Annotated in this window: 29 protein-coding genes and 1 pseudogene (1 of these 30 running past the window's edge); 20 read left to right on the top strand and 10 right to left on the bottom strand. The window is 60.2% G+C overall.

Annotated features, from left to right (window positions below; genetic code table 11):
* Window positions 1-114: the beginning of an endonuclease VII domain-containing protein gene (locus HNO81_RS20470; RefSeq protein ID WP_371818271.1), read on the bottom strand. The gene continues 429 nt to the left of window position 1, outside the view; only the first 114 of its 543 coding nucleotides appear in the window; the start codon lies at window positions 112-114; its stop codon lies beyond the left edge, outside the window.
* Window positions 115-913: 799 nt separating this feature from the next.
* Window positions 914-1,657, bottom strand: a complete 744-nt coding sequence (locus tag HNO81_RS14460; protein ID WP_175318801.1) for a FadR/GntR family transcriptional regulator — start codon at window positions 1,655-1,657, stop codon at window positions 914-916.
* A 96-nt stretch (window positions 1,658-1,753) separates the two neighbouring features.
* On the opposite strand from HNO81_RS14460, the gene HNO81_RS14455 reads away from it, so the two are divergent.
* The 6 genes from HNO81_RS14455 to HNO81_RS14430 all read left to right on the top strand — a co-directional run bounded on the left by HNO81_RS14455 (window position 1,754) and on the right by HNO81_RS14430 (window position 8,427).
* Window positions 1,754-2,632: a carbon-nitrogen hydrolase family protein gene (locus HNO81_RS14455; protein ID WP_175318800.1), complete on the top strand. Its 879-nt coding sequence runs from the start codon at window positions 1,754-1,756 to the stop codon at window positions 2,630-2,632.
* A 9-nt stretch (window positions 2,633-2,641) separates the two neighbouring features.
* On the top strand, window positions 2,642-3,991 hold the full coding sequence (locus tag HNO81_RS14450) for an APC family permease (RefSeq protein WP_175318799.1): 1,350 nt from the start codon (window positions 2,642-2,644) through the stop codon (window positions 3,989-3,991).
* 45 nt (window positions 3,992-4,036) lie between these two features.
* Window positions 4,037-4,816: a nitrilase-related carbon-nitrogen hydrolase gene (locus HNO81_RS14445; RefSeq protein WP_175318798.1), complete on the top strand. Its 780-nt coding sequence runs from the start codon at window positions 4,037-4,039 to the stop codon at window positions 4,814-4,816.
* Between the two features lie 141 nt (window positions 4,817-4,957).
* Window positions 4,958-6,688, top strand: a complete 1,731-nt coding sequence (locus tag HNO81_RS14440) for an AIPR family protein (protein ID WP_175318797.1) — start codon at window positions 4,958-4,960, stop codon at window positions 6,686-6,688.
* Window positions 6,689-6,988: 300 nt separating this feature from the next.
* Window positions 6,989-7,231, top strand: a complete 243-nt coding sequence (locus HNO81_RS20465) for a hypothetical protein (RefSeq protein ID WP_371818268.1) — start codon at window positions 6,989-6,991, stop codon at window positions 7,229-7,231.
* A 233-nt stretch (window positions 7,232-7,464) separates the two neighbouring features.
* Window positions 7,465-8,427 (top strand): HNH endonuclease signature motif containing protein, encoded by a 963-nt coding sequence (locus HNO81_RS14430; RefSeq protein WP_175318796.1) that lies wholly within the window; start codon window positions 7,465-7,467, stop codon window positions 8,425-8,427.
* Between the two features lie 404 nt (window positions 8,428-8,831).
* Here HNO81_RS14430 and HNO81_RS14425 read toward each other — a convergent pair whose 3' ends face one another.
* Together HNO81_RS14425 and HNO81_RS14420 are read right to left on the bottom strand one after the other, a co-directional pair.
* Window positions 8,832-9,434 carry a hypothetical protein gene (locus tag HNO81_RS14425; RefSeq protein ID WP_175318795.1) on the bottom strand — a complete coding sequence of 201 codons (603 nt, stop codon included), beginning with the start codon at window positions 9,432-9,434 and terminating at the stop codon, window positions 8,832-8,834.
* 155 nt (window positions 9,435-9,589) lie between these two features.
* On the bottom strand, window positions 9,590-11,428 hold the full coding sequence (locus tag HNO81_RS14420) for a DUF262 domain-containing protein (RefSeq protein ID WP_175318794.1): 1,839 nt from the start codon (window positions 11,426-11,428) through the stop codon (window positions 9,590-9,592).
* 341 nt (window positions 11,429-11,769) lie between these two features.
* On the opposite strand from HNO81_RS14420, the gene HNO81_RS14415 reads away from it, so the two are divergent.
* From HNO81_RS14415 to HNO81_RS14395, 5 genes are all read left to right on the top strand, one after another.
* Window positions 11,770-14,631, top strand: a complete 2,862-nt coding sequence (locus HNO81_RS14415) for a helicase-related protein (protein WP_175318793.1) — start codon at window positions 11,770-11,772, stop codon at window positions 14,629-14,631.
* Window positions 14,631-19,253: an Eco57I restriction-modification methylase domain-containing protein gene (locus HNO81_RS14410; protein ID WP_175318792.1), complete on the top strand. Its 4,623-nt coding sequence runs from the start codon at window positions 14,631-14,633 to the stop codon at window positions 19,251-19,253. Before HNO81_RS14415 ends, HNO81_RS14410 begins: the two co-directional genes overlap by 1 nt.
* A complete protein-coding gene (locus HNO81_RS14405) occupies window positions 19,253-25,627 on the top strand; it encodes a DEAD/DEAH box helicase (protein WP_175318791.1) in 6,375 nt (2,124 codons plus the stop codon). The genes HNO81_RS14410 and HNO81_RS14405 overlap by 1 nt, the downstream gene beginning before the upstream one ends.
* A gap of 1 nt (window position 25,628) precedes the next feature.
* Window positions 25,629-27,887 (top strand): 3'-5' exonuclease, encoded by a 2,259-nt coding sequence (locus tag HNO81_RS14400; RefSeq protein ID WP_175318790.1) that lies wholly within the window; start codon window positions 25,629-25,631, stop codon window positions 27,885-27,887.
* Window positions 27,888-27,983: 96 nt separating this feature from the next.
* Complete coding sequence (locus tag HNO81_RS14395) at window positions 27,984-28,913, top strand: protein NO VEIN domain-containing protein (protein WP_175318789.1); 930 nt, start codon at window positions 27,984-27,986, stop codon at window positions 28,911-28,913.
* Between the two features lie 53 nt (window positions 28,914-28,966).
* Here the strand turns inward: HNO81_RS14395 and drmB are convergent, their stop codons facing one another.
* From drmB to HNO81_RS14370, 5 genes are all read right to left on the bottom strand, one after another.
* Window positions 28,967-31,057, bottom strand: a complete 2,091-nt coding sequence (drmB, locus tag HNO81_RS14390; RefSeq protein ID WP_175318788.1) for a DUF1998 domain-containing protein — start codon at window positions 31,055-31,057, stop codon at window positions 28,967-28,969.
* Window positions 31,050-34,262, bottom strand: coding sequence for a helicase-related protein (locus tag HNO81_RS20460; RefSeq protein WP_217509458.1), 3,213 nt, complete (start codon window positions 34,260-34,262; stop codon window positions 31,050-31,052). Before HNO81_RS20460 ends, drmB begins: the two co-directional genes overlap by 8 nt.
* 9 nt (window positions 34,263-34,271) lie before the next feature.
* Window positions 34,272-36,080 (bottom strand): ATP-dependent helicase, encoded by a 1,809-nt coding sequence (locus tag HNO81_RS14380; protein WP_175318787.1) that lies wholly within the window; start codon window positions 36,078-36,080, stop codon window positions 34,272-34,274.
* Window positions 36,070-40,731: a DEAD/DEAH box helicase gene (locus tag HNO81_RS14375; protein WP_175318786.1), complete on the bottom strand. Its 4,662-nt coding sequence runs from the start codon at window positions 40,729-40,731 to the stop codon at window positions 36,070-36,072. Before HNO81_RS14375 ends, HNO81_RS14380 begins: the two co-directional genes overlap by 11 nt.
* Window positions 40,732-41,003: 272 nt before the next feature.
* Window positions 41,004-42,188, bottom strand: coding sequence for a DNA cytosine methyltransferase (locus tag HNO81_RS14370; RefSeq protein ID WP_217509457.1), 1,185 nt, complete (start codon window positions 42,186-42,188; stop codon window positions 41,004-41,006).
* Window positions 42,189-42,767: 579 nt separating this feature from the next.
* Between HNO81_RS14370 and HNO81_RS14365 the strand changes: the two genes are divergently transcribed.
* The 6 genes from HNO81_RS14365 (at window position 42,768) to HNO81_RS14340 (ending at window position 55,340) form a co-directional block, all read left to right on the top strand.
* Window positions 42,768-43,313, top strand: a complete 546-nt coding sequence (locus tag HNO81_RS14365) for a hypothetical protein (RefSeq protein WP_175318785.1) — start codon at window positions 42,768-42,770, stop codon at window positions 43,311-43,313.
* Window positions 43,314-43,859: 546 nt separating this feature from the next.
* Entirely contained in the window at window positions 43,860-44,549 is a 690-nt protein-coding gene (locus tag HNO81_RS14360) for a hypothetical protein (RefSeq protein ID WP_175318784.1), read from the top strand.
* Window positions 44,550-44,839: 290 nt separating this feature from the next.
* Window positions 44,840-51,316, top strand: coding sequence for a DUF3320 domain-containing protein (locus HNO81_RS14355; protein ID WP_175318783.1), 6,477 nt, complete (start codon window positions 44,840-44,842; stop codon window positions 51,314-51,316).
* Window positions 51,317-51,440: 124 nt separating this feature from the next.
* Complete coding sequence (locus HNO81_RS14350; RefSeq protein ID WP_175318782.1) at window positions 51,441-53,297, top strand: hypothetical protein; 1,857 nt, start codon at window positions 51,441-51,443, stop codon at window positions 53,295-53,297.
* A 199-nt stretch (window positions 53,298-53,496) separates the two neighbouring features.
* Window positions 53,497-54,129, top strand: coding sequence for a DUF4230 domain-containing protein (locus HNO81_RS14345; RefSeq protein ID WP_175318781.1), 633 nt, complete (start codon window positions 53,497-53,499; stop codon window positions 54,127-54,129).
* A gap of 353 nt (window positions 54,130-54,482) precedes the next feature.
* Window positions 54,483-55,340, top strand: coding sequence for an NINE protein (locus tag HNO81_RS14340; protein WP_175318780.1), 858 nt, complete (start codon window positions 54,483-54,485; stop codon window positions 55,338-55,340).
* A gap of 55 nt (window positions 55,341-55,395) precedes the next feature.
* Here HNO81_RS14340 and HNO81_RS14335 read toward each other — a convergent pair whose 3' ends face one another.
* A complete protein-coding gene (locus HNO81_RS14335) occupies window positions 55,396-55,971 on the bottom strand; it encodes an HNH endonuclease (protein ID WP_175318779.1) in 576 nt (191 codons plus the stop codon).
* A gap of 193 nt (window positions 55,972-56,164) precedes the next feature.
* On the opposite strand from HNO81_RS14335, the gene HNO81_RS14330 reads away from it, so the two are divergent.
* The 3 genes and pseudogenes from HNO81_RS14330 to HNO81_RS20185 all read left to right on the top strand — a co-directional run.
* Window positions 56,165-56,902 carry a hypothetical protein gene (locus HNO81_RS14330; RefSeq protein ID WP_175318778.1) on the top strand — a complete coding sequence of 246 codons (738 nt, stop codon included), beginning with the start codon at window positions 56,165-56,167 and terminating at the stop codon, window positions 56,900-56,902.
* A gap of 20 nt (window positions 56,903-56,922) precedes the next feature.
* Window positions 56,923-57,423, top strand: a complete 501-nt coding sequence (locus HNO81_RS14325) for an SRPBCC family protein (protein WP_254703490.1) — start codon at window positions 56,923-56,925, stop codon at window positions 57,421-57,423.
* An 82-nt stretch (window positions 57,424-57,505) separates the two neighbouring features.
* Window positions 57,506-57,671 (top strand): annotated as a pseudogene (locus tag HNO81_RS20185) (nucleoside deaminase); the annotation flags it as partial.

Here is a 57,671-nt window from a genome sequence, read left to right as displayed (position 1 = left end):
GCCTTTTCCGAATTTGTCTACGGGCAGCCATTGTCGACACGTCGTGCATTGCTTGTTGCCATCGGCGTCCCTCACCAAGGAAGCGTGCTTGTAGCGCGGGACAATCACTCGCATAGCGCCCGTATCGTTGTACTGCGCGGTGTGGGACTTGCATAACGGAATGGGATCATGCTGGTGCATGTCCTTCCGTCCGCATTCTGTGCCGTCAGGGCCGGGGCCTACGCACCTTGTGCCGTTGGGCGCCTTCCGCTTGATGGGGGTCAGTTCCCCGCGGTAGTGCTGGTTATAGTGAGTGCCGCAGAACCGTGAGCCTTTTGTTACTGCCTTACGTCCGCAGCTGTAGTCGAGGGCGGCGCAATCGTTCCATTCGTCCCCTTTAGGTGGAAACTGCCACATCGTGCCGTCTCGTTCAAGCTGCGTCGCATGCCCTTTGCAGAGCGGCCCTGGGTGAAGATCGACCCGGGTCACCAACCGGTCGCACGGTTCCCCGTTGCGCCTCGGCCCGGAGCAGGTTAGTCCGTGGCCCACGCCCCACGTTCTGAAGGGTTTGAACTCCTCACCTCGGTTCATTTGAAGGGCGTGCGTGTTGCAGTACTTGCCGCCCTTGTTCCGAGTGCGACGGTGGCACTCATAATCGGGGAGGGCGCTGCACAGGTTCCACCCTTCGGCATCCTTTTTCATCTCCATGCCGGAACCCTAACCGACACAACCGACAAAACAGGCTAAGCGCCGTAGCAGAAGGGGTATGCATCGCCGGTCTGCCGGGAATGTGCGCTGTGCATGGAAAACGAGCCCGCTATCAGTGCCATCGACTGGACTACCGCCTCCGGACGATGCGGCTTCCCCGAGTCGGTTGGCTTCGGGAAAAGCAACACGGGGGTAGCACGTAGTCATGCAGTCATTGCGCTGAAGCTCAGCCCTTCGCCAGCCCCATGAACATCGTACGGTGCAGGATGTCGACGTGCTTCCGGGAGACCTCCACAGCCTCCTCAACACGACCAGCCCGTAGGGCTGCTACGAGCGCGATGTGGTCATGGTTGGACTTGTGTAGCTTCTCGATGGGGTAGGGGATGAAGTAGTCGTAGAGCTCGGCAAGCGTCTCGTGATAAACCTCGACGGCGGTGCCCATCCCTGACGCCGTCCCTACCAGCTGGTGGAACCGCTCGTCGGCCTGGTGGTAAACGGACCAGTCGGTGGCCTCGGTCATGTTCCGGGTCAGCCGCTCCAGCTCGTCCAGCTGTTCACCCGTGGCGTTGACCGCGGCGTAGTGCGTCACCGCGCACTCGAACAGCAGCCGCCGGTCCACCAGCCGGTTCACCGCCTGGGACTCCGCCGGTGACGCCGAAAGTGATGCCAAGACATCCGTAGGTGGCGCATCCGCAACAAACGTTCCGCCGGCCCGCCCACGCCGGCGAACCACCACACCCTGCTCGGCCAGGCTCGCCAACGCGCGCCGCGCAGTAATCGGGCTGACTGAGAGACCCAAGGCCACGTCCTCCTGGTCCGGCAGCCGCTCGCCCGGCTTCAAAAGCCCCAGCGAAATCGCCATGCCGATCCGCATCCGCACAGCGTCCATGGCACTGCGACGCTCCATCCCGGGCATCCTGCCGGCGGCGAGACGCGGGGAGTCGACAGTGTCCTCCAGTTGATCGGTCATAACCGCTACTTTACGGTTCACAGCCGCCCCCTTTCCTTTATTGGTTCATTCTGATCTAATATAACCCGGATCACACCCCAACGCGGAGACAAACTCATGCAACGCATCCTTCCCCTCATCGCTGCCCAGGCCCGGCCGCGGCTCATCGGCGAACCCGTCTCGGCCTTCGCCGAGGAGGTCAAAGCGGCACTGGAAGCCCAGCCGCACAGCAAGCTTGTAGTCTTCCCCGAGCTCCACCTCTTCGGCGACGAAGACCCGGACCAGCAACGCACGGAAATGCTCCAGGCTTCCGCCGAGCCCCTGGACGGCCCAAGGGTCAAAGAGCTCAAACAGCTGGCCAGGGACCTCAACATCTGGCTGGTCCCCGGCAGCGTCTGCGAGCGCGGCCCCGAAGGACAGCTGTTCAACACCCAGCTGGTCCTGTCCCCGGACGGGGAACTCGCCGGCTACTACCGGAAAATCTTCCCCTGGCGCCCGTTCGAGCCCTACGACCCCGGCGACAAGTTCACCACCGTGGACCTGCCCGGCATCGGCAGAGTCGGCCTGAACATCTGCTACGACGCCTGGTACCCGGAGGTGTCCCGCCAGCTCGCATGGATGGGCGCCGATGTCATCCTCAACGTCGTCAAAACCACCACCCCGGACCGCAAACAGGAACTGATCCTGGCCAAAGCCAACGCCATCGTGAACCAGGTGTTCATGGTCAGCGTCAACTGTGCCGGCCCCACCGGCCAGGGCAAGAGCATCATCGTGGACCCGGAGGGCAACACCCTTGCCGAGGCCACGGACGATCAACCGCAGCTGCTCACCGCGGAACTGGACCTGGCCGCCGTCGAGCATGTCCGCACGCACGGCACGGAGAACCTCAACCGCCCCTGGTCGCAGTTCCGCGACGGGGAGCCCGCCGTCGAACTTTCCGTCTACCAAGGCCGCATTAACCCGGCCACTTGGACACCGCCGTCCTACAAGCCCTAAGGAAACACCGTGACAACCACCCTCACCCGCACGCTGAAGCTGCCCTCGCTGGTCCTGTTCGGGCTGGCGTACCTGACCCCCATCATCGTCCTGGGGATCTTCGGCATCATCGCCGAAACTACCGGCGGCGCCGCGCCCGCCGCGTACCTCGTGGCGCTGGTGGCCATGCTGTTCACCGCGCACAGCTACGGCCGGATGGCCATCGCCTACCCCGTGGCCGGCTCCGCCTACACCTACGTCCGCCACTCCATCGATCCCCGCGTCGGGTTCCTGGTGGGCTGGGCCGTGCTGCTGGACTACCTCTTCCTGCCCATGGTCATCTGGCTCATCGGCGGCTCCTACCTCAGCGCCCAGTTCCCGGGCATCCCCATCGGCGTCTGGATCGTGGGCTTCATCGTGATCACCACGCTGCTGAACATCCTGGGCATCAAGGTGGCGGACAAGGCCAACTACGTGCTGATGGCCTTCCAGCTGCTGGTCCTGGTGTTCTTTGTGGCGCTGGCCATCGGCAGCGTGGTGTCCGCCAACGGCGCCGGGGGACTGGCCAGCGCCCAGCCGTTCTTCAACGACACCGCCAGCTTCGCCACCATCTCCGCCGGCGCGGCCATCGCGGCGTACTCGTTCCTGGGGTTCGACGCCGTCACCACCCTCACCGAGGAAACCATCAACCCGCGCCGCACCGTGCCGCGCGCCATCATGCTCGTGGCCCTGATCGGCGGCGGCATCTTCGTGTCGGTGTCCTACGTGACCCAGCTGGTGCACCCCGGCGGCGTGTTCGAGGACTCGGCCTCCGCGGCGAGCTCCATCGCCCTGCAGATCGGCGGGCAGCTGTTCGGTGCCGTGTTCCTGGCCGGCCTGGTGGTGGCACAGTTCGCCTCAGGCCTCGCTGCGCAGGCCAGCGCCTCCCGCCTGCTGTACGCGATGGGCCGCGATTCGGTTCTGCCCAAGGCGGTCTTCGGCCGGCTCAGCGAGAAGTTCCACACCCCGGTGGCGAACCTGGTGGTCACCGGCATCGTGGGCCTGATCGCGCTCTTCCTGGACGTGGCCACGTCGACGTCGTTCATCAACTTTGGTGCCTACACCGCCTTCACGCTGGTGAACGCTTCGGTGGTGTTCCACTATGTGCGCCAGCGCCGGGCCGGGCAGCAGCTGAACCCGGTGTCCTACGTGGTTGTCCCGGTGATCGGCGCCGCCGTCTGCGCGTACCTGCTGTGCCAGCTGGACAGCAACGCGATTACGCTGGGGGTGTCCTGGCTCGTGCTGGGCATTGTGGTCCTGGCCCTGATCACCCGTGGCTTCAAGGCGGCGCCGCCGGAAATGACGGCCACGGAGAAGGCAACGGTCGAGGCAGCCGCCTGATCTCTGTCTTGTAGCGTGGTTTTTGGGCCAAGGGAAGGAACACTCGTGAGGATAGCGCTGGGGCAGCTGGAGTCGGGCGCCGACATCCGGGCCAACCTCGCCGCGACCGGCCGGTTTGCCGCCGGGGCGGCGGCCGACGGCGCCGCGCTGGTCGCCTTCCCGGAGTACGCCACCTACGAGAAGAAGAAGGTGGACGCCACCTTCCCGGCGGTGGCCGAACCGCTGGACGGCCCCGTCTGCCGGGAGCTTGCCGCTATCGCCGCCCGCTACCGCATCGCGCTGGTGGCGGGCGTGGTGGAAACCTCGGACGAGCCGGGCAGGGCGTACAACACGCTGGTGGCTTTCGGGCCCGACGGCGGTCGGCTGGCTTTCTACCGGAAGATCCACCTTTTCGACGCGCAGGGCTTCGGGGAGTCCGAGTTCATCAAGCCCGGCGGATCTCTTGAGCCGGTGGTGTTCGAGCACGGGGGAGTGCGGTTCGGGCTGATGACCTGCTACGATCTGCGGTTCCCGGAGCTGGCGAGGTCATTGGCCGACGCCGGCGCGCAGGTTTTGCTGGTCTGCTCGTCCTGGGTGCCGGGGGAGCACAAGACGGAGCAGTGGCTGGCGCTGAACGCAGCCCGGGCGATCGAGAACAGCGTGTACGTGGCCGGGGTGTGCCAGGCGCCGCCGGTATCGGTGGGGAGGAGCGTGCTGGTGGACCCGATGGGGGTTGTCGAGGCGGACCTTGGGCTTGCCGCTGGGGTGCGGGTGGTGGAGGTCTTGCTGGAAACGGTGGAGCGGGTGCGGGAATCGTTCCCGATGTTCCGGCAGCGGCGGCTGTAGTTACATCACGCCAGCGACCTTTAAGCCAGCATTGTTACCAATGTCGGGGCACCGTGGCGCCTTGGTGCTGGACCAAGTAAGTAGGATTGCTTGTAGAACCAAGTTGGCGCGGGAATATCGGGACGAAAAGGAAGCTCAAATATGGGGATCCTGCAGATTCAGCAGGTCCGCAACCGGCTGGAAGCGGAAATCATAGCTCACATTGATATGTCTGACGTAGCAGGTCACAACGAAGCTAACCAAGCCACATTCAAGTTGACCAGAGCTCTTACTGCATTCGTAATGATGAAGCGTTCCGGTTTGAGCGCGGTGGAGGCAGCCCAAAGCGTTGTGGATGGCGGGGAGGATAATGGTATAGATGGTATTGCCATCCTTCCTGACGACAGCAAAATTATTCTCGTGCAGACCAAATGGTCTGAGGCTGGAAAAGGAAGTGCCGAAGCCGCGGAAATGATGAAGTTTCGCGAAGGCGTCAATGACTTGCTCTCGATGCGGTGGCACAAATTCAACTCGAAAGTCAACGCACGTGTTCACGAGCTCCAGGCAGTGCTCATGAAGACGGATATCAAGGTAGATATTGTCTTCGCTCATATGGGAACTGGCGCTTTGGCTGAGGCGGTGGGTTCTGTAATGACTGACTTCGTTAATGATCAAAATGACTCTGTGAGTGATTCACTTTCGTTTTCATATCTCGACCAAGCCCAAATTCATCGACTGCTAGTTGAGGAACAACAAGCAGGTGATATCGATTTACAAGTGTCTCTTTCGGACTGGGGCTCCATCGATGGGCCGCCCCGTGCTGTGTACGGACATGTTCAGGGTAGCGACGTAGCAAGTTGGCTAACTACACACGGTGAGCAGCTTCTAGCACAGAATGTTCGTGTTTTCCTTGGTGACTCTGAGGTCAACAAGTCGGTTAAGGAAACAGCCCTCCAAAGCCCCGAACAGTTCTGGTATCTAAACAACGGAATTACTGTACTGTGCAAATCCTATGAGAAAGTGCTTGCTGGAGGAGGGGATCGCCGTTTCGGGTCATTCAACGTTAAGGGTGCCTCGGTTGTTAACGGAGCCCAAACAGTTGGATCACTTGCAAGTCTTACCGCGGCGACAGATTCCGAAAAGCTTGCCCAAGTAAGGGTTAGCGTACGCTTCATATCGCTGGATGAGGCGGACGAAGACTTTGCTAGCAGGGTAACAAGGGCCACGAACACTCAGAACCGAATTGGGGGAAGAGACTTCGTTGGTTTGGACCCGGAGCAGGACAGGCTTCGGAACGAATTCGCTGTTGATGGATATATCTATGCTGTACGGAACGGTGAAGCGGAGCCGGAAAGTTCAACAGGCTGTTCGTTTGACGAAGCTGTAGTCGCCCTCGCTTGTGCGGCGGACGACGTTAACCTCGCCACCCAGGCGAAACGTGAGATTTCCCGGCTTTATGTAGACACTTCTAGAGCCCCGTATAAGGCACTGTTCAACGCACAAACGACGTCGACGGCTATTTGGCGCCGGGTGCAGGTTCTACGGCATGTCGATAGCTACCTCGCTAGTCCTGATCGTGGTTGGGCGGATAGCCGGGAAAAGGGCTTCGCTGTGCATGGAAACAGATTGATCTTGCACTTAGTTTTCACGCAACTCCAGCGTCGTGAGTTGGACGATCCCGGCTTCAACTGGACGCTCGACAAACCTGCCCTCGATAATGCGACAGCATTGGCCTACTCCAGCATGAAAGACGCGGCTGAGGAGAAGTTTGACGGGTACCTGGCGTCTTTGTTCAAAAATGCCGCTAAGGTAAAGGTTATCCGAGATATTGCTGTCCAAAATATTCGCGGGTCCATTCCAGATGCGAAGGCTGTCGCCGGCGAGAAACCGTAATTCTGTCATTGAGTTGGTACCGGAGGGACGCAACGTGATCCAGACCTGTCCAGGTCACCGGCTACCAGTTCCGCATTCGAGCCAGTGCATCAGATGGGAAATGGCCTGAATGCTCGTTCTTACAGCTGGTCGGATTAGGCAGTAGCTTCTGAACAGCCCGGGCGTTGTCACGGTGGTGCTGGAACTCGCGTTCCCCGAGATGGTCCTTGGCGTCCTGCTCAACATCGTGGGCTCGGCGTGCCTGCTGGTGTGGACGTCCGCGCTCCTGGCACAGCTCGCGCTGCGCTCCATGCCGACCGCGTGGGGACGGAACTGCCCCTGCGGATGCCCGGCTTCCCGTGGCTCACGTGCTTTGGCCTGGTCATCCTCGCGGCGATCTTCACGGTTGGCTTCATTGGCGAGGATCCCCGTCCCCAGTTGCTGAGTACTTTGGGACTCGTGGCGGTACTTGCTGCGGGGTGCTGCGTGAACCACCGGAAACGGAAGGTTTTGCCGCGTATCGAATCTTTGGACGGTGCCCAGCAGCCGATGCTCGTCGACTGACGGTTATGAACCTCTTGTGGCTCCCGCGACTGCTCAGGGCGCACATTCGGTTCAATCGGGCGTGCCCTCGCCGATATGGCCAAGTGCAAACCTAGAATTGTCCGGTCACCTATGAAACATCGAGGGAACATGTCGAAATCTGCTCCTGCTGATACACAAAAGCTTCAACTGAGACGGGTTGGCCCAGACCTGGAGGTGCTGCGTCCTGCACACCGATCCGAGAATTGGCCCCTATGACCACTAATAGGGATTTCATACCTGCTGCTATCAAGCGCAAGGTGCGCCAGCGGTGCGGCTTTGGATGCGTCATGTGTGGCTCGCCAATCTTCGACTACGAGCACATCGACGGATACGGGAAGACTGGCCACGACGCAGACCAGATGACCCTGCTCTGTCCGATGCACCACCGGGAAAAGACTGCTGAGCGCCTACCAGTGTCCCGGGTCCGGAAAGCTAATAAAAGCCCGTATAACAAAACCCGGGATTTGGGATCTAAACATCCTCTTTACTTTGACGGCAGCTCCCTCACTGTCGAACTGGGGTCGCTAAAAGTGGTGTGGTCCGCCGACGCGCCTGAAGCTTCAGCCATCGAAGTGGATGGGGAACCGATCATAAAAGTTGCCTTCGTCGACGGGGCCATATCGCTTAACCTCCTCATACGCGACGCGGATAACAAGCCTCTCTTGGTCGTCCGCGACGGAGAACTAAGACATGCGGTTGCGACATGGGATGTCGCGTTTGAGGGAAGGACGCTTATCGTCAGACGCGCCCTTGGCGACGTCGTTCTAAGAATCCGCTTGATGCCGCCGAATCGGATCGTTATCGAGCGTGCGGAGATTTGGTGCAGGGGCGTCCTAATCCGGTTAGGAAAAGCTTGTGATCAAGGCGATGGCATAGAGGTGGCCAACAATAGAACTACCTATAGGGACGAGACCGTCTATGGGAACAGGCTGTTGCTGGCTGTCGGCGACTACTTGGGGTTTGAGGGTCAGATTTTCACGACATTCATACCTCAGCGCTGGCTGGGTGGAATTCCCGCAAAACCCGGAAGTTTTTCAAGAATTGGAGGTGGGCAACGGATGAGTAATAAGAGCGGCGGATATCTGGATGATTGCCGCGCGTTGACCAGTAACAGTTTCCTGGCGCCAGCTGTTTGGGGCTTGCCAGATAAGCGGGGACGCCGAGAGGAATCCTGATGGCTCGGAGAAGGTGAAATGACAGAAAAGCCCGGCGTAAGAGACCGTCCTGAAACCGCGTCCCTTTGTCAATTTTAGGGGAAGAAATCGGCCACATGGGCCCGCTTGGGGGTGACAAGTGCGGATTCTTCGCCCCTTTATTGGATCAGTCTGATCTAAGAGCTTCACACTCCCAGCACGGAGAAACCATGTCACACCTTTCAGCTGTTTTACGTGATGGGCCGCGACTCCGTCCTGCAGGGTAGTAGTTCCGGCTCAATGTGATTTCCACACTCCAAGCCGCACCTGGGAGTACCTGAATCATGGGTATGTTCGCTCTTCCTGGACGTGACCACGTCGAGATGGTTCATCAACTTCGGTGAGTCCGTGTTCAATGCCCTGTGGAGATCCGGGAATGGGACAGTTCACTTAGTCTTAGTCAGCATCCTATTTTTCGCTTTCTTTTTGCTCTTGCCGATCGCCGACTCGGGGAGCTCTATTGCCTTTCGGACTTCGTTGACAACCAGTAGACGGGCTGCCGCAACCTTCGCCTTGTTGTCGTCTGTATCTGCAGCATGAAAAATCTGGGCGGCCAGGAGCTCTGCTTGCAGGTCCCTTGCTGCGCTAGTCAGAGAATCTGGGGCAACAAACGACAAGAGGTCGGCAGACTCCTGAGCTTTGTCCCTGACCCCAAGCATGGCCTTGTACTCAGGTGAATCGCTGGGACCATAGGTGTTTTCGTCGTCATGCTGAATCTCTTTCATGAAACCAGCAGGTTTTGATCGAACTAGCTTTTGAAGCGCCTTCTGGTACCGGTCGCATGACTGTAGGAATTCGGCCCCGTAGGCCTTAATATCGGCGTCGAAGCGGCGGGCGAGCTCTCGATTGCCCTTGATCCTGTCCACGGTCCAGGCTGAACCGAAGCTCATGCTGGCACCGATCATGAGGAAGATTCCGGCTATAACAGGTACTCCCCACCAAGGTGCATCCTTCTGCGAGAAGAGTGTAATTAGCCAGGTTAGGTCCATGAGGTGTCAATTTCCTTAGCGATCGGTTCGTTGGTTTGGAACACCGCGCTCCGTCATTTCTCGTCCTGGTTGCCCGGGGAGTGCAAGAGCGCCCAGTGATTTGCTCTTACCCGGCGCGGGAGATCGAGGACCCTGCACGTCACGGCGGTGAAGCTTCAGGCCGAAAGGGACGCGGCGAGATCGTCTAGTTCGTCTTCCTCTGCATGCCCGAAAACATCGTGGCCAGCTTGCTCGTAGCTCAGGACAGGCTTGCCCATCGCAGCTCCGACCAGGTCGAGGAGCCGAAGTCGGCGGTCTTCAAAAAAGGCGTGAAAATCGTCATCAAGCAGATGTGAAACGTCAATGTGATGGGCTGTTAGCGACTCTTGCATTTCCTCGGGAGAGATTTGAGCTCGCAAAGCCAATTCTCCGACATACCTACTTGGTGCCTTTGCAGAAATGAATCGGTTTGTCGCGCTGGAAATTGGTGTTTTATTCACGATACTCTGCACTAGCGTGTTTTCGATGCCTGCTTTTTCGCACCATTTTTGAGGGAATATATGATGGATATCTATCGCAAAGTCCTGGTACGATCCCTGGTTGATTTTCTGATTATAAACCCAGTCCTTCACATCGCCCCGCATCGTTAAAGCATAAATGCCCTTGTAGGCAGCGGAATTGCGTGTTCGTAGAGTAAGGAGACGATCTGGATTAAAAGAGGCACCAGCGACGGTACCTGGCTCACTGGCCCCGCCGACCCACGCCTCAACTTCCTCGAGATCGCGTGCGAAACGGGTTTCGACGGCTCCGCCGTATAGCTCGCCCATGACTCCGCTCCAATACCATCGCGTAATCAGACGGGCGACCCCCTGAAGATCAGCATCCGTTCCCAATGCCACACGTATAGCTGCCAACGGCACTAACTGAGTCCGATAGGGAAGGTCTTGATGCCGGAAAATGAATTGGTTGTTAATGAACTGACCAGCCCAGATGAACGCATCTGTCAGGTGATCTGCCCATTCCAAGTAGTCGTCAAGGGAGAGCTTGAGAATATCCTTCCGCTTACAGGTGATGCCGGGTACCTTTTCTGACTCACCTGCGTAGTTGAGTCGCCGCTTCCGGCTAGCTAGGAGGCTGACGGCCTGGAGGAAGTCTGTGTTCTCTAACCCGGACAGAACCGGACGGAGCGATACGATTTTCCTCTTGCGTGCCGTCCAATCGTCATTAAGTCTGAAGTCTGCACTTCCCGCTGCAAATGTCGCCGTCAGCAGCTCAAATACGTTGAGAGCCACCCCGCCCGTGTTGACTTTTTCAAAGACCGTGCAAACCGCTTCGCGCTTAGTGGTGTTCGACAGTTCAATAACAGGAACCTTGTATTCTGAAAGCTGCTTTAGCGGTCCGTCGAAAAATTCATCCAGCATATCGTCGGAGTTCGGATGGCTGTGATGAAAAAGCCTGCTGTATTTTCGAGTGTAGCTCGTATCGAGAATTTTGTTGAGCGGAAAAACTCCAGCTGCTATCTCCTTCTCCATATCGGAGTAGTCCCCGACTATGTCGCGGTCAAAGTTGGTCCGTACTATCCGGTCTTCCTTGACAAAGAAGATGGCATCGTCCTCCATATCCATGTCTGGGTCAATCGACTCTGCAACACGGATGTAGAAATAACCCTTCATCACTTTGCCGCGCGGATCACATGAATCGACGGGATCCTCACTGAACAATGCCTGGTAGAGCGATGTCAGGCGTTGCTGTCCGTCAAGAAGTAGGAAGTCTGGCCGAGTGTGCGGTTCTCTTGCTCCTGAGAGCGGCCGAACCGCGAAGTTAACCTCATCTGATCCCGTCTCAAGTGTCATTACGACACCGACGGGGAAGCCCTTAGCAATGCTGGCTAGAAGACTCTGAATCCTATCGACATCCCACTTCCAGGGCCGCTGGAAGTCCGGAAGCTGAATCTTCCCACTGTCGATGTCCTTAAGCAGTGTCTCAAGATCCCGAATAGGGCTGTCGAATGACATGTTTCCTTCCTTATTTACAATCGCTGTCTCTAGTTACGCACAGTACTAGTTGTGGGCACTTTTGGTTTTTAGGGGTCAACGTGTCAAGAACGTGTCAAGAGTGGCTTGCAGCTGCCTTAAGGCAGCTGCAGCACGTGCGTGTTCCGAATCGGCACGTATGCTGGCGCAGCAGGCCCCAAGCTGGAACCAGATCAAGCTGTTCGGATCAGAGGCCACTCGGGCAGCGAGTGCAGGAAAATGGCCCAATGAATACCAGATTGCCATACATAATGGCTTGGGAGGGTCTACCGGACTGATGAGTAGAGCTCCACATGGGGAAGCAGCAAACACAGGAGTAGGTCTTGACAGTTACAGCCGAAAACCGGGAACTCAACGTCGCACCTGGTTCGGTAGTTCACGTCCGTGATGAGGAGTGGCTGGTGACCAGCCTCGAGAAGTCCGTGGACGGAACGCTCATCAGGGTCCAAGGCCTCAGCGAGCTCGTCAGAGACACCACGGCGGCCTTCTACTCCGCCCTTGACGACATCGAAGTCGTAGACCCGGCCAAGTCCAAAGTCGTCGCGGATGACACCCCGAACTACCGTAAGGCGCGCCTCTTCCTGGAGACCACCCTCCGCAAGACCCCCACACCGCAGTCCGCGGAGCACCTCACGGTCTCAACGCGCATGCTCTCTCGAAACCTGAAGTATCAGCAGATCGCCGTCGCCAAAGCCCTGGACACCAAAAACATCAGGCCCCGTATTCTCATCGCGGACGCCGTCGGCCTCGGCAAGACGCTCGAGATCGGCATGATCCTCAGCGAGCTGGTCAAGCGCGGCCGCGGTGAGCGCATCCTGGTAGTCACTCCCCGCCACGTCCTGGAGCAGATGCAGCACGAACTCTGGTGCCGCTTCGCCCTCCCGTTCGTCCGCCTCGACTCCGCCGGCATCCAGAAGGTCCGCCAAAAACTGCCGGCCACGCGCAACCCCTTCACTTACTACAGGCGGGCCATCATCTCCATCGACACCCTCAAGAGCGCCCGCTACCGCGCCCACCTCGGCAAGCTGAACTGGGACGCCGTCGTCATCGACGAATCCCACAACCTCACCAACACAGGCACACTCAACAACGAGCTCGCCCGCATCCTCGCCCCCAATACGGAGGCCTTGATCCTTGCCTCGGCCACCCCGCACAACGGCCGCAATGAGTCCTTCGCCGAGCTCCTCCGCCTCCTCGACCCCACGGTCGTCCGCCCTGACGGGACCTTTGATCCCAAACAGGTGGAGAACCTCATCATCCGGCGTCATCGCCACAGTCCCGAGGTCGCCCAAGAGGTCGGCGCAGACTGGGCCGAGAGGGAGGAACCGGACAACCGGCTTGTCGCCGCGTCGGCAGCTGAGAATGCAATCGCCGAGGAGCTCTCCGATACCTGGCTTTACCCCAAGGGTCGTCCGTCCCCCTACTCAGGACAGAACGGGTCCCTGTTCTCCTGGACGCTCGCCAAGGCTTTCCTCTCCAGCCCAGCCGCTTTGCTGGAAACTGTGACGGAGCGTCTCAAAAAGCTCGACGCCGATGCCCCCACCGAGGCCAAAGAGACGGAGGCGTTGGGTCGCCTCCGTCAGCTCGCCGAAAACGCCAACACCGGCGAATCAGGCAAATACAACGAACTTGTCGCTTACTTGAAGAAGATTGGCGTCGGCAAGGTCTCCCCAGTGAGAGCCGTCGTCTTCGCCGAACGCGTCGCCACGCTTAAGTGGCTACAGGAGGCCCTGCCCAAAGCCCTCGGCCTCAAGCCCGAAAACGTTGGCCTCCTCCACGGCGGTCTCAGCGACGTCGAACAGCAGAACATCGTGGACCAGTTCAAGCGCGGCAACAGCCCGCTCCGTGTTCTGGTAACGGGCGACGTGGCCTCCGAAGGCGTCAATCTGCACGCCGAATGCCACCACCTGATCCACTTTGATATTCCGTGGAGCCTTATCCGGATCGAGCAGCGCAACGGCCGTATCGACCGCTTCGGCCAGCGCCACAAGCCCCAGATCACCACCCTTCTGCTGAACCCGAGCAACACCCGCTTCTCGGGCGACATCAAGGTGCTCACCCGGCTGATGGAGCGGGAGCACGAAGCCCACGCCGTACTGAATGACGTCGCCTCTCTCATGGGAAAGTACAGCGTCAAGCAGGAGGAGGACGCCATCCTGGATGTCCTTCTCGGCAAGAAGGAGTTCAAAGACACCGTCGGCGAGCCAGACCCGGACCCCGAGTCAGGCGACGTCTGGGACTTCCTGGACTTTGAAGCCCTCAAACAGGACGGACCAAGCGATGACGTACCGGTGGAGAAGCCATCAGGCCTGTACGCCACGGACCTGGACTTCCTCGAGGAAGCGCTGAACGAGGCCTTCGGCGAACCCCAGAAGAAACTCGGCTGGACCATCCACGCAGGCCACGGCCTGGCCGAGCTGAATCCGCCGGTGGACCTCCAGCACCGCCTCGGCTATCTCCCCCAGGACTATCTGTCCGAGCGCAAAGTCACGGAGCGCCTCAAGCTCGCCACCACCGTGGAAGCTGGCACCCGGGAGCTGGACCGGGCCCGCGAATCCGATGACATGAGCTGGCCTGAAGCCCACTACCTCGGCCCGCTCCACCCCGTCCTCGACTGGGCCAGCGACCGAGCCCTGGGGTCGATGTCCCGCAGCGAAGTGCTCGCCGTCCGTGGTGATGTTGATGCGCCGCAGGTCCTCCTCATGGGAACCCTCATGAACCGCCGCGGCCAGGTGGTGTCCAAGGCCTTTATCGCCGTCGAATTCCCTGACCCAAGCAACCCAAACTTCTGTATGGACCAGCCTCTTGAGGACCTGGGCGACCATCTGGCAGCTATCGGCGTCCATAACAAGTCCACCAATCCCGGCCCCGTTAGTCTGGACGGCCTGCAGGCCCTCATACCACGCGCAGTGGAGAACGCCAGACAGACAATGCAGATGACCTTCGAGGCCGCGGCCACGGCAGCTGAACAGCGGCTCCAGGCATGGACTAACCGTGCCACCGGCTGGACCCAGCTGTCCTTTGAACTCACACAGCGGGCCGAGGTCAAGAAACAGCGCGAGCGCGTCACCGAGGAACAGCTCATCGCCGAGTCGCTCGCGCCAGCCCAGCGGCTAGTCCGCCCGCTTCTGATCGCCGTTCCCCGCAATACTCCTACCGCCGTACCGGAAGGCGCTGACCAGTAATGCCGTCCTTTGATTCGATCGTTGTCGGTGAAGACTGGATCAGCGAACACTTCTTCACCACGGATTCCACCAAAGAGTCCTTTCAAGCGGAAGTCATCAGACTCCGGAAGTCCTGGGACGAGCAAGCCAAGGAAGGCCACCCGACCACGCTCTCCCGCTTCTCTGAAGTCCGCGGCCGGCTGCAGATCCTGCTTGCCGGGCTGGCCGAGGACCCTGCGGGCGCTCGCGAGGCATACGCCCTCCTGCGCACCGCGCTCGGGTTCAAAGGTACGACGGCCGCGGTCACCTTTCAGCGCAGCGGCACGGAGACATTGGTTCCCGGCGTGTGGGAGACAGACTACGCCGACGTCGTGTTTCTTGAGGCCGGTGCAGCTGACGCTGCTGAAGATGTTTTGTCATCGGTAAAGCCGCTCGGACGTGTGCTCGTCGACGGCAAGGAGTTGCCATCACTGACTCTGGCCAAGGTCGTCTCCGAAATTTACCTTTCAGAATGCGCGCCCAAGTATGTCGTTATTTTGGCCGGGCGGTGGATGGTTCTGACGGAGCAAGAGCGCTGGGCCGAAGGCCGGTACCTCGCGGCTGATGTCCTGCTGGTAGCGGATCGAAACGACATCAAGAAGTATTCTGAAACTGACCGCTTCCTGACCATCTTTGGTCGCGACTCGCTCATGCCAACTCCAGATGGATCCATCTGGTGGGACGGCGTACTTGAGGCATCCGTCAAGCACACCGTGGGTGTCTCCCAGGACCTGCGGGAGGGCATCCGCCGTTCCATCGAAATCATCGCCAATGACGTTCTCAAGAGACGAGTCTCGCAGGGTTTGCCCGTGGACAACGTAGACGGCCAGGCCCTGGCCCGCCAGTCCCTGCGCTTCCTCTACCGGATTCTGTTCCTCCTTTACGCGGAAGCGTCCCCGGAAATGGGTGTGTTGCCCATCGGGACCAGCGAATACAACGAGGGCTACGGCCTGGACCGCCTCCGGGAACTGACGCTCGTAAACATCCAGTCGCAAGAATCGCAGCGTGGTACGCACATCTATGAATCGTTGGAGCGGCTGTTCCGGCTTGTTGACGGTGGCCACCAACCTCGCCGCGAAACATCGGCCGCTGATGACCCTGCCGGAAATAACGAGGGACTCGTCTTCCAGCCGCTGAAGGCCGACCTTTTCCAAAAATCAGCCACGTCTCTCATCAATGACGCCAAGTTGAGTAACTCTGAGCTTCAGCGCGTCCTGCAGCACCTGCTACTGACCAAGGAAGCCCGCGGACAGGACCGCGGATTCATCTCCTACGCAGAACTCGGCATCAACCAACTTGGCGCTGTCTATGAAGGTCTCATGTCTTATACAGGCTTCATCGCGGCAGAGCCCCTCTATGAGGTAGCGAAGGACGGCAACCCGGAGAAGGGTTCCTGGGTGGTCCCGGTGGACCGCTCGGAATCGATCGATGCTAAGCACTTCGTGAAGTTCGAGGACGAGAGGACAGGCGAAAAGAAGCTCGTCCTACACGAAGCTGGGTCATTCGTCTTCCGGCTCGCGGGCCGCGAACGTCAACAGTCGGCGTCCTTTTATACGCCCGAGGTCCTGACCAAATTTGTTGTGTCCCAGGCGCTCGAAGAACTGCTGGATCAGAACGAGCAAACAACCGCAGCTGACGACATCCTGAACCTGACCGTTTGTGAGCCAGCACTGGGCTCCGGCGCGTTCGCCCTGGAAGCTGTCCGTCAGCTCGCCGACGAGTACCTGAAGCGCAAACAGGAAGAGCTGGACGTCCGTATCTCCGCGGACCAGTACCCGCGGGAGCTTCAGAAAGTCAAGGCGCAGATCGCCTTGCACCAGGTCCACGGCGTGGACCTTAATTCGACGGCGGTTGAACTCGCCGAAGTCTCCCTCTGGTTGGACACCATGGTGGAGGACCTGCAGGCGCCGTGGTTCGGGCTTCGTCTACGCCCAGGCAACTCGCTGATCGGCGCGCGCCGGGCTACGTATTCGCGGCAGTCAGTCAGCGACAAGTCCTGGCTCAAGAGCGCCCCGCAGGATGCACCCGTAACCGGGCTTGTCGAGGCCATGACTGGTGAGACGGACGATCCTAACGTGGCAGGTCGCATCCATCATTTCCTGCTCCCGGCCGAAGGATGGGGCGCGGCCGCAGATGTCAAAGAAGTTAAGGACCTGGCAGGGGAGGCACAGCAGGAGCTCAAGCGCTGGCGTAACAAGATCAAGGCCAAGCTCAGCAAGACCCAGCTGGACCGGATGGTTAGCCTTGGCCGCCGGGTGGAATCGCTGTGGAAGCTGACCTTGCGCAGGCTTCAAGTCGTCGAGGCTGAGGCCCGCCGGAACATCGACTACTTCGGCAAGCAGCCCTCTACTGTAGAGATGGACGATGCAGGCAGGCGGGTTCAGGCTGTCACCCGCGAACAGATTGAGCAGACTCTCAACGACCAGAATGGAGCCTATCAACGACTCCGCCGGGTCATGGATGCCTGGAACGCTCTGTGGTTCTGGCCGCTGACTGCGCGGGCGACCGGCGGCGGGGCAACACCTCCTACCCTGGATGATTGGATTGGTGCGCTCGAAGCGATTCTGGGCCTACAGGGCAAGGAATCGAAGATGGCTGGGCAGCACACCTTTGGTGCTGCATCGACCTGGGAAGAACTCAACGACGCCGAACGAGCTGACCTCGACTTTGCCCTGGTGGCCAACATCGAGATTGCCAAGAACCAACATCCATGGTTGCAGGTCTGTGAAGAAATTGCGGCTGACCAAGGTTTCTTCCACTGGGAACTTGACTTCGCTTCAGTGTTCGGACGTGGTGGCTTCGATCTCCAGGTGGGGAATCCACCTTGGGTTCGGCCGCGGTCTGATGAAGCTGCATTGTTGGCCGAAGGCGACCCATGGTGGCAGTTGGTCGAGAAGCCGACACAGGGTCAAATCAAGGTCAAGCGCGAGGAGACTCTCGCTCGACATGGCATGCAGGAATATTTCGTTGAGAACGCGCTTCCTACAGCGGTACTTTCGGAATTCCTTGGGTCAACCGGCGACTACCCGATGCTAGCTGGCCTGCAGCCGGATCTGTATAGGGCGTTTATGGTGCGCACTTGGCGGTCCACGTCGAAACGAGGTGTGATCGGCTTGATACACCCCGAATCGCACTTCACGGAGAAGATTGCTGCCCATCTCCGTGCCGAGACGTATCGACGAATTCGACGACACTGGCAGTTCGTCAATGAGCTTTCTCTCTTCGAAATTCATCACCGTATAACCTACGGCGTACACGTATACGGAACTCGTCGTGATTCTCCGCTCTTTCGCATGGCTGCATCTCTGTTTCATCCAGACACAGTTGTCCGTTCGGAGGCGCACGACGGATCTGGCGATGTTCCAGGCCTAAAAGACGCGGAGGGAAACTGGGAGATACGAGCACACGCGGAACGGATCATCGTCGTTGATGAGTCCGTGCTTGCCGTGTGGGCGAGCATTCTCGACGAGCCCGGCACGCCCGCTGTTCAGGCGCGGATGGTATATCCGGTGAACCGTGCAAGCTCCCGAGTGCTCGAAAAGTTAAGTCAAGCACCTCGAGTTCGGGACCTCCCGCTTCAGTATTCGTCTGGCTGGCATGAAACAGCTGACCGCAAGAGAGGGTACTTTGAGGTTGGCTCTGCTGTTCCCAACTCCTGGGACGACGTTATCCTGCAAGGCCCGCACTTCACGGTCGCAAACCCTTTTGCCAAGCAGCCCAACCCCACCATGAAGCACAATCTTGATTGGACGGAGCTGGACCTCGAGGCCCTCCCCGTAAACTTCATCCCGCGCACTAGCTATCAACGCGCCAGCGAGAAGCCCCTATATGACTCCAGTTTCGGGTCATGGGTGGCACCCGATGGGCGGCCGATTCAGCAACGGAGCCAGTACCGCATGGTTTGGCGGAGAATGGCCGCCGTCACTGGCGCTCGAACACTCCATCCTTCGGTGATCCCCCCAGGGGCTGCGCACGTTGATAACGTCTATGCTGCTGGGGTAGTTGTAGCGGACGACGCTCGAACGTTAGTGGCCGTAGCCGGTTTTTCGTCCTCATTGGTTGCTGACTTCCTGATGAAAGTCGTCGGTGCTTCCAAAATCTCCGGGGATGACATCGGACGGCTACCAATACAAATAAAGTCCCCATTCATCAACTCCATTGTGGAAAACTTCCTTAGGCTTATTTCACTTACAGAAGCCTTTACTTCTTTGTGTGCGGAGGCAGGAAACGCAGCGGCGGCCAAATCCGTCGTCCGTAAAGCAGCAGAGCGCCGTTTAATTCATGTGCAGCTGGATGTGCTGGCCGCTTTGTCTTTGGAGGTCACCGTCGATGAACTGTGCACCATCTATCGAACTCAGTTCCCTGTACTCCGAGGCTACGAAGATAACGACCTCTACGACGCTAACGGCCGCAAGGTGCCCGGAGACATCAACCGCCTCTACCGAAAGGTCGGCGAAAACCTGACCCTTCAGGAACGCACCTGGACGCACCCGCAGAGCGGCATCGAGTACGTCTTCGAGTTCCCATTCCAGAGCTTCGACCGGGAAGAGGACATGCGCAAGGCATACGCTCACTTCTCAAGCTTGTTGGAGGATAAGGCCTGATGTCGGAACTCTTGCCGACTATTCAAGCTGGCGACCTGCGCCGGGGTCTCTCGGACTACTTGGCAACGACGTTCGCCCTCACCGACGGGAATGCCCAGTCTGCCATCAAGGGCTTTCTTGCTGACCCGGAGAACGGCCTCTATAAGGGTTCATATGTCCGACTGCGCCTGCCGTTCGAGTCAGCTCCGCCGGGGTGGCGGGACTGTTTGGACTGGTACGAGGGGTTTGAGCCGTACGGCCATCAGGCTCGAGCGTTTCAGCGGTTGAGCAGCAAAGCCATCGGCAGCAACGCTGCCACCGCCAGGCGACGTCCAGAGCCTACGCTCGTGACCACAGGAACTGGCTCAGGGAAGACCGAGGCGTTCCTGTATCCCATCCTTGACCACGTGCTGAGGGCCAAACGTGACGGCGCCACCGGCATGAAGGCACTCATTCTCTACCCGATGAATGCACTGGCCAATGACCAGGCCAAGCGCCTGGCCGAGATGCTGACCACCTATTCCGAGCTCGCAGGAGTCACTGCCGGCATCTACACCGGGCAACAGGACACTAACCGCACCAAAGTTGCCAAGGACGGGCTTATCAACGACCGCCAGGTCTTTCGGGAAAACCCGCCGGACGTTTTGCTGACGAACTACAAAATGCTGGACATGCTCCTGCTCCGCCAAGAGGACGCCCCTCTCTGGCAGAAGTCCGCCACAAGCCTGCAATACGTCGTCCTCGACGAGTTCCACACCTACGACGGCGCCCAAGGCACCGACGTCGCCATGCTGCTGCGCCGGCTCGGGCTGTCGCTGAAAGGCTATTGGCCGGAACACCTCGTAAATCGTCCTGACGGTCTGACCGAAGAAGACCGAGCCCGCCCGCTCGGCCGAGTCACCCCCGTCGCCACATCCGCCACCCTCGGCAGCAAGGGTGACCCCGCGGCGATGCTCCGATTCGCTGAGACTGTCTTCGGTGAGGCATTTCCCCCTGAGACCGTTGTCACCGAGTCCAGGCTGAGCTCTGAAGCTTGGTCAGCGATGGGTTCCGGCAGGGTGCAGGCGAAGGACCTGCACGCCGTCGCACTGAGTCTTTCCGAAACTAACACGGCCGTAGCGGCACTGCGGCAATCCGGTGCCGGGCCGGAAATCGTCATTGAACCAGTCCTCGACTCTCTCTTCGAACAGCGTCCTAGGGACCTGCTCGACGCCATGCGTACGCACCCGCTCACCGCAGCCCTGCTGGATCACGCAACAGCCGCCGTCGAGTTGGCCAAACTCTCACAGAGAATCTTCCCGCCGCATGACCTGCCGGAGGGCGTTAGCGCCTCGGACGCCGAAGAATTTTTATCCCATGTCATTGGGCTCCTCAGCCACATCCGTGCACGCCATGGCCGTGAGGCCATTACCGTCGAAACCCACCTTTGGATCCGAGAAATGTCCCGGGTCGATGCAGCTGTGGACACAGTTCCACGGTTCCGATGGTCGGATGACGGTATTGACCAGTCGAACGACATGTTCTTGCCCGCCGTGTACTGCCGGCACTGCGGGAGGTCCGGCTGGGGCGCCGTCCTGGCACCAACAGGCATGGATCTGGAGCTGGACGATTCCAAGATCCGGGAGGAGCGCCTGGCGAACAACCCGAGGTTCAGAACTCTCATTTCCGCCGCCGCCGAGGCCGACATCATCGAGTTCGGTCAGGACGGTGTGGAACAGGTCCAGGGATTGCACTGGCTGCACACCGTCAACCGGGGACTCTCCAAGACTCCTCCTGCTGCCGACAGCGCGGACTTGGCTGAAGGCCGAGTCATTCCTGTGCTGATGCTGACCGGACAGGATGCGGACGATCAATCAAAGCGGGACGTCTGCCCGTCTTGCCTGGCCAAAGAAGGCATTGCGTTTATGGGCAGTGCGATCGCCACGATGCTCTCCGTGAGCATCTCCAACCTCTTCGGGGCTGAGGGTTTGGACGAGGGAGAGAAGAAGGCCCTGGTCTTCACAGACAGCGTGCAGGACGCCGCCCACAGGGCCGGCTACGTCCAATCGCGCTCGCACACCATGACGCTCCGTACAGCGCTGCGCCGTGCCCTGACCGAAAACACGGCGACACTCTCAGAGGTAGTCGAAGCGGCCATCACCAATGCGAAAACTCCGGCGGAGCGTTATCAGCTGGTGGCACCCGAATACGTAGACCGGCAGAGCTTCCGCCAGTTCTGGAACCCGAAAGCCACACCGGCAGAACAAGCCCGGGGACGCCGGTTCGCCAGGCGCCGCCTGCAGTTCGACGCCCTCCTGGAGCTCGGCTTGCAGTCCCGCACGGGCCGGACTCTGGAGCTCACCGGTTCGCTCGCCGTCGAGACGGACGCTGGCAACGCCACCCGCATGCTCGCAGTCGCCCGCCGGGCGTACGATTCGGCGCAGCACCAGACGATGGCGGGAGACACTCCGCCTACAGACCAGCAATTGCTGCAGTGGATCCGCGGCACCGTGGAGCGCGTCCGCCTTCAGGGCGGCATCAATCACGAGTGGCTCAAGGGATACATCGCTACGGACGGCAAGCGGTGGCAGATTTGGGGAGGCCGGCCCAAAGGTGAAGGCATGCCGGCTTTCCCGTCCGGGCGTCCCGCACCAGCCTTCCCGCGGATTGGCCGTGCGGACGCCGCGACGGACAATCTGGATACCGTCACTCCATCAACCTCCTGGTACTCCCGGTGGACGGCACGCTGCCTCGGCATTGCGCCGTCGGACAGCGGCTACCTTTCGAAGGCTCTGATCATCGCGCTGGAAGATGACGGGGTGCTGGGCAAGACCAGCACCAACTCTGGAGCTGACGTCTATTGGCTGGATCCGGCAAAGATCATGCTCTCCGTTCCCGCTGTCGATGACCTCGAGTCCGGCCGCCATGTCCTCGCGTGCAAGGTCTGCAAGGCCGTGACGCCGGGGAGCCTGACCGTCATCGACCAGCTCGACGGCGCCCCGTGCACTCTGGTTCGGTGCAGCGGCAGGCTGGAACGCCAGGCGGGCGACGCCCGGAACTTCTACCGGGACCTCTACTCCTCGCGGGAAAGCAAACGCGTGGTTGCCCGGGAGCACACCTCCCTCCTGGACGACAAGACCCGTATTCTCTACGAGACCCAGTTCAAGTCGGGATCCGACAATCCGCAGGCTCCCAATGTCCTGGTGGCCACGCCCACTTTGGAGATGGGCATCGACATCGGCGACCTCTCCTGCGTCATGCTTGCCTCGCTGCCTACTTCGGTCGCTTCCTATCTGCAGCGCGTCGGCCGTGCAGGCCGCCTGACCGGCAACTCGCTGGTCCTCGCGTTCGTCCGGGGCCGCGGCGAGCATCTGCCCAAACTTCACGACCCCCTCTCAGTCATCAACGGTGAGGTCCGTCCGCCTGCAACCTATCTGGACGCAGAGGAGATTCTGGGGCGCCAGTACGTCGCTCACGTGGCAGACCGGTTCGCCCGGACCGCCGGCCGCCCGCACCCGCGCGACGCGGTCCAGGCGCTGGGAAGCGTTGCACCGGGCTCGTTCATCGGGGACCTCATCCAGGACGGCACGATGAATGCCAAAGGTTACCTGACTGAGTTCCTCGGCCAGTTCGGCGAAAAGGTCTCCGAGGGAAGCCGCCAGCGGCTGATTGCGTGGGCCTCGGAGCACGACGACGGCGAGCCCAGCGGTCTCGCCCGTCACCTGGTCCGGGCGGCGGGGGAGTGGAAAGCCGACATCGACGAGCTGGAGGCCCGTCGCAAGGAAATCGACAAGGCTCTCCCGGAGCTGGAGGCCGCAGCCAAAGAAGCGGAGCGGTTGGAGGACAAGTCCTCTGATGCAGTTCAGGCCCTCCGCACTGCCAAAGCGACGCTCCGCATGATCGGCGACCAGCTCAAACAGCTCCGCGCTGACTATTGGATCTCCGTATTGGAAGCGTACGGCGTCCTGCCCAACTACACGTTGCTGGACGATTCCGTGTGCCTTGACGTGGGGCTGTCCTGGAAGGACGCCGACACACAGGAGTTCGTCACGGACACCGTGACGTATAACCGCGGCGCCTCCGTAGCGCTCAGCGAGTTCGCTCCGGGCGCGACGTTTTACGCCCAGGGCATGGAGATCCTGATCGACGCAGTGGACCTCGGGCCGCAGCAAAGCCACATTCAGAAATGGCAGGTGTGCCCGCAGTGCGGCTGGATCAAGACGGACGTGGGAACCAGCGCACCGGTGACCAGCTGCATCAGGTGTACGACGGCGGCGATCGCCGACATGGGCCAGATCTTCGACGTCGTGGTCATGAAGAAAGTCTCCGCCGAGGTCCGGCGCGACGAGGCAGCCATCAACGACCGCCGCGACAACCGCGTCCGTGAACGGTTCACGATCGCTGCGGCGGCTGATATTGACCAGCAGCACCTGCAGAAGCGCTGGTTCGTGGAAGGTTACGAGTTCGGCGCGGAGTACTTCAACAGGGTGGACATCCGGTGGATCAACACCGGGCGGACGGCATCGAACGGCGGGGTACGGACGATTGCCGGCGACGACGTGCGCACACCGATGTTCCGGCTGTGTTCCTACTGCGGCCAGCTGGACCAGTCAGCCAAGGAGAACCGGCCGAACGAGCACCGGTTCTGGTGCAAGTTCCGGAAGGAAACCCAGGAGAGCATCAAGGAAGTGGTCCTGGCGCGCGAGCTCAATACGCAGGGCGTGGTGCTGCACCTTCCGCTGGATGTCACCTACGGCGATGATTTCTCCGTGCCGAGTCTTCAGGCCGCGCTGCTCATGGGTCTCCAGAAAGTCCTGGGCGGAGCACCGGACCATCTCGGTGTCCTGCGGATCAACGATCCTGCACATGGCGGTGGCCGAATAGCGCTGATGCTTCATGACAAGGTGCCCGGTGGCACGGGTTATTTGGCCGAGTTCGCAGATTCAAAGCGAGTCTGGGAACTGCTCCACGCAGCGTGGGAAATAGTGCGTGACTGCAGCTGCCGTTTCGAGGAGCGGCTCGCCTGCCACCACTGCCTCCTTCCTCACGCCGAGCCCTGGCAGGTCGACAAGGTTGCCCGCGCAAGCGCGGAGCGGCTGCTTGGTCTCCTGCTGCGCTCTGGGCAGAAACCCGCTGATGGTGAGGTCCCGCCGTCGTTCGCGGACTGGACGGTGACTGAAGAAGCGCCGAGCGCGCAGACCTCCATCGAATCACTTCTGGAAAAGCGGTTCCGGAAGGCCTGGATGGACCGCCTCAAAGCAGTGGGCGCGCACACCAAGATCACACCAGATGCGCTTGCGGACACTATTACCTTCCGCATTCCCGGGCAGGACTTCCAGTGGCAGCTTCTCCCGCAGGTGGATATTGCCGGCACCCGACCGGACTTCCTGCTGAAAGGCCCGCCGGACCCGAACTTTCCGGTGCTGGCGATTTATACCGACGGTTTCGCGTTCCACGCGTCGCCGGAGCACAACCGGATCGCGGACGACGCCGAGAAGCGCGACAAGCTTCGGCACACCTCGGCGTTGTCTTCGGCTGTGATCCCTTGGGCCGTTACATGGGAGGACGTGAATGCCTTTGAAGCTGGTCCGTCGGCGCCGGTTACGTTGCCGTCCTGGGCAAACGGCAAGCTGAACGCGCAGCTGATGGCCAAGTTCCCTGTGGACGCGTCCATCATGGGTGTGCTGGGGCGGGATGCCATGAGCATGCTCTGGCAGTGGGTCAACAAGCCGGATCCTGAAGCCTGGACCAAGTTCTCGGAACTGGTGCCGCTGATGCTGATGCAGGAGAAGCCGCAGCCTTCGGAGGCGGACGCTGTTTACGGGCATGCTGTGGCCTTGGCCCGTGGAGAAGGGCCACCGCTGCCCACCGGCAGTGTGCCCGCCTGGACGTGCAGATCCGGCAGCGATGGCTTTGCTGCCGCGGGCTCGCCTAACAGCCTGTCCACGATCGCCGTCGGCCTTTGCCTTGATGATCGGCAGGATGCACTGGCTTCTCCTTCACACGAAGCCTCTTGGCGTCTTTGGCTGCAGCTCTCGAACCTCCTGGCATTCAAACCCATAGGTTTGACCATCGGATCCGTAGCTTCCAACGTGAGCGCCGGTGGTTCGGTTACTGCAGAAGTCGCTCGACAGCAGATGGCGGACGAGGTCGGACCTGCGTGGAGGCCACTTCTGGATCAGGCAACTGAATTCGAAAAAACACTGCTGTTGCAGCTTGCCACTGCCGGTCTGGACGTTCTGCCCGAGCTGGGATACGAGGTGGACGGCATGCCAGTTTCAATCGCGTGGCCGGACCATCATCTTGCCGTTGTATTTGATGGTGACGAACGTGAAGGGCTGGAAGCCTCGGGATGGACCACCGTGGGAATTGACGTTGATGAGATACGTGAACTGCTGAAGGTAAAGGGGGCTTGACGTGGCACTCGTGACATGGATCAAGCAGAAGGACAAGATCGACGGCGCAATGAAGGCTAAGGTCTACTCCTTCTTTGAGAAGTTGCAGAAGGATGACACTGCACCGGGCCTCCATATCGAACCGATGCATACGCCTGCCGACCCTCGCGTCCGCACTGGCCGTATCGATTTGAACTACCGGGCAGTGCTGTTCAAGGTCGCCTTTGAGAACATTCCGCACTACTTCTACTACGGTGCATGGCCCCACGACCAGGCCATCGACATCGCCCGATCCAGCGTGCTGCAGGTGAACTCGGTCAACGGTGTTCTCGAGGTTGTGCGTGCCTCAACGCCGGCTCCCGTGCCGCCGTCGGACACTGTCATCGAGGAGCCAGCCGACGTAGTCGAGCCTGAGGCTCCTGAGGAGGAGACAGAGACCGAATCACCACAGCTCTGGACGAACCCGTTGGCAGCGTGCGGAATGGATCAAAGCGAGTTGGTGGCAACCCTCGGCCTCGCTGCTGATCTTGTGGACAGAGTCTTCGCTGCTTCTTCTGATGAGGAGCTTCTGGATGTTCTAGGCGATGCCCCGGAGTGGCAGGCCACTGCGCTGCTGGAGCTTGCCGCGGGTACGTCTATTTCGGATGTTCAAGACAAGCTGGCCCTGAGCCGCTACGTCGACAACCCGGAAGAGTCCGAAGAGGACAAGATCAAGCGGGCGCTCGAGCACCCGGCAACGAAGATGCAGTTCACGTTCGTGGGGGACAACTCCGAAGAACTGAAGAAGGTCATCGAAGGCGGCGACTTCGACTCCTGGCGTACCTTCCTTCACCCCGAACAGCGCGTTTATGCCGAACGCCGCTACAGCGGGTCCTTCAGGCTTTCCGGCGGTGCCGGCACAGGCAAAACCGTTGTGCTGCTACACCGGGCAAGGGCGATGGCGCATGCGGAGCCTTCTTCTCGCATAGTGCTGACGACATACACCACTACCCTTGCTGAGTCGCTTGAGAGTGGACTGGCAAAACTCGACGCCGATCTGCCTCGCGCATCGAAGCCCGGCGAGCCGGGTATCCACGTTGCCGGCGTGGATTCGCTCGTCAGCAAGGTCTTTCGCGCCGCCTCCGAAGTGGAACAGCGGCAGTCGATGAAGGATCTGTTTGGCCTTGAGGCTGCAGCTCCGGGCAAGATACTGGAGGCCGATCGAGCGCGCCAACAGTGGGAATCCGCGCTTAGCGACGTGGAGCACGAACTCGAGCCTGAGCTCGCCAACCCCACATTCCTTCAGCAGGAATACGAGACCGTCGTGCTGCCAAACTTCATTGCGGGTAAAGACGAGTATCTCAAGGTCCCCCGCGCGGGGCGCGGCACAGCACTCAATCGTGCCAAGAGGCTGTCCGTATGGAAGGTCATCGAGGGCTACAGGTACTACAACCGGATCGACATGCATGCCTCCTTTGTTGAGATGGCACACCTCGCAGCTTTGATCCTGAGGCAGCGCGCCGAGAAGGGCCTGACTCGGATGGCAGACCACGTTCTTATCGACGAGGCCCAGGATTTGCATGCAGGTCACTGGCTATTCCTTCGGGAACTGGTGCAGCAGGGTCCTGACGACCTGTTTATTGCAGAGGACTCCCACCAGCGCATCTACGGACAGAAGGTGCCGCTGTCCCGTTTTGGCATCGGAATTGTCGGCAGGTCTCGGCGGCTGACCCTCAACTACCGCACCACACAGCAGAACCTGGCGTACGCCGTCGGACTTCTGAAAGGCATTCCGGTCACGGACATCGAGGGCACCGATGAATCCGTAAACGGATATACGTCTTCCCGTGTGGGACCGAAGCCGCAGGAACACGCGGCAACATCCTATGTGGAGGAGCTGGACAACCTCGCCCAGACGCTGCGGACATGGCAGGAGGAAGGCGTGCCGCTGGAAACAGTCGGCATCCTGGTTCGCGCGAACTTCCAGATTGGCAAGGTAATCAGCGGACTAAACGAACGGGGACTAGAGGCGCGGATTGCCGGATCCGCCGCTGCTTCCGGTGTGCCGGCAGTGATGACTATGCACCGATCAAAGGGCATGGAGTTCACTCGAGTTGTTCTGTTCGGCATGTCGGATCAGTCGATGCCGGCCGCATACCAGCTGCAGAATCTGGCTCCGGCCGAACAAGCGGATGCGCTTCTGCGCGAGCGTTCGCTCCTCTATGTGGCTGCTACGAGGGCGCGGGATGGGCTTGTTGTGTCATGGAGCGGCAAACCGTCAGAGCTGCTTGGTACAAAGTAGTTTCCATACGTAACGGCAATTGGGGGAGAAATGGCGGCAGGATCGACAGCGACGAAGTCCCGATGGTGGGACGGAGACGCCAAACAGCGGTACTGGATGGAACTGGTCAACGTGGACACATGGGGGAGCGAGCTCATTGCACCCGATACACCGCGTTATGACTTGATGAAGGATGTACGCGTTGGAGATGTTGTTCTCCATTGGGTTGGGAAGAACAACCCAATGCGCTTCAAATCCGGTATGTATGGTGCGTCGATCGTAGCGGGGGAGCTTCAGCCCCGCGCAGGGGACTGGTACGGGAAGCCCGCAAACACGATTCCCCTGACGAACTACACGCCTTTGCCTCACCCCTATCTCCTGACCGATCTCCGTGCAGATCATCAGTCCGACATCCTCGGCATTAAGAGCGAACTTGAACGTGATTACTCCGGGCGTGGCAAGTTCACCATCTATTTTCCGTTTCAGGAGCATCCGAGGAGCGGGCTGAAACCGAACCAGGGATATCTGTTCAAGCTTCCGGCGGAGGTCATCGATGCGGCTCCGGACCTACTGCCTGATAGTGACTGGGGTGGCTTTGACCGGCCCCTAATTGCACCTCCTGTGAGTGGGCAAAACGGCGTGCGTCAGCGGTACGCTGGCTTTTGCGCGGATCCCGTCCTTAAGAAAGCCATCGAGGTGCAGGCCGTGCGGCAGGCGATTAGGCACTACGCGGCTTTGGGGTTCGCGGTGGAGGATGTCGGAGCCTACCGGTCCTACGACCTCGAAGCAGTGCGGGGGGACGAAGTTCGCCGTGTCGAAGTCAAGGGCTCGCAAGGTCACGTTCAGAAGGTCATCCTCACCCGCAACGAGGTGACAAATGCCAACGAGTACGCCCAAACGGACTTAGTTGTCGTTGCTGAGATTCCATGGGAGCGCCATCTGGATGGCAAGATCACTACCGCAGACGGGCTGATGAGTGTGTATCCCGACTGGACGCCGTCGCCCGAAAACCTCGTGCCCTTGAGCTATGAGTACTTCCTGGATTAGAACTGCTACGAGATGGGTGGGGGTCGGACCCCCGACCCCCCACCCATCAGGCCCTAGTAAACCTTGTCCGCCAGCTTGTCCGCGAGATCAGAAGGCGCGAAGTCCTTCGTGTGATAAGTGGTCCACCCCTGCTCCGCGAGCCAGTCGTCCCGTTCGTCGTCGCGGTCCACGAGTACTGCCACTCGGGAGGAAGGCCACAACAGATCTACCTGCCACTGGTTGTCTGGGCCGATGTCTGCCCCCCAGTCTCCGAGCTCCACCTCGACTTCTACAAGTTCGGGGATCAGTTCCTTCAATTCGTGACCGGATTCGGCAAAGACGGTCAGCCAGGCGCTCTGCCGGATGCTTTCGGGAACGTCGACATGCTCGGGCCCTGCAGATTGCTTCACAGCTGAACCGCCAGGCTCTCCCAGCGGATTCAACTTGGCCCACTCAAGAAAACCGAGCCCGATTTGGCCGTGCACGCCGAATAGGGTGCCTCGATCTAGATTCGAGTTAAACAGTTCGCAGCTGGTCTCCGGGACGAGGACGCAGCAATGGCAGGCCGCGAGGTTACGGGCATCTGTACCAGAGCCACGGGATTCGATGCACACAGGGTCCGCTGAGCACCATGACGTCCGGAACAAACCTTCGTCCAGGGCAGGGCCAAGCCGCTTTGGGCTCGCCTGCGCCGCAATGCCGCCCAGGCTGCCAGCCGAGTCCGATGAGGCCGTGTAAAGGAGCACTCCGACCTGATCCTGACCCACATAGAGACGTTCCCGGATTGAAGATGCCGGGTAGCCTGCATCGAGAGAAAGCTGGTCAATGATGATGTGGGACAGTGTGTGGACCAGGGTCTCTACAATGCTCGCAGGGGCGGGGTCCAGTCCCCGCTGCTTTGCTGCACGCTTGGCATTGATCCACAAAGTGTTTTCCCGGCTTGCGGCAAAGTCAGTTTTTGCCCACGCTTCAACCTGTGACCTGTCCAGGGCTACGAAGAGTCCCTCGCCGAGCGTCTCGATTGCTGGCAGCCAATTCTGTCGGTTGTCGTCAGGGGAGAGCGGTGACAGCTTTGCGTCGGGCTTGTCCTCGCCTCTCGGTTGCAGGCGGCTAAACCCGTAGAGTGCACGTACTTCCCGTAGCCGGGTGATTTTTCGGGCAGCCTTGATCCAATGCTGGTGGTCGGCCGGCACGGCAACTTTCTCGGCGACAAAGTCCGTGTCCGGGCTATCCTTCCGGCCGTTCATCAGCGCAAGGAACTCTTGCTCGCGAAGCTGGTCTTCCGAGAGCTCAGTCTCTTCACTGCCGTGAAACTGGCGTCTGATTTCCGCCCGCAGCTCGTCCACAGAGAAGCGCCCATCAAACTCCTGAACAACGCCCTCCAAAACCCATGCGGACGCCGGTTCAAGTGCCTGGGGCTGGCTTAATTGGGCAGCCTTCGACGTCACGACCTTGGCGAGAAACTCCGAGTAGGGCGGAATCGAGATTGCAGATCGTACGACTGGAAACCAGACGTTAGACGCGCCACGCTGCACGGTCTTTGGAGGCTTACCGCATTCACGCTCCCGGTATCCCCAGCCCAGCCACGGCCGGTTCCCCTGGCATTTCATTTCCTTCAAGGCGATGGAATTGAAGGCGTCGGCCATTGTCCGGGATTTTCCGCACGAGCACCGGACCACCATATCGGCCAGGGAAGATGTCCGGCCTTCCGAGGCCAGCGAGAGCAAGTGGTTGGCATCCTCTGTCGGCGTGAAACCATGAACCCAATAGGAATAGGGAAAGTCGTCGATATGTCCGTCCTCGCACGCGACGACGAATCGCGACGGAGTCAGTGGTGCCAGCGACTTACATAGGCCACACTTGGGATCCTCGTAGGACGCCTGTAACTGCTGGACCCTCCCAAGGCGGGCGCAGTTCGGACAGACAAGCATCTGTGGGAAACGAACTACCGGAATCTTTCCGCGAACTCCCGCCGGGGGCAGGAGGAGCTCAGACACTCTCAGGCTTCTAGCCAGACGTGGCTCAATGACCGGCTTCAAATGCTTCCGGTCCCACTGATCAATGCTGGTGATCATGAAGCTGTTGTTTTCAGCAGGGAACAGGCTGCCGACTCCGAAGGTGGAGATCAACTGGCTGCGCCGGGCGGCATAGGTCTTTCTAGCCAAGGGTGGCATCCTTCCTCATTGGGGCCGGCCGGAGGGCGGTCTCTGCGTCAACGTCGCGCATACTGCGGGGTGTGGGCCACGGAATGGTACTTGTGCTGTAGACGAAATCAGGGTCTTCAAGGGCCTTGCTGGAATCGATGAGCAGCGAACGTGGCGAATTCCGCTTGCCCTCGTAAGGCAGATCGGCGTCAGCGAGGGCTGCTTTCCGCCATATGTTCAGAAGTCGCTCTAGCTCTTCGCGCGTGGCTGGTGCCTCATCTTGGTCCAAACACTTGTCGATTTCCGCGACTCGATTCCCGACGAGGGACAGGACTTGGTCAACTACCTGCGATTCGTTCCGTACATTTCCAGCACTAGTCCGGAGGTCGGGCACAAGCATTCTCAATGCGGATACTAGGACTGCGTGGAGGCCGCGATCCCTGGATCTGGCTGCAAAAGGCGTCGCGCTGGTTGCTTCAACGGCCCGATACAGAGCTCCATGAAAGTCGTTGAACGATTCGTAGTGTGAGCGGTCCCGTGTGCGCGCTGCGTTGAAGATGGTGACTACCAGGCCCGGGTGCTGTCGCCCGACGCGGCTCGTCGCTTGAATGTACTCCGCGCTTGATTGCGGCTGTCCCATGACTGCCATGAGACCCAGACGGTCGACGTCCAGGCCAACTGAGATCATGTTCGTGGCTAATACGACGTCTTCAGGGACCTGGCTACTCATCAAGCTCTTCTCCAAGGACTTGAGCGCCTCTGGAATTTTGTGGTTTTCAACGCGGCTTGTCAGCTCGCTCAGTTGAATTCCACGCCCCTCCAGCCTGCCTTCGCGTTTCGCCAGTAGATTAAGGCGGGCCCGGACGTCGTCGTATACCTGAAGGTAAGCGGAGCCAAGAACACGGAGACTGTTGAAGTACCCCATTAGCGTCCAGTAGGGGTCACGGTCTTCGGCCGTTGCCGCCTCGATAATGTTGGCCGAGTGCAACAACGAGGCGTAGGTGCGGACCATCAGCGTCGCGTGACTGGTGCCGGACGCGAGCACTCCAACGTATTGGCGTGTCCCGAATTGGTCGGAGGGAGCCTTCTGGGCAAAGAAGGAGTCGTCAGGATCAAGACCCGGGGGTGGGAAGAGGCTGGATTGTCGGTTGAAGACGGAGCGAATCTGGTCTTGTGCCCTTCGAATCGTAGCCGTGGAGGCAACGATCTTTGGCTTTCTGGCTTCTGAGCCCCCTTCACGCCCGATGCCACTGGCAGCCAAGTCGACAGCCGTTTCGAACAATCCAACGGTAGAACCGAGGGGTCCGGAAATAAGGTGTAGCTCATCCTGGATGATCAGGTCCGGGCCCAGGTCAGTAGGGGAGAGGCGTCCAAAAAGGGTAGCAATGTCGCCCCGCCAAGACATGCCGGCGAACTTGTCGACGGTGCCGATCACCAGCTCTGGGCGCTCCCTATAGACGTCCGTGTCGACTATATGAACTGGAAGGCCGCCAGCGAAGTCGCAAGAGCGATTGGAGCACGTCACAGTCATGCGATCTGTCGGTACCTTGGTGATCTGGTAGTCGTCGACTGTGAGTCGGGTGCCACACCAAGGGCATGCTTCTATCTGTTTGGGGTTGCCTTCGATGACTTCCTGGTTGTTCCTGAGCTTTCCGAGATTCGTCCTCGCAGTCGCAATATCGTTCGGGGTGGCGCCTCCGCCGACCCAGAGGCCGATGCTGAATGGTGCGTCTCCAAGACGCTTGTCGTTGTCCAGCCGCACGGATTCCAGCGAGCAGATGAGCATGGCGGCGCGCTCGAACTGTTGGATGGTCAGAAGTCGCAACGTGTAGCGCATGATCACAGCAACGCCGCGAACACTGGTATCGCGAAGTCGCCGAAGCAGCAGAAGATAGGCGATAAGCCCGAGATATGCTTCGGTTTTGCCACCACCCGTGGGAAACCAGAGGAGATCGGCTACGTCCCTCTCCTCGTGTTGGTCGTCCGTCAGAGACGGCAGGTTGATGAGGATGAAAGCGATCTGGAAGGGGCGCCAGCTCTGCTCGCCGAGATTGAAATCGCCCTTGGCTCCTTTTCGTACCCAGTCCTGGCGGGAACGCTGCATGTGCATTGCTTTGTTCGCGAGCTGGAAAGCCTCGAAGGCTTTCGCATCCTCGGCGAGCAATCTGATTCCAGCCTTGATGCGACTGTGGGCGATCCCCGCCTGCTTCATGTGTTCATCCGCGACTCCGCGCAGGTGGGGTGGCACGTACGCTGGCCCGTCCTGTGTTGCAGATGCAGTGGATGCCGCGATCCAGGTCGAGTAGTCCTCAGCGAGGCGGCTGAGTTCGGCAACAACTTCGTCACGTGGTGCTGTTGCCATAAAAGGCAGCGACAGATTGGCGGCACTGCCTCCAGCCATGGATCTGTGGACGTCTTGCCGGGGGACAAACGTTGACGAGACTCGTCGACAAAGCCGCCCTTCGACGTCGGAGTCTTGTACTTCGATTGCGCACCCGTGGCCTGCCCCGAAGACCATGTGGTTGCGGTAGAGAAGCTCCGAGGACGCCAAGTCGGAGTCGGACGGGACGCTGGTGCGGAGCTTGGAACGGTCTACCAGCGCCGGGACTGACGTGTGAACTGAAACGCCGGCCTGGAACCAGCACGCCACATCCTTGTCGGCGCTTGGGTCCGGCTTGGGCTGCGTGTTTCGGAGAACAACAGTGACGGTAACAACAGCATCTTCCGGGGCACGCACCAATGCATACAGCTCCAAGGCGCCGCCTTCAAGCAGGTGACGCTGAGGTCCAGATGCAGCAAGATCTACCTCGATCTCGGGAAGATCAGCGGCGGTTCGCTGCCAATCAAAAGTGTCACGCCGTTTGCTGCCGCTCTCCCTGACGGTAGCTATTGGCGTATACCGCGCTGCGGTTGGGGTGACAGCCACGGACGTGGAACGGTTTGTATCAACGGAGACGGTAACCCCTACACTGCTGGGATAAGTCAGGCGGGCGTTCGCGACGGAGCTGTCCACAGAGGCCTCCCCTGACGCTGCAGCGACCGACTCCGGCTCATCAGGGGCTTCGATGTAGGTATCGTCAGCAGCGGGCCAAAGTACTCCCGTCACATAGCGCTCCAGCGGACGTTCCGTGATGAGTTCGTCGGCAGACCCCGGTCCATAAAGATCTGTTTCGAGGCGGTCCACCATTTCACGGCGGAAGGCGTACTTGGCATCGAGTTTCGACACTTATTGCTCCTAGTTCTTCGTCCGCGTAATCAAACCAGTCAGCCGGGGGACCAACCACATGCCCGAGGAGCCCAGCCCCGTCAGCTTCGTCTCTTCAGGGTGGCCGGTAGCGCATTCGATGGATGTGACGCGCGCGCCGGTAAACCCTACGGGCCACTCGTCCCTGCGGTAGGTCTTGAATGCAAAGTTCTTTTTCAGTGCGTACGCGAAAGATGGGCTGGTTCGCCCGATAACCTTGCCTTCACCGGTCGTCAATACGTAGCGGGGCACCTCGCCGGGCTCCGGCTCGGATTGTAGGGAGCCAGAAACTACCTGGCCCAAGAGGTCCTCCAATACGAGGTTGTCCTGGATTGCCTGGGCGTCGCCGTCTTCGGGGTAGTACGGGGAGACGTCGTCGATGTCCGAGTTTAGGAACTCCATCCGGGCTGTGTACTGCATACGATTCCTGCCAAAGGCCTTTTCAAGCCAACGTCCCGTGGAGCCATCCGCGTACTGCAGGAGTTTCGTGGGCAACTTCGTTGAGATGACTTCTTCCCGCGCGCGAGTCAATGCTACGTACTTCTGCTTGAGAGTCGCTTCGTTCTGCTCAGCCGCTGGCGATCCAAACTCGGGCTGCAGATACAGGACGTTGGTGAACTCCAAACCCTTAGCCCTGTGGACAGTCGAAACTATAAGGCTGGCAGCATCTGCCACCGTCAGAGTTAACGGGATTGACCGGCTGCGGAGTCGCTGACTCAGCTGCGGAACATTCAAGGAGTTGTAAGCCGTGAAATTCCCTTCAGCCGTCTTTAGCGCAAGCCATAGGTCAGCCGCTGAGTCGCCAAAGAGAGCGGTAAGGCGTGACTTGATGTCGTCCGCATCGTACGTTCGATCCTCGAGGTCTTTGAAGACCTGATGCACCCAGGGCGCAACACTCATGTCCTGAGCTTTGCGGCGAACCAGATGGGGATAGCCGTTCTGCCACAGAAGCTCGCTTGCGATTAGCACCTCATAGTTTGTTGAACAGAGGAGGGCGGTCGTCTCGCCGTCGTTCGGGCACAATGCCCCGGATTCATTTAGCACTGAGGTGCTAGACACCTGCCTTCGGAAGTCGTCAAGAAGGCCGTGCGCAGTTTCGGAAGCCGAAGCATCAAGCTCACCAAGGCTCCGGATCTCCTCACCCACCGAGATGAGCTCCCGGGTACGGTCGGTGACCGCCCTGTAGTGCTTCGCCAGCGCGTAGTGCTCGGCGCCGTAATCGCTGACGAGTCTGTCGATAAGGTCTGCCGACGTTAGCTTCGACTTCGATTCATCCAGCTGGAAGTCGTAGATGCCCTGAAGGGGATCACCCAGAACGGTAAAGCCAAGGTCGTCTCCGAGGGCGGACAGCAAGGCCAGAACAAGTTCAGCACGATCGCCCACGAGGTCCTGGGCTTCGTCAACCAGAATGTGCTTCAGGTGCAAGATCCGGGCGGGCGTCTCTCCGCCGGCAATGTACTCCGTCGCTTTTCTGATCCGCGCGTCGAAGCTGCCACCGAGAGTATCTTCGCCCATGTCGATCGATATTTGCGCGGCAAAGGAGTCAAACGTTCTGATCTGCAGGCCATCCAAATCATGCACCCGAGCACGTTTCCGTACTGCTTCGACGGCGGCTCGTGAGAAACTCAGCACTAAAATCTCGTCTGCCGGGTTTAGACCGTCTTCTACGAGTGTTTTCACTCGAGCAAGAAGCACTTCGGTCTTGCCTTGCCCCGCCGCGGCGGTGACAAACAGCCTGTCCTCTGGTTCGGCTTCCGCTACCGCCCGCTGACTCTCGTCCAGCTCAATTTCAGACAGCACTGATTGCCTCGTTCCGCCAGAGATAGTCGAACTGTGTGAACGCCAATTTGTGTCCATACTGGTCCAGATTGTCCTTGACGTTCACGATCAAGACTTCTTCGCTACCGCCGTTACGCGGACCGCGAAGGCCGCGACCGATCATCTGTATGTATTTGTTCGGTGAGAAGGTTGGACGGCACACGTAGACAGCATCTACCCTAGGCGCGTCAAATCCTTGGGTGAGCACATCGAAGTTTGTGAGCACCCGGATCTTTTCATTCCGGAAGTCCTCGATAATGGAGCGTCTGTGGCCGAGGTCGGTCTTTCCTGAGATGGCGGCGGCAGGAATGCCTTCCACCGACAGGACAGCCGCAAGTGCCTCAGCATGTTCCACCGAGGCGGCAAAGACGAGCGTTGGCCCACTCGTCTTCGACGCCTTGATGTGATCCAAAATGGCTTCGTTACGCTGCGTGCTGTCCGCAACTTGCTGGAGGTCGATCCTTGCCTCGAGCATCAAGCTTTGTGACTCTTGATCCGTAGCGGAAGGCATGTCCTTCAGCCTTAGTTCGATGCCCTTCAGTTCCTCGTGGTTGACTCTGGCCAGGACTTCGATGCTTTGCAGGTACTCGTGCGCATTTTCCGCATTGAACTCATCTGGCTCAATGAGATTCCTGCCAAAACGTGCAACAAGCCGTTCTGTCTCTTTCTCATTGGATCCCCGATACGGCGTGGCGGACAGCCCCAGCAGTGATCGCGACTTCTCAGTGTAAGAACGGCCCAACCAGGTTAAAACCTGTGTGTACTGCGTAGTAGTTGCTCCGTGGGCCTCATCAATAATGACCAGGTCCGGATCGGACATCCAGTCGTACATCTGGCGCCGGTTTTGGTAAATGCTGAAGAGCGTCTGAATTGTCGCGACGACCAGGTGAAGTTTGGTCTCCTCACGGACGGCTTTGTTTCCGCCCCATAGCCTGCTCACAGCCATCCGTTCGCCAGGAGAACCTGCAGCTTGCCAAACGTATGTCCAGGTTTCGATGGCTTGCTCGCATAGCTCGTCAGACTGCGCAATCCACAGGACCAGACGACGTTGGTCCTTGGAAGTCGAGGCGATATCCCTGATCACTGATTCGACGGCAACTCGGGTCTTGCCGGCCCCCGTCGGAAGCTGCACTAAACCGCGCCGATTTGGAGTTCGCTGAGCCAGAAGATCGCAAATCTTCCGGCTTGTAGATTCTTGATAGGCGTGTAACGGCTTAAGGCCCACTGGTCCGACAAATTCTTCGCGTTCCGGTTTTCTCTTGATGGATTCGCCGGCAAGTGCGGGGGAGAAGCCGAGTTCCTTCACAAACTCCCGAGCCGTTCGACCTCCACGGAAGTGGTCAGGCGTTTCGATGCCAGCCTCTTCAAGGGCAGGTTTAAGAACCTTGAGCAAACTGCTGCCATGGAGATTACTGACGATATCGAACATGCGTTCATCGGTCAGTTCCAGATCCCGTGCTGCAAGCATTTTCATGACACTTTCAGGAATCAATTCACGGAGAGTTTCCCTACCCACGAGCTCGGCCACTTTGCCTGCATCGGTTTTTTGTTTGTTCACACGTCCGATTCGAGCCTGAGCCTCATCGTCCCTCTTCAGCTGTCGCATCGCCTGCATGACCTGCGCCGAGGAGAGGTTGCTTCCGAAGGCACCGAGAATGGTAGTCAGGAGTGCCTGGTCGCCTTGAGGAGCGCGGTAGTAGAGCATGCCATCTTGCAGGTATGAGGCTCGTGGGGTCGCAACCGATCCCGAGTCGTAACTGTTCGTTTGCACCTCTTCCACGGAGACGCAGGGAACGCATAGGGTTTGAACGGCAACTTTACTGGCTGCACGTTTGAGGTAGGGGAATCGCGATTTGATGCTCGTCGGCTCTTCTCCTTCAACCGGGATGCCCCGAACCGAGGTAAAGAATTCCACGGTGACTGGTTTGATTCCCCAGTTCTCGGTGAGAGCCTCATCCAGCTCCGGATGACCTGTGTACAGGACCGAAACGTCGGCTGTTTCGACGAGGTAATCCCGGGATTTGAGGTCGGAGGCTAGGACGACGTCCGTGGTCAGGTAGCGGGTATTCCGTCCTCCGCTGAGCGGTGTAAGGAGCTCCTTGGGAGGGCGAACATCAAGGGCTGCGAGTGCCCCATAAAGTTCATGCAGCTGTTGTATGGGCAACTGCTGCTCAGCAAGGGAAAGGACCATGCTCCACACGATTCGACTGTGGTCGGTTGGGAAACCCAGCGCCGCTGCTTCTTCTTCGCCGGGAAAGGGCAGGTAGTCGGAGGGGATCCCGTCGACTTTTCCCACACACTTCTGGGCGTCCACTTTTCCTAGAGGCGTTTCGAAAGCGCCGTAGCTTTTAACCCACCAGAGGTCCGGTCCATCTATCGTCTCTGCTGACCGGAAACCGCTGCTGAATTCGACCTTCGAAGGGTACTGCGGCCTCCCGAGAATCGTCTTTGTTACCTTCACACGAGTCGTTGCTGACGCGTCGATGAGAAGGTGGAGGCCATCCGTCGTTAGGGCCTGAGTGAAGCGTATTCCTGCTTCGGAGAGGGGCGCAGGCCCGGTGCGGGAGGCATCGGCAATGCGGGTTGCCTCAGCATGCTTCCACAGATCGTAGGTTGCACCGCCTCGTGCCATCTTGGCGTCAGCGAGCGCTGTCCTCGCTCCGAGGTTCTTAAGGAGGGCGAGGTCGTTAGCGTGGAACTGGTCGTCCACTACAAGATGCTCATCACCAACACTGTTTTGAGCGAACAGTCCGCCAGGGAGCCAAACGCTGCCAAGCGGACGCCACTGATGATCACGGCAGCGCACCAAGACTTTCGCGGGTTCCGTTCGCTCGTTGATTACAGCCAGACTCTCGGGGACTGCGAGCGACCGAGTAAGCCTCCATAGAGACTGCGCGAGCTCGGCGTCGGAGTAGTTCTGGGCCACTTCGCTTGCGACTCGGCTGACGATGCCTCGGCCGTCTTGCGCTTGGAGGTCGAGGGCACGGAGGTAGCCGTTTGCGTTGCCATGGTGCATCAAGTCATAGGAGACAACGTTTTCGGATTCGTCGTCGGCGCTCATAGGAAGAAACACCCTTGACGTGATCGGGGCTTGAACGCTGCCGTCGGACATAAGAACGATATGGCTCCGACGCATCGCTGGTCGGTAATCCGCATAGGACTTGTCGATCATGGCGGCTAATTGAAGCGCATTCTCGTAATCCTGCAGCTCGCCGCCGGCAACAACCTCTTCCAGCCATTCCTCAAGAGACGCGCGCTTGAAGTTCGATTCCTTCAGAATCCGCATAACCTGGAATTCTCGTCTCAAAGCAGACGAGTGTAACCACAGCCGGTCCGCAGGGACCCAGGACTCCCACAAAGCGATAAGACGGGTTGCTTCTTCTAGTGCAGGCTGTACCTTAATTTCATTCGGAAGCCTGAGGATGCCTGACCTGTCGGGCAGGCAAGGCGCAAATGGCAAAATTTCGAAGATCGGTTTGTTGATCATGGAATCTGCCCAAGAGCTTGACTCTTTGTCACGCGAGGGCAGAATATCCAGAAACAGCGCCGGATCTCCTGGGGTTCTGAGGTCGTTTAGTGCGCCTGCCACCATTCGCGGGAGTGTCCGGGTGAGGATTTCCCGGTTGTAGAGCGTCTCAAGCATGCTGTGGCGGTCTTCGTTCATCTTGAAAGCCGCATTAACGATGCCGCGAAGCGAGGTCTCGTGCTGGGTGGGGAAGTAGTTCCAGAAACGGCCCATCTTTCGGCGCTGATTATCCGTCAGGGGGACCGCCCAGGTGACATCCACCTGCTTGCGGGCAACAATGCTCCCGGCCTCGACGGCTGCCTGGGTGCTGACGACATGTTTGTCCCGGAAAATGCGCCATTCGTTTGTTGTGGTTCCGTCACTGAGGGTTACTCGGTTACCCTCTCTAACGGCGGACCAAATGAGCGCGGATCCGCCGATCCGATCCTCGAACTCCAGAGTTCCAATTTTTTCGGAGAAAAGAAGAAACTCGCCGGGAAATTTCTTAATCTCATCGGACAGCCAGGAGACAGTACCTGTCAGAGGCAGTTTCACAACTGTAGAGGCCCAGGGGAAGAGCTCGGCAAGAACAGCGTCGTCGGCTGCTGCGATGTCCGGGTCCACGGGCGTGGCTAGCCGAAGAATCGGGTAGGTTTCGAGGTTCGGGTACAGGCCCTGGAGAAGCTCCCGGCTTCGGGTCTGGCTCCACGAGACGGAGCCGCTCCGGCTGTAGATCTTTGGATCGGAGGTTATTTGGATAACCGACTTGAACCCTAACCCAAAACGACCAATCTCATCGTCACGCTTTTCAGATGAGTGGGAAAGCATTAGAGTCCGAAAGCCCGCCTCCGAAAAGGCCTGCCCCTCGTTGGCGCAGTAAAGCGCTTCCTCCGTCAAGACCACTTTGATGCGACCACCCGCGTTTTTGATGGCGTCGGCCGCATTTTGTATGAGTTCGTTTAGCTGCTTTCGGCCGTACCCGCCTTGGGAGATAGCGGCTTCAATGTTGCTGTGCTCGCGGACAAGGTCAGGACGGGCCCTGTAAGCGTTGACCGCGCTCTGTGTTTCAGCCGCAACAAACTTGCTGAGCGGCGAAGTTACGCCAGCCCACGAATCCCGAACCATCATTGGTTCCGTCCCCCACATCGAGATCAGTGCTATCGGCCCCCGCCGAAGTCTTCTCGATAATATTTACCACCAAGATGCGACTTTTTCGCGCAGACTCTTGATAAAGCGAGGCTTCTCAGAGGTGCTGCACGAGCTGGCGGGCTATGGCACTAGGGCTATGGGGACCGCGGCGTTGCGGTGGTTCATAAGTGACCGTCATCAGTCCCAGTGATTCACGATGCGAGGTATGGCAAACGAACACATTTGGGAAGAGAACTTCTGGAGACGGTCACTCAGGTTTGCGACGACACGAGGCTGGGGGACCGCCGGGTACTTCCGCCGATTGGTCGTGCCGGCACCGGTCCAGTCCTCGGCACAGGATCGTCGTGGGAACCCTCGGTGTTTTGTGGTGCAGTATCGCGAGCCGTGTCGGTCCACCGTTTTCTTATCATCGTGTCGAAAAAATTTGCGTCAAGATGTCGACCGAGAGCTGCTGCCAGCACGTGGGCAGCGAGTCGCGGTGGAATGGCGTTACCAATCTGTTGCGAGACGTCTTTGCCCGACCACGGGTAATTGGCGGGGAACGTCTGGAGCTGGCCTGCCTCCGAAAGTGTGAGGCGGTCGAGTTCGTTCCCGTTGTAGAACAACCGGTTCCGGGAAACTTTTCCGGTGACCGTGAAAGCCGGTTCCTTCGAAGTGCGCTGACCTCGGGCCTTCGGATCCCCGCCGGTTCCATAATTGGATATCATCACGAAAGGCTCCACCCGGCCCAACGTTTCGCCGATGCTCCGGCAAGGCAGCAACGAAGGCCCGCTCGTAATGGCTTTCACCTCTTTTCTCCTGAACCGGTGATGCGTTGGTGCGGGAAGTACGGGCGTGCGGTGACGGCTCGCGATCAGGATCGCGCGGCGGCGCGTCTGCGGCACCCCGTACTCATCTGCATGGAGAACGCCTGTCACCGTCCCATAACCCAGTGGTTCCAATGCCTTTGCCATGGCCTCCCACACGGGCAAAACCGCAGGCACCTGCTCCAAGACAATAACCTCGTAGGCGTTCCCCGCCTTATGGGCCTCCAATGCCCATCGCAGCGGCTGCAGCACCAGCCCGGTCCGCTCATCATCCAACCTGGCCAGCTCGGTTGTGACGTCGTCCCCCTCGGCCATGCGCGTGATGAAGGACAGGACCCGGTCCAGTGCCTTACGACCAGCACCTGCCCCGGCAACGGTGTACGTCTGGCACGGCGGCCCCCCGGCGAGGATAGTCGCATGGGGAAACTCGGCCGGACCGTGATCCCGTACGTCACCTTGCACGGTTCCAAGCCCGGCGGCCCGCCTGGTTGCACAAGCATTTTCGTCCCACTCAATGCCGGCCACAGACAATCCCAGCCAGCGTGCAGCGACATCCAGTCCACCAGGACCGGCGAAGAGATCCACCATGTGAGCGTCATAAGGAGGTGGGTCCAATTGCACGAAGGTCATGGGACACGATCATATCGGTCCGCAGCTCGCCGGTGGATTAGCGGCCCGCGCTTGCCGATTGATCATCAGCGCAACGGCCGGTCACACTGGCTATCAGTCATGAGACATATCAAGACCACAAGTCGCTGGGCGCCATGTGCCGTCACCGCGACTCCGCCTCCGGCACGGAAATTTACGGACGTGGGACACCGACAATAACCTACTCTCGCACCGCGTAGGGCACGCGAACCGGGGCACTCCGCGCAGGTATTGTTGGCGAGGGGGACCGTGCGCGGTCAAGTCCTACACCGGTGTTCGGGTTGACCGCCGCAGTCTGCGCAGCAGCACGTCGCCGGTGTCCGAGTTGACGGTGGAGGCGCCGTCCGGAATTACTGAGGAGCGTGACTGGTGGGCAACGTCAGCGATTGGGCATTGGGGCTCAAGAAAATTCATGAGAAGCAACTGGACCGTCCCCGCCGTGTACACCGGCTCGGCCGGACCAAAATTCTCTTCACGACCGGCCACGCGGCATGCACCCTAGGTGCAGCGGTCGGGGCAGTGTCGGTCGATGCTCCCGATCCAGTTTTCTGGATTGCAACGGTGGCAGGGTTTTTCGGCGGCAAGTACTTCTACCCGGTTCCCCGTAGCAGTGTTGCAAGCCCATATGGCGTCAGGGACTTCGCCAAGAAATCCCCGGCCGACCTGGACTTCATGACCCCGGCAGAGATCCGGGCCTACCAATTCAACGCGGAGTTCGCCCAAAAGGGCGTGACACCATTGGCGCTGGGGACCGAGGACGCCCTGGGCCGCCAGCGTGAAGCAGTCCGAACAGGGTCCCAGGCCTCAGGCGTGGATGCCGCGTTGCTGGCTGATCTTTCCCTGGCGGAGCTAGAGGAATACGGAAAGACCGCGGACCGCCACGATCTGCTGAAGCGGCGGTGGCTCACCTACGAGGTGGACCCCCAGCTGCAGTTCGACTATCCCGCGATGACAGATACGTCCCTTCCGGCCACTTCGGCCATGCTCAGGGCCATGCGCGCCGCCGACCACGAGAAAACCGCAGGTAACCCGTCCGAGTACAAGCTCGCCGTGGACCGGTTTTCCCAGGCCCTGGCAGCGGCGGAAGCAGCAGCGGGAGTGCCCTGACCACGGGGCCAGCGACGGGGTGACGGGCCAGCGCCGGGGCGGCTGAGCGCGAACCTGGTGGTCGTGCATCACCGGCCGGATCGTGCTGGAGGACCTGGTGAAGCAGGGCTTCGACACCCTCATCAACCACAAGGACACGGCGGTGAAGGTGCTGGTGCACCCGTAGCAGCTCGAGGGCGGGTGCCCTGCATGGAAGGAAGGACGACAGCGGGAAGCGAGTACCGCCGTCGCCCCTTCCGTGCCTGCGTGGGGGCAATCAGCCCAAGGTTTACACGGACCCAACCATTGCGTCTCAGCATTGGCGCAGGAACACGGAAGCATTGGATCAAGGCCGGTTTTGCCTGTGCGTTCGCGTGAGACGATTCAGGCACACCGCGGACAATGCACGATTTGGGGGTCTCCGACAGTGCAGTACAAAACCTTATCGCCGGCGCTTGCTCTCACAGCGCCTACGGAAGTGGCCATCAGGCGCGCTGAGCAACTTCGGCACCCTCAGACTGGTGAAAGTCACAGCCGTGGAATCCGCATCGGACTCGAGGGCCACCGATGACCTTCGACTTCCACTCCGACACCCCGGCCGGCAAGGACCCTGACTCCTTCAGCCCCGCCCTACGGAAGTACCACCAGCTGCTGTGGAGCAAGGAGTTGCCCACCGGCCAGCAATTCCACCTGGCTATGGAACCCCGCAGGTACCTCGTGCACCGATCCTCGTCCGGTGTCTTCTTCCTCGCCAGCGACGCCATCACCACCAGGCTGCGAAAGAAGGCTTGGAAGGTCATCCGTGACATACCGGACGACGACCTACCTAAGTACCTCGGCTACACCCTCGGAAGCACGCTCGTGTTTCCAGGCAACAGGATCGGCAGAAAGCCGACGATTAATGGTGCACGCGGGCTCCATCCCAGGATCGCCGACCGCTTTGATCTGACCCTGGAATGCATCCGCCGCCACTATCTTAGTAAGCCGAGCCCCCTCGCAGCGGTCCTGCTCAGGTATGCGGACTTCTTCGCACTGTTCGGGGATTTCGCGGGGTACGTCAAATTCTTCTTGCTCGAAGACCTCGTGGAGGATGACGGCCAGACAGTCCGGTTCTTCCAACCGTTCGCCGACTTCAGCACACCGGCTGTTCCGAAGGACCGCGACGAATACCTCGAGTATCTCCGGCTCAGCAACGCTTTCATCAGCGCGCGCAATCGTAGGATCGACGAAGAACTTCAAGGGCGGATCGCACGGTAAGCCGGAAGTCTCCTTGGTCGCAGCCCCTTCGGCGCTGCGGAACGGCGGCGTCCGCGGTAAACGCTCGCTGCCTTGGCCGGGCGGCTCTTTCTCGTGTCCGTAGCCTCGCGAGGGCCGAAAGGGCCTCAAACGACGAGCTCAATTGGCTACGGGCCGTAACTTACCGGTTTCCGGACCGTTGAACGACGCCAGAACCAGCACACAGACAGGATTGTCAGGGCCGGATGCCATGATTGGTTGCATTGATTGAATGACGGTACTGATGGCGGTGCCGTAGATGGGGGAATTTGATGAGTCTGTCCAACCGCGAGTATGTGGGCCGGGCACTTGAGGTCTTGGCGGTTGGCCTTGAGCCGTACATCGCAGGAGTGCTCGCTGAGTTGGCCCCCGGTGTCGCCTGGACCAAGATCATTCAGCACAAGGACGAGAACGCCGGCCGGGCTGCACAAACCTACGCCCCCACCGATCTCAGCCTGCAGCTGCGCATCATGACTGAATCCATGGGATCGCTCGGCTACCCCTTTAACCTCCCGCATGAGGCACGCAGCCACACCTCCGAGCTGCGCCAGGCACGGAACCGCTGGGCCCACAATGAGAGCTTCGACGACGCCGATACATTCCGTGCCCTGGACACCGCAGGTCGTCTGGCCAGAGTTATCGGGCTGGATCAGACTCACAGCGAGTTGGCTGCGCTTCTCGCCGAATACCAGGACCGGTCTTCTCCAAGCCGGGAACAACCGGAAGAAGACCAGCAGGCTCTGCCGGCCGCCGTCGCGCAGTCCGACCACCCGGAGGAAAGCCTTCCGGGTGAGCCCGCAGTTCACGAACCGGCTGCATCCGCTCCTCACGTTGTAGTCGAAGTGACCACTGCAGATGCATTGAGCTACGCGATGGCGCATAACGGGTTCCGCTTCGTCAGGCAGGTCAAGATCACCAACAATGGCGCGGAAATCCGTGGTGCAGTGGTCCAGGTGGAGGCCTCCGCGCAGACAGGCCGGATCTCCGGCGACTTCCAGCAGTACGTGGACCTTGCCGCAGGCCAAACCATCACGCTTGACGACCTCAACGTCCCGGTTCAGGCTGCCACCATTTATGAACTGGCGGACCGGCAGACGGGAAAGGTGCTGGTGACCGTCCACGCGGCGGGCGCCGATGCCGCCATGCCGGAGCTGGGCAGCGCAGAAGCAGACCTGACGCTCCTGCCCGCCCAGTTGTGGATCGCCGGACGGGGACTCGTCTCCTACGAGTTCCTTGCCGCGTACGTGCAACCGCACCATCCCGGCATTGCCAAGCTCATGTCCGAGGCCGCCGACATCCTCATGCAAACAACGGGCAGCGGCAGCTTCGACGGGTACCAGGAAGACGGGGACCGGGTTGACCAGATGGTGTTCGCGATCGCCCAGGCTATGAGCGCCCGCGACATCCGCTACAGCATGCCACCCGCCAGCTGGGGACTTGAAGGTCAGCAGGTCCGCACGCCGGCTCAAGTCCTGGAGGACCGTCTGGGCACGTGCCTCGACACCACGCTGGTCCTGGCCGCCGCATTGGAATTCTGCGGCATCAGGCCCCTGCTATGGCTAGTGGACGGCCACGCCTTCCTCGGTTACTGGCGCGAGGAAGGGAGCCTCAGCACTGCAGCGTCCGACGACGTGCCCGAGCTGGTCAGCCTTGTACAGCGGGGCTACATCGGCCTCGTGGAAACCACGCTCCTCACAGGCAGTCAGCCTATCTCGGCGGCCGCGCTCCGCAGCAGCCCGTTGAACCGCTACGTGGAACGCGGCAATGACGAGATCAACGCGGTGACTGACATCAGGCGCGCCCGCCTGGATGGCATCTACCCACTGCCGGCCCGGACCACTTCCGACGCCGGAACCTACACCGTGGTCAATTACGTCCCGGAAACTAAGACTGCGCCGGCGCTGCCGACGAAAGCAGCCCCACCTGGCGGAACCGCCAGGACCGCATCCGACGTTCCGCCTAGGGTCATCCAGTGGAAGAACGCGCTGCTGGACCTGAGCCTGCGGAACCGGCTCATCAACTTCACTGATACGGCCCGGTTCCCACTCGCGGTGCCCACCGCATGGATGGGCACCTTCGAGGACCTCATCAGCAAGGGCACGTCCGTCAGCCTGCTCCCGTCCAACCAGATCAGTGCCATCCACCAGGAGCGCGGAATCCGCTTCGGCAGGGACCTACCCCAGGATGAACTCGCCGACCTGCTCAGCTCCAAGAAAGCCGTGTTCGCCGAGGTCAGCGAAGACGGCTACAACGCCAAGATGCGCGGTCTCGCCTACAAGGCGAAGACCCAGCTGGAGGAAACCGGAGCCAACAACCTCTACCTGGCCCTTGGCAGCCTGATGTGGGAGCTGGACGGCCGGGCGCTTCGGTCCCCGCTGGTTCTAATCCCGGTGAAGCTGACTTCGGCAGGGAAGAACGGTCTGTACCGGGTCACACTCGACGAGACGGGGCAGTCCGCGCCGAATTATTGTCTTCTTGAGAAGCTGGCGCAGTCCCACGACCTGCGTATTCCGGGCCTGGCCGAGCCGGTTGAAGATGGATCCGGGATCGATCTGGACGCTGCCTTCGACGCAGTCCGCGCCGCCGTTTCGGCCAAGGGCCTGGCCTTCCGCGTGGAAAATACCGTGGACCTGTCCATGTTGCAGTTCGCCAAGTTCCGCCTGTGGAAGGACCTTGACGAGAACTGGGAGGAATTCACCGCCAACAGCCTGGTCAAACACCTGATCAGCACCCCCACGGAACTCTACGCAGACAGCGTTCCCGCCACGCCCGACGTCGACCTAGACGCCCTTGCAGCGCAGTGTCCAATACCAGCGGACTCGTCGCAGCTGGAGGCAGTCGCGTCAGCAGTCGCCGGCCAGACCTTCGTCCTGGAAGGCCCTCCGGGCACCGGAAAGTCACAGACCATCACCAACCTCCTGACCCGCGCCATTGTTGACGGCAAACGAGTTTTGTTTGTCGCGGAGAAGCGGGCCGCACTCGATGTTGTCCAGAAGCGGCTCGACGACGTCGGGATGGGACCGTTCTCCCTTGACCTACATGACAAGGGCAGCAAGCCCGCCGTAGTCAGGGCGCAGATCAAACACGCCTTGGAGCTGAGCCTGTCCGCGAATAAGCAGCAGCTTGAGACTGCCTCCACCGACCTTGCATCGGCTCGCCGTGGACTGGTCCGGTACGCCCACAACGTCCATCAGGAGAATGGCGCGCAGCTGTCCCTCTACAGCGCGCGGACCAAAGCGCTGACCTATGAACCTGATCATGCGACAGTTCCGCTCAGCCCGGAACTGACAGCGGCCTTGAATGACTCCCTGAACTCGATTCGTCAGGTGTTCCGGGAACTTCCGGAGTTCACTGACCCCGTCCGTCCTGGGCCAGACCACCCATGGCGGTTCGTCTCGGTTGCGGCGGGTGACCAGCAGGAGCAGCAGTTGCTGGCTGTGGGTCGCCGTCTTAATGAGGCGCTGAACGCCTTGCGGCCAACGCCCGGACTGCCGTCGGTTCTGGACGCAGCGCAGACGCCGACCGACGTCGCAACGCTCGCCACGCTGCTGCAGGACCGGGATGTCCCGTTGGGGACGTTGGACGTGGTCCGCTCGAGCGACTGGTCGGTTAACGCTGAACAGCTGGAGAAACTGGTTACGGCCGTTGCGTCCGTCCAGCATCCGGGCCTTGAGCACGTAGCGCCGGGGGCTATGGATCTTCAGCTGCCAGAAATCCTCGGCCGTGCGCAGCAGGCCGCAGCATCCGGGTTTTGGGGACGCAAGAAGCGGCTGCTCGCAGTGGCCGCCGAACTGTCGCCTGTGGTTGTATCTGGAGCTGAAATCCGCCATAAGGAGCTTGTGCCGCTGCTGGAGAAACTGGTGGCCGTCCAGCAGGAGGTCTCCGGCCTGCGGGCAACGCGGGGCTCTTTGCCTGGGCTTCCCGCGGATCAGCAATGGAACCCGCTGACGCCGGACGCCCAGGCCGACCTGAGACACCGCATTTCCTGGCTTCGCTGGGCCGCTCAGGCGGTGCAGCCGTCCCCGGAGCCTGACGCCCTGAGCTTCCAGACCGAGCTTCGTGCATTCCTCGAGGATGCCCCAAGCGTCCACCAGAACGTCGTCGGCTGGCTGCGGGAGCTTTCCCAGGCCTGGGAAGAATTCCTGAAGATCCAGGGTGTGGGTAGCGGTGACCTGCGTGCTTGGACCGGTGAGCGAGGCTTCCTGGCTCGATGGTGGGAAACGTCCGTGGCGCGGCGACTGGATGCGTCGGGATCGGTCCCGCTGTCGCGGTGGCTTGAGCTGGTCAATCATGTCGAGCCGCTGCGTGCCGCGGGGCTGATGGACGCGCGAATTGCCATCCTCGACGGCGAGCTGGAAGCGGATGACGCAGCAGCAGCTTTTGAACGCGGCTTGGCTGAAGGGTCGCTGGCCGAGCGGCGCATCGCTACCGGGTTAGCCGACTTTGATCCCACAGTGCACGAGCGCACCATCGAGCGGTTCACGACGCGCGCGGAAACCGTACGCGAGCTGCTCAAAACCAACCTCGCCGCCGGGGTACTGCGCTCCCGGACGGTCTCGTCGTCGTCGACCTCCGGGCGCATGGGCGAGCTGCAACGGCAACTGACCAGGCAGCGAGGCGGGTTGTCCGTCCGCAAACTGATGGAACATTACGCGGACCTCATCACGGGCATCATGCCCTGCACGCTGGTCAGCCCGGATTCGGTGGCGCGGTTCTTCCCTGCCAAGGCCGGTCTGTTCGACATCGTGGTGTTCGATGAAGCCTCTCAGATCCGCGTTGCCGATGCGGTGGGTGCCATGGGCCGCGGAGCCTCTGTAGTGGTGGTGGGTGACAGCAAGCAGATGCCGCCCACGTCGTTCGCGGAGATTTCCTCTGACGCCGGCAGCGATGGCGACGCCGAGATTTCCGTGGTCGAGGATATGGAGTCGATTCTTTCCGAATGCGTGGAAGCGCGGGTGCCCCGGCAATGGCTGTCGTGGCACTACCGGAGCCAGGACGAATCATTGATTGCCTTCAGTAACCAGCAGTACTACGACAGCAAGCTTTCCTCGTTCCCGGGCCCGTCCCACGGCGCTGCGAATGCGGGTGTCCGCGGATATGGCGTGAACTTTGTCCGCGTGGATGGCCAGTTCCACCGCTCAGGACCATCCAAGGTCCTTCGTACCAACCCGGTGGAGGCTGCTGCGGTGGTGGCCGAGATCCGCCGGAGGTTTGATGCTGACCCGGCGGGGACTCCCTCCGTAGGTGTGGTGACCTTCAACCTGCAGCAACGTGCACTGATCGAAGGGCTGCTGCGGGACACCGAGGATCCCCGGATCGTCGCTGCCCTGGACGAGGATTCGGAGGGGCTGTTCGTCAAGAACCTCGAGAACGTGCAGGGTGATGAGCGGGACGTCATCCTGTTCTCGACGGGGTTCAGCAAGAATGACAAGGGATACCTGCCGCTGAACTTTGGTCCGTTGAACCGGTCAGGTGGGGAACGGCGCCTCAACGTTGCTGTCACCCGTGCACGCCGGCAAGTTATTGTCTTCTCCAGCTTTAACCCGGCCGATCTGCGCTCCGAGGAAACCAGCTCCGTGGGGATTAAGCACCTGCGGTCCTACCTCGACCTGGCCGAGCAGGGGACCGCTGCGCTGCCTTATGACGGGCGCCGCGCTGCCAGCATCGACCTGCACCGGGAAGAAATCGCCGATGCGTTGCGGGACCGAGGGTTCGTGGTTGCAACAGACGTGGGGCTGTCCGACTTCAAAGTTGATATCAGCGTTGCCGTTCCCGACAAACCCAACCGCCCGTTGATGGCCGTCCTTCTGGACAGCCCCGCGTGGGCCGCCCGCCGGACGGCGGGCGACCGGGACGGGCTGCCACGGGATGTCCTGACCCGGATGATGCGATGGCCCTCAGTGGAGCGTGTGTGGTTGCCGGCGTGGCTGGCCGACCGGGACGCGGTGCTGGACAAAGTTGAAGCTGCTCTGGAGGAAGCGTACGAGTCGGCAGCTCCTGCGTCAGAGCCTCAGAATGCCTTGACTGGCGGAACTCCCGCGGTGATGCGCTCCGGACGACGGGCGGCAGAGGCGGCCGCACCTGAGCAGGAGTTCGTTCTGGTCGCCGGCAAGGACACTTCGCCGCTTGGCCAGGGAACCCTCCTAGAGGCCGTTCAAGCGAACCCGAGGCCAGCCGCGCTTGTTGCAGCATCCGCCCAGTCTAGCTACAAGCCTTGGACTGTCCGGCGCTTCGGCGGCCTTGAGGTACTGGACACGCTTCACTCCCGCCGCTCAATAACAGCCGTACGCGAAGCTATCCAAGATGTGATCGCAGCAGAAGGACCTGTCCACCAGGAGCGGCTCGCCAAGCTCGTCTGCGCTGCTTTTGAACTCAACAAGGTGAACTCGCAAAGGGCAAATTCCGTACTCGATGTTCTGGACGAATCACTCCACTACTGCGACGCCGACGGCTTTATCTGGGACGCCTCGGTTAACCGGGAGATGTGGGAGCAGTTCCGCCCGAACAGCGCTGACATTACCCGGAAGCCTGAGCACATCAGCGTTGTCGAGATTCGGAACGCGATGATCGACATTGTGCGTCTCTCCGGTGGCATCCCAGTGGACGAGCTCCACCGAGAAACCATTAGGACTTTCGGTGGCAGGCGTTTGACGGCAGGTGTGACAGCCCGCCTCAGCGAAGGGCTGCAGTATGGCGTCGACACGAAGAGGCTTGAGCTTCGAGGTGCATTCGTGCAGCTGACTAGCTAGGCAAGTATGGCATTTAGGCAATCATTGATTTTCCCAGAAGGCATAGCAAGCCGTCCTGCAGACGCCGTTAGCTGGCTGGCGCTCGCATCCTCAACAAATTGATCTAAATTTGATCGGAGTCCCCATGTCCCAAGAACCCACACTGCTCTTTCTGCACGGCGTCGGAGACGGAAACAGAGACCGTGCCTGGCTGACTGGCCTTGAGGCGGCGTTATCGCGCCTGGGGTATCCGGCCATAAACCCTGAACGCGTACTAGCACCCAGGTATGCTCACGCACTCAAAGACAGTGATGAATCCTTCCCTCTTCCGAAGATCAACGTCAAGCAGCCTGCGAGGGACAAGGTCCGCCAGAATCGCCGGGACTTTGAGCGACGCACAGCTGCGCTTGAGTTCCGGTTAGGAAGACATGACCACGGAACCGGCTGGGGTGGCGCCGAACTAGTGGTTAACGGGTCGGCGAACCTTCCTGGTTTCGCGCAAGTCCGAAAGTACCTCGGTGACGCTGACGTCAGAGCACAGGTTCTGCGGCTCATCCTCAGCAAACTGCCCGCAGCCGGCCGGATAGTAATTGTTGGCCATAGCCTAGGGTCAGTAATTGCTGCAGACCTGATTCAGCGGTTACCAAAAGAGCTCGAGGTGGTCGGCATGGTCACCATCGGCAGCCCACTGGCGAGCGGCAGATTCAATGTCGACAAACTGCGCGAGAATATGCAGGAGCCACCCACCAACTTGGCTTGGTGGGCAAATTTCTGGAACGTGCTGGACCCGGTAGCGGCCCACAGGGGACTGTCGTCGGTGTACAACTGGATGCTTGACTTCCGAATTGGAACTGGATTCAACCACCACGTCCACGACGCCGATGCGTACCTTTCACACGATGCCGTCGCCGAAGCCGTGGGGTTTGGGCTCTTCGGATCCAAGTCCAAGGAAATCGTCCTCGCGGAGCGAGGTCTCGATATTCAGCTGGATGCGTCTGAACTGACTGCATTGGTGGCACTGCGTTATGCCCACCTGCTCAAGGAACGGCTGGACGGCGAACAGGGTATTCGATTTGCGGGAGCGTTGCGGCAGGTGCAGGCCACAGTCGTCGACGAAATTCGTCAAAGGAATAAGGAAGCGGGGAGGCCGCTGCCCTCTCAAGTTGCAAGGCTGGCCTTCGACGCGTCCGACTCGAATGCGAACGTCCCTGAGCCCCGGCCGAGCAGTCATCTCACTAAAGAGGAGGCGGTAACGCTGTTGACAGTTCTGGCATCCGAAAATGTGATCAGGCCCTTTGATATCAATGTAGACCGCGGTAAATGGCTCGGCGCAATGCGGGAGCTCACCTCGGAGATGGGGTTGGGTAGCCAGTACGGTTCTCACGTTTTTGAGGCTGCCAAGGAGGCCCAAGATGTGCTCAGTGGAGCGCTCGTAATTGATTGGAAGAAATGGGGAGCACTCGGCGCGGGTGCCGTTGCACTAGTCGTTGCTACAGGCGGTCTGGCCCTGGCTGCGGCACCTGGGGTAGTCGGGGCCGCAGTCATCACAAGTGCCCTGGCCGGATTCGGTCCTGGAGGAATGATTGGTGGACTTCTAACTGCAGGAACGCTGGTGGGTGCGGGTGGTGGTGGCATCGCCTTTAGTCTTGCTAGCCCCGGCACTTCAGCCGAAACCGTGGAAGCAGTGATTCAGCGCCGCTTGGCGGCCGCAATACTGCGCCAGCGGCAGAAGCTTGAACCGGACTACACGTTGTGGAGCATCCTAACTTCAAATGAGATAACAGTCCGCCGCGAATATGAGCGGCTGGACGAGTTCTCCGATGAATCCTCTCAGGGACTCAAAGAGCTGAAGAAGAAGCTCGAGACAATTGGAAGAGCAATGAAGTACTTGTCCGAGAACGGCCTTGAACCCAAGCTGGTTGAAGATCCAGAGAAAGATGCAGGGGACTGGGCGGCGAGTCAGAACGCTGCTGCTGCGCACCAGCCGTCACCACTGAGCTAGCCGTACTGTTGACCTCAACTGGTAGCACACGGGTTGCACGCGCAGCCAAATGTCCAGGGTCAGTTGGCGCGTTAAACCGCCCAGATTCGTAATGCTAAAAATCATTTGACGGGACCGTGCCCGGCGATCTGTTACGGACCACGATCCTTACCGTGACAACCTGAGGGCGTTTTCGACGTCAAATGAAAATGGAGACCTAATGCTCGTAAAGCTATTCAAAGCACGATTCCGGCTTTGGCCTGTTCTGCTGATCGCCGCGCTGGTTGTTGCGGGATCGTGCGCCGCATTCGCATCCGGTGCAGTCAACGTGATGGCGCTCAAGTCGCTGTTCACCAGCAACTCGCATGAGCGCGATTCGCAGGTGATTCAGTCTGTTAAGCGCGTGCAAGAGGTGGCGCTCCTCAGCCTTCACATGGAGGGTATTTCGAAGCACGAAAGCAATGGAGGGATTTTCGGTGTGGCCGTACCCGCGAGCGAGAGAACGACCCTGATTCAGTACAAGTTCGACGCGAAATTAGGCATCGACGGGTCACAGGTGACGATAGAGCCCACTGGCCCCAACTCTTATCGGGTAACTATCCCTCAATTCATTGGCATCGGCTTCGACGAGCCCGTATTCGAGGAACCCCTCGAGATGAGCAACGCGCTCAGCTGGATGGCAACCCCAGCTGTCCAAACCCGCATGATCAACAACATCCTCAGTGACGAGAACAAGCAGAAATACATTTCCCAAAACGAAGCGGCGCTAAAGGAACAGGCCAAGGTCTTCTACTCCCGGCTCATCACAAGCGTTGATTCCAAAATCACTGTCGACTTTGCGTTCGCAGAATAGATGACGGCAGCGCTCCATCCTTGCCTTGGACGGAACCCCTGTGACCGCGAGTGCCTGGGGTGCCGGCCCAAACACGCAGCGCTTTTGCTGGCTCCAGTGCCGTGACACACTTTTGCAGGTAGGCGACGACTTCGGCGTCGTGTGTTGTGGCCGTCTCTCAGATCTGGCAATCGGTACAGGGGGGGGCGGTAGCGATGCCTGAAATTACAATCGCGAATGCGCCCTCTGCCTGGAGTAGACACCCCATCCTCCACGTGATCTTCTCCAAAAATCCTGGAGCCAAGGGACTGGTGCAGAGGGATGCTTCGGCAGCATAATAGGACCCCACAATTGGTAAACCGGATGGGTCACTAATGGGCAAGATGAAGGGCAACCGTCTCAATACAGCGGCAAACGTCGGGACCTTTGTCACAAACCGTGAGCAGCTCGCGCAACAGAGAGCAATCGCAGCAAATTCTCAAGCAGCGATGGAATTCCAAAAGCAACAGCTGGAGATCCAGCGGCAGCAGGCATACGAAGCGGACTACGATCGGCTGATGCATCGAACCGATCGGGAAGTCGCGCTGGGACGAATGACTCGACGTCAAGCCGACTTTGTACTGTTCGAGGCTCAAATCTGCCATGACGTGGAGGTGGGGCGTAAAAACCCCGACCAGGCCTTCTATGAGCTGTTAGTCCACCGTGCCGATCTGGATGTAGCCGAAGGGCGCGCCACCCAGGCGGAAGCGTCCTATCGTGTTCATCTCGAGTGGTACAATCACAAAAACCCCGCACCAAAGCCGGGCAGCCGCGTCACCCACTCGTTTGGTGCGATGATGAACGCGAGCATGGGCCCGGCAGTCCCCGGTTGGTATAACAAGGAACCGGGCATCGCACGTCGTTGGGACGGCGCCCGGTGGACTTTGGAAACGATGCCTGCCACAACAGCGAAGGAGATCGCTCGACGCGAGTGGCTGTCGGTTTCAGCCCAAGGGCACGTCCAAAAGTCGAGAACAACCGCGGGAATCCTCGGAATACTGCTCGGTTTTGTCGGCGCGCATAGGTTCTACTTGGGCGACAAAGGCTGGGGATTTCTACAGGCTGGCGTGTTCCTCCTGACATTCGCTTTCACTTTCGGGCTAGTGGGTTTATGGGGAGTCGCAGAGGGCATCATGATTCTCTGCAGAGCAGATATCTTCAGCCGTGACGCAGCGGGTGTGCCGCTTAAGTAACGTAGTTGAACCTCCCGTCGCGCTAGCCGGGCCAATCAACGCGGCAGAAGCCACCTTAGGGGAGCGGCTGACGTTCGCCCACGCTGATGGAGGACGACGGCGGCAGGTACTCCCGCCGTCGCCGTTCCATCCGGCGCTGCTGGCCTGGAGAGGGGATCTTTGCCCGCTTGGCGCGGTTGCACCTGGCGCACGCGGCAACGAAGTTCTGCAGGCTGGTGGAGCCGCCCTTGGACCACGGGTAAAAGTGGTCGCCATGCTCCGCCGGGCGGCCGCAGCGACGACCGAAGCCGGCTTCCAGTTCGCAGAGGCCGTTGGCCCGTGCCATCCCTTCGCGGCGCTGCTGGCGGGTGACGCGGCGTACCGGGTCGCGGCGTCGCATATCTCGCCTGCTGACGACGGCTGCGCCGAAGCCGAGCACGACTACGACCACAAGGGGGAGCGCAGCTGCAGAGACGACGCGGTCGAACATCCCGCGCAACACTGCAGCGGCGACGGAAGGCCCCGCTCCGGAAACCGGTGCTGCCTTTGCCGTGAGGGCCGTCATCACTGAGACGGCGAGCCATATCAGCACCGCCGAGTACGCCAACCGAAGCCCCTGCCGGGTCCAATAGATACCCCCGAGTTCCTGCATTACTTCCCCCAATTTTGTTCGCGGGCGTCCGTGGTCGCTGGCGCCCAGGGCACGCTATCGGCCAGGCTCAGTCCGGTGTCCCAGGATTGGCTCAATTTTTGCCGAGCTTCCCGCCCTGGTCCCGCCGTCGTCATGCCGCTGCTGCCGTCCCGTCGAATAGACGTAAGTCATTACCAGGTGCAAGGGTGGTCGGATGGATGCCGACATCAACTTCTACTTTGATCCCGTCTGCCCCTTCGCCTGGATGACCAGCAAGTGGGTGCGGCAGGTGCAGGCGCAGCGCGACTATGCGGTGGACTGGCGGTTCATCTCGCTGCGTCTGATCAACTCCAATGTTGACTACGACGCGCATTTCCCGCCGGAGTACGAGGCCGGGCACACCGCCGGGCTCCGGCTTCTGCGGGTGGCAGCCCGGGCGCGAGCGGAGCATGGCCGCGAGTCCATGGGCCGGCTGTATGAGGCGTTCGGCTCCCACATCTTCGACACTGCACCGGACGCGGCCGAACAGCGCACCGAGGGCGAAGTCCGTGAGCGGCGTGGGACACGGGAGTTCGTGGAGCCAGTCCTCGCCGACGCAGGCTTGCCCCTGGCCCTGGCGGACGCTCTCGACGACGAGTCCTGGGACAGCGAGATCCGCCAGGAGACGGATGAGGCGCTGGCGCTGACGGGCAAGGACGTGGGCACGCCCATCATCCACTTCGAGCCGCCGGCCGGGGTGGCCTTCTTCGGTCCGGTGATCAGCCGGCTCCCGGACGACGATTCGGCCGCCGAGCTGTGGGACCACGTGGTGGGGCTGGCACGCTTCCCTGGTTTTGCCGAACTCAAACGGAGCCTGCGCGAGCAGCCCCAGCTTGCTGCCTTCGGCGTCGACGCCGATACCGTCGGTCAGCAGGAGGACTGGCACGGCGGCAGCCGGCGGCAAAAGAAATGACGACAGCAGAGGATGGACTCATGAAGACAAACACCCGCCAACACCAGGAATCCGTCACGGTCCAGGTCTCAGCCGACGCGCTCTACGATCTGGTCTCCGACGTCACCCGCACCGGCGAGTGGAGCCCGGTCTGTACGTCGTGCTGGTGGGACGACAAGGCCAGCGCGGGTCAGGCCGGCGCTTGGTTCACCGGCCGCAACGAGATCCCGGGGCGGACCTGGGAGACCCGGTCGCTGGTGGTGGCTGCCGCGCGCGGCCGCGAGTTCGCCTGGCTGGTGGGCGGCAAATACGTCCGCTGGGGCTTCATCCTGACCCCGGCAGACAACGGGACGACGATACTGACCGAGACCTGGGAATTCCTGCCCGAGGGGATCGCCATGTTCGGGGAGAAATACGGCGATGACGCGGATACCCAAATCGCCGAGCGCACCCGGCAGGCCCTCGCCGGCATCCCGAAAACGCTCGCAGCGATTAAGCGGATCGCCGAGTCCGCAGACGCCACCGGGGACGTGCGCGCCTAGGCGGGATCCCGCCGTCGTCCGTCCTTCCCGGGGTGGTGCGGATCCCCGTGGTGGGCGTGTCGGTCCGTGCAAGAATGGCGCCATGACTCACGAGCAGCCGCGCTCCGTTGCGCCGGAACTGGACAGCGCCGACCTTCCCGCCTTCGAAGCCGCCTACCAGGCTGCACAGAAAAGCCTTGCCGGCGGCGGCATTCCCATCGGGGCGTCGATCGCCCGGGACGGCGTGGTGATTGCGGACGGACATAACG

Origin of the sequence: Pseudarthrobacter sp. C4D7 (assembly GCF_013359725.1) — a bacterium.
In the GTDB taxonomy this organism is placed as follows: Bacteria; Actinomycetota; Actinomycetes; order Actinomycetales; family Micrococcaceae; genus Arthrobacter.
This window is presented reverse-complemented; position numbering and strand designations above follow the sequence as displayed.

Excerpts from the sequence above, each read along its gene's own strand:
- HNO81_RS14460 (WP_175318801.1), bottom strand. The coding sequence starts at position 1,657 with ATGACCGATCAACTGGAGGACACTGTCGACTCCCCGCGTCTCGCCGCC.
- HNO81_RS14455 (WP_175318800.1), top strand. The coding sequence starts at position 1,754 with ATGCAACGCATCCTTCCCCTCATCGCTGCCCAGGCCCGGCCGCGGCTC.
- HNO81_RS14440 (WP_175318797.1), top strand. The coding sequence starts at position 4,958 with ATGGGGATCCTGCAGATTCAGCAGGTCCGCAACCGGCTGGAAGCGGAA.
- HNO81_RS14430 (WP_175318796.1), top strand. The coding sequence starts at position 7,465 with ATGACCACTAATAGGGATTTCATACCTGCTGCTATCAAGCGCAAGGTG.
- HNO81_RS14425 (WP_175318795.1), bottom strand. The coding sequence starts at position 9,434 with ATGGACCTAACCTGGCTAATTACACTCTTCTCGCAGAAGGATGCACCT.
- HNO81_RS14420 (WP_175318794.1), bottom strand. The coding sequence starts at position 11,428 with ATGTCATTCGACAGCCCTATTCGGGATCTTGAGACACTGCTTAAGGAC.
- HNO81_RS14410 (WP_175318792.1), top strand. The coding sequence starts at position 14,631 with ATGCCGTCCTTTGATTCGATCGTTGTCGGTGAAGACTGGATCAGCGAA.
- HNO81_RS14405 (WP_175318791.1), top strand. The coding sequence starts at position 19,253 with ATGTCGGAACTCTTGCCGACTATTCAAGCTGGCGACCTGCGCCGGGGT.
- HNO81_RS14395 (WP_175318789.1), top strand. The coding sequence starts at position 27,984 with ATGGAACTGGTCAACGTGGACACATGGGGGAGCGAGCTCATTGCACCC.
- HNO81_RS14375 (WP_175318786.1), bottom strand. The coding sequence starts at position 40,731 with ATGATGGTTCGGGATTCGTGGGCTGGCGTAACTTCGCCGCTCAGCAAG.
- HNO81_RS14370 (WP_217509457.1), bottom strand. The coding sequence starts at position 42,188 with ATGACCTTCGTGCAATTGGACCCACCTCCTTATGACGCTCACATGGTG.
- HNO81_RS14360 (WP_175318784.1), top strand. The coding sequence starts at position 43,860 with ATGACCTTCGACTTCCACTCCGACACCCCGGCCGGCAAGGACCCTGAC.
- HNO81_RS14355 (WP_175318783.1), top strand. The coding sequence starts at position 44,840 with ATGAGTCTGTCCAACCGCGAGTATGTGGGCCGGGCACTTGAGGTCTTG.
- HNO81_RS14350 (WP_175318782.1), top strand. The coding sequence starts at position 51,441 with ATGTCCCAAGAACCCACACTGCTCTTTCTGCACGGCGTCGGAGACGGA.
- HNO81_RS14345 (WP_175318781.1), top strand. The coding sequence starts at position 53,497 with ATGCTCGTAAAGCTATTCAAAGCACGATTCCGGCTTTGGCCTGTTCTG.
- HNO81_RS14340 (WP_175318780.1), top strand. The coding sequence starts at position 54,483 with ATGGGCAAGATGAAGGGCAACCGTCTCAATACAGCGGCAAACGTCGGG.
- HNO81_RS14335 (WP_175318779.1), bottom strand. The coding sequence starts at position 55,971 with ATGCAGGAACTCGGGGGTATCTATTGGACCCGGCAGGGGCTTCGGTTG.
- HNO81_RS14330 (WP_175318778.1), top strand. The coding sequence starts at position 56,165 with ATGGATGCCGACATCAACTTCTACTTTGATCCCGTCTGCCCCTTCGCC.
- HNO81_RS14325 (WP_254703490.1), top strand. The coding sequence starts at position 56,923 with ATGAAGACAAACACCCGCCAACACCAGGAATCCGTCACGGTCCAGGTC.